This window comes from Nocardia pseudovaccinii (assembly GCF_050942345.1).
GTDB classification, from domain to species: Bacteria; Actinomycetota; Actinomycetes; order Mycobacteriales; family Mycobacteriaceae; genus Nocardia; species Nocardia pseudovaccinii.
In genome coordinates this window covers 2005269-2062939 of the sequence record NZ_CP192074.1, presented here as the reverse complement: position 1 = coordinate 2062939, position 57671 = coordinate 2005269, and the positions used below count along the sequence as shown (strand labels likewise).

The 57671-nt window shown below is 66.3% G+C and carries 51 protein-coding genes and 1 pseudogene (2 of these 52 cut by a window edge); 24 read left to right on the top strand and 28 right to left on the bottom strand.

Annotation, left to right across the window (positions count from 1 at the left end):
- Positions 1-569: the 3' portion of a cation diffusion facilitator family transporter gene (locus tag ACQPZ2_RS09305; protein ID WP_433525179.1), read on the top strand. 352 nt of this gene lie to the left of the window's left edge; only the last 569 of its 921 coding nucleotides appear in the window; its start codon lies beyond the left edge, outside the window; its stop codon occupies positions 567-569.
- A 52-nt stretch (positions 570-621) separates the two neighbouring features.
- Here the strand turns inward: ACQPZ2_RS09305 and ACQPZ2_RS09300 are convergent, their stop codons facing one another.
- Together ACQPZ2_RS09300 and ACQPZ2_RS09295 are read right to left on the bottom strand one after the other, a co-directional pair.
- Positions 622-2085, bottom strand: a complete 1464-nt coding sequence (locus ACQPZ2_RS09300) for a phytoene desaturase family protein (RefSeq protein WP_433525178.1) — start codon at positions 2083-2085, stop codon at positions 622-624.
- A gap of 55 nt (positions 2086-2140) precedes the next feature.
- Positions 2141-2713, bottom strand: coding sequence for a TetR/AcrR family transcriptional regulator (locus ACQPZ2_RS09295; RefSeq protein ID WP_433525177.1), 573 nt, complete (start codon positions 2711-2713; stop codon positions 2141-2143).
- 102 nt (positions 2714-2815) lie between these two features.
- Between ACQPZ2_RS09295 and ACQPZ2_RS09290 the strand changes: the two genes are divergently transcribed.
- Positions 2816-3235 (top strand): DUF4267 domain-containing protein, encoded by a 420-nt coding sequence (locus ACQPZ2_RS09290; RefSeq protein WP_433525176.1) that lies wholly within the window; start codon positions 2816-2818, stop codon positions 3233-3235.
- A gap of 146 nt (positions 3236-3381) precedes the next feature.
- The gene (locus ACQPZ2_RS09285) at positions 3382-3600 is read left to right on the top strand and encodes a DUF4287 domain-containing protein (RefSeq protein WP_433525175.1); all 219 of its coding nucleotides are present in this window, start codon (positions 3382-3384) and stop codon (positions 3598-3600) included.
- Between the two features lie 61 nt (positions 3601-3661).
- On the opposite strand, the gene ACQPZ2_RS09280 is transcribed toward ACQPZ2_RS09285, so the two are convergent.
- Positions 3662-5050: a cation:dicarboxylate symporter family transporter gene (locus tag ACQPZ2_RS09280; RefSeq protein ID WP_433525174.1), complete on the bottom strand. Its 1389-nt coding sequence runs from the start codon at positions 5048-5050 to the stop codon at positions 3662-3664.
- A gap of 132 nt (positions 5051-5182) precedes the next feature.
- Between ACQPZ2_RS09280 and ACQPZ2_RS09275 the strand changes: the two genes are divergently transcribed.
- Together ACQPZ2_RS09275 and ACQPZ2_RS09270 are read left to right on the top strand one after the other, a co-directional pair.
- Complete coding sequence (locus ACQPZ2_RS09275; RefSeq protein ID WP_433525173.1) at positions 5183-6850, top strand: ATP-binding protein; 1668 nt, start codon at positions 5183-5185, stop codon at positions 6848-6850.
- Positions 6847-7548 (top strand): response regulator, encoded by a 702-nt coding sequence (locus ACQPZ2_RS09270; RefSeq protein ID WP_433525172.1) that lies wholly within the window; start codon positions 6847-6849, stop codon positions 7546-7548. The genes ACQPZ2_RS09275 and ACQPZ2_RS09270 overlap by 4 nt, the downstream gene beginning before the upstream one ends.
- Before the next feature lie 30 nt (positions 7549-7578).
- On the opposite strand, the gene ACQPZ2_RS09265 is transcribed toward ACQPZ2_RS09270, so the two are convergent.
- Positions 7579-8166 (bottom strand): helix-turn-helix domain-containing protein, encoded by a 588-nt coding sequence (locus tag ACQPZ2_RS09265; RefSeq protein WP_433525171.1) that lies wholly within the window; start codon positions 8164-8166, stop codon positions 7579-7581.
- A 137-nt stretch (positions 8167-8303) separates the two neighbouring features.
- Between ACQPZ2_RS09265 and ACQPZ2_RS09260 the strand changes: the two genes are divergently transcribed.
- Entirely contained in the window at positions 8304-9317 is a 1014-nt protein-coding gene (locus ACQPZ2_RS09260) for an NAD(P)/FAD-dependent oxidoreductase (protein ID WP_433527371.1), read from the top strand.
- A gap of 3 nt (positions 9318-9320) precedes the next feature.
- Here the strand turns inward: ACQPZ2_RS09260 and ACQPZ2_RS09255 are convergent, their stop codons facing one another.
- The 3 genes from ACQPZ2_RS09255 to ACQPZ2_RS09245 all read right to left on the bottom strand — a co-directional run bounded on the left by ACQPZ2_RS09255 (position 9321) and on the right by ACQPZ2_RS09245 (position 12954).
- Complete coding sequence (locus ACQPZ2_RS09255; RefSeq protein ID WP_433525170.1) at positions 9321-10634, bottom strand: cytochrome P450; 1314 nt, start codon at positions 10632-10634, stop codon at positions 9321-9323.
- A 103-nt stretch (positions 10635-10737) separates the two neighbouring features.
- Positions 10738-11460 carry a TIGR03089 family protein gene (locus ACQPZ2_RS09250; protein WP_433525169.1) on the bottom strand — a complete coding sequence of 241 codons (723 nt, stop codon included), beginning with the start codon at positions 11458-11460 and terminating at the stop codon, positions 10738-10740.
- Positions 11461-11478: 18 nt separating this feature from the next.
- On the bottom strand, positions 11479-12954 hold the full coding sequence (locus ACQPZ2_RS09245) for an LCP family protein (protein WP_433527370.1): 1476 nt from the start codon (positions 12952-12954) through the stop codon (positions 11479-11481).
- A 229-nt stretch (positions 12955-13183) separates the two neighbouring features.
- Here ACQPZ2_RS09245 and rfbD point away from each other — a divergent pair, with 229 nt between their 5' ends.
- The 3 genes from rfbD to ACQPZ2_RS09230 all read left to right on the top strand — a co-directional run bounded on the left by rfbD (position 13184) and on the right by ACQPZ2_RS09230 (position 16315).
- A complete protein-coding gene (gene rfbD, locus ACQPZ2_RS09240) occupies positions 13184-14050 on the top strand; it encodes a dTDP-4-dehydrorhamnose reductase (protein WP_433525168.1) in 867 nt (288 codons plus the stop codon).
- 171 nt (positions 14051-14221) lie between these two features.
- Entirely contained in the window at positions 14222-15121 is a 900-nt protein-coding gene (locus ACQPZ2_RS09235) for a glycosyltransferase family 2 protein (protein WP_327093450.1), read from the top strand.
- Positions 15122-15235: 114 nt separating this feature from the next.
- Positions 15236-16315 carry a sugar phosphate nucleotidyltransferase gene (locus ACQPZ2_RS09230; RefSeq protein WP_433525167.1) on the top strand — a complete coding sequence of 360 codons (1080 nt, stop codon included), beginning with the start codon at positions 15236-15238 and terminating at the stop codon, positions 16313-16315.
- 124 nt (positions 16316-16439) lie between these two features.
- Here the strand turns inward: ACQPZ2_RS09230 and ACQPZ2_RS09225 are convergent, their stop codons facing one another.
- A complete protein-coding gene (locus tag ACQPZ2_RS09225; RefSeq protein ID WP_433525166.1) occupies positions 16440-18017 on the bottom strand; it encodes a carboxylesterase/lipase family protein in 1578 nt (525 codons plus the stop codon).
- A 152-nt stretch (positions 18018-18169) separates the two neighbouring features.
- Here ACQPZ2_RS09225 and ACQPZ2_RS09220 point away from each other — a divergent pair, with 152 nt between their 5' ends.
- A complete protein-coding gene (locus ACQPZ2_RS09220; RefSeq protein ID WP_433525165.1) occupies positions 18170-18400 on the top strand; it encodes an FmdB family zinc ribbon protein in 231 nt (76 codons plus the stop codon).
- Positions 18401-18429: 29 nt separating this feature from the next.
- Here ACQPZ2_RS09220 and ACQPZ2_RS09215 read toward each other — a convergent pair whose 3' ends face one another.
- The 4 genes from ACQPZ2_RS09215 to ACQPZ2_RS09200 all read right to left on the bottom strand — a co-directional run bounded on the left by ACQPZ2_RS09215 (position 18430) and on the right by ACQPZ2_RS09200 (position 22689).
- On the bottom strand, positions 18430-18720 hold the full coding sequence (locus tag ACQPZ2_RS09215) for a SelT/SelW/SelH family protein (RefSeq protein ID WP_433525164.1): 291 nt from the start codon (positions 18718-18720) through the stop codon (positions 18430-18432).
- A gap of 17 nt (positions 18721-18737) precedes the next feature.
- Positions 18738-19127, bottom strand: coding sequence for a YchJ family protein (locus ACQPZ2_RS09210; RefSeq protein ID WP_433525163.1), 390 nt, complete (start codon positions 19125-19127; stop codon positions 18738-18740).
- 375 nt (positions 19128-19502) lie between these two features.
- Positions 19503-20048, bottom strand: coding sequence for a hypothetical protein (locus tag ACQPZ2_RS09205; protein WP_433525162.1), 546 nt, complete (start codon positions 20046-20048; stop codon positions 19503-19505).
- Between the two features lie 214 nt (positions 20049-20262).
- Entirely contained in the window at positions 20263-22689 is a 2427-nt protein-coding gene (locus ACQPZ2_RS09200; protein ID WP_433525161.1) for an AAA family ATPase, read from the bottom strand.
- A gap of 475 nt (positions 22690-23164) precedes the next feature.
- Here ACQPZ2_RS09200 and ACQPZ2_RS09195 point away from each other — a divergent pair, with 475 nt between their 5' ends.
- From ACQPZ2_RS09195 to ACQPZ2_RS09185, 3 genes are read left to right on the top strand one after another with little or no spacing between them, the layout of a single operon-like run.
- Positions 23165-26023, top strand: coding sequence for a DUF5691 domain-containing protein (locus tag ACQPZ2_RS09195; protein ID WP_433525160.1), 2859 nt, complete (start codon positions 23165-23167; stop codon positions 26021-26023).
- The gene (locus ACQPZ2_RS09190; RefSeq protein ID WP_433525159.1) at positions 26020-27120 is read left to right on the top strand and encodes an ATP-binding protein; all 1101 of its coding nucleotides are present in this window, start codon (positions 26020-26022) and stop codon (positions 27118-27120) included. Before ACQPZ2_RS09195 ends, ACQPZ2_RS09190 begins: the two co-directional genes overlap by 4 nt.
- A gap of 54 nt (positions 27121-27174) precedes the next feature.
- Positions 27175-29628, top strand: coding sequence for a DUF5682 family protein (locus ACQPZ2_RS09185; RefSeq protein WP_433525158.1), 2454 nt, complete (start codon positions 27175-27177; stop codon positions 29626-29628).
- 14 nt (positions 29629-29642) lie between these two features.
- Here ACQPZ2_RS09185 and ACQPZ2_RS09180 read toward each other — a convergent pair whose 3' ends face one another.
- Positions 29643-30839, bottom strand: a complete 1197-nt coding sequence (locus tag ACQPZ2_RS09180) for an RNA-guided endonuclease InsQ/TnpB family protein (RefSeq protein WP_433525157.1) — start codon at positions 30837-30839, stop codon at positions 29643-29645.
- 157 nt (positions 30840-30996) lie between these two features.
- Between ACQPZ2_RS09180 and ACQPZ2_RS09175 the strand changes: the two genes are divergently transcribed.
- Positions 30997-32157 carry a VWA domain-containing protein gene (locus tag ACQPZ2_RS09175; protein ID WP_433525156.1) on the top strand — a complete coding sequence of 387 codons (1161 nt, stop codon included), beginning with the start codon at positions 30997-30999 and terminating at the stop codon, positions 32155-32157.
- A gap of 1 nt (position 32158) precedes the next feature.
- On the opposite strand, the gene ACQPZ2_RS09170 is transcribed toward ACQPZ2_RS09175, so the two are convergent.
- The gene (locus ACQPZ2_RS09170; RefSeq protein ID WP_433525155.1) at positions 32159-32986 is read right to left on the bottom strand and encodes a phosphatase PAP2 family protein; all 828 of its coding nucleotides are present in this window, start codon (positions 32984-32986) and stop codon (positions 32159-32161) included.
- Positions 32987-33119: 133 nt separating this feature from the next.
- Here ACQPZ2_RS09170 and ACQPZ2_RS09165 point away from each other — a divergent pair.
- Positions 33120-33278 (top strand): annotated as a pseudogene (locus ACQPZ2_RS09165) (ADP-ribosylglycohydrolase family protein); the annotation flags it as partial.
- Positions 33279-33554: 276 nt separating this feature from the next.
- Here the strand turns inward: ACQPZ2_RS09165 and ACQPZ2_RS09160 are convergent.
- The 10 genes from ACQPZ2_RS09160 to ACQPZ2_RS09115 all read right to left on the bottom strand — a co-directional run bounded on the left by ACQPZ2_RS09160 (position 33555) and on the right by ACQPZ2_RS09115 (position 44017).
- A complete protein-coding gene (locus ACQPZ2_RS09160) occupies positions 33555-36068 on the bottom strand; it encodes an ABC transporter permease (protein WP_433527369.1) in 2514 nt (837 codons plus the stop codon).
- 94 nt (positions 36069-36162) lie between these two features.
- The gene (locus ACQPZ2_RS09155; protein ID WP_433525154.1) at positions 36163-36936 is read right to left on the bottom strand and encodes an ABC transporter ATP-binding protein; all 774 of its coding nucleotides are present in this window, start codon (positions 36934-36936) and stop codon (positions 36163-36165) included.
- An 81-nt stretch (positions 36937-37017) separates the two neighbouring features.
- Entirely contained in the window at positions 37018-37443 is a 426-nt protein-coding gene (locus ACQPZ2_RS09150; protein WP_387296911.1) for an acyl-CoA thioesterase, read from the bottom strand.
- 54 nt (positions 37444-37497) lie between these two features.
- The gene (locus ACQPZ2_RS09145) at positions 37498-38316 is read right to left on the bottom strand and encodes an alpha/beta fold hydrolase (protein WP_433525153.1); all 819 of its coding nucleotides are present in this window, start codon (positions 38314-38316) and stop codon (positions 37498-37500) included.
- A 78-nt stretch (positions 38317-38394) separates the two neighbouring features.
- The gene (locus ACQPZ2_RS09140; protein ID WP_040694975.1) at positions 38395-38973 is read right to left on the bottom strand and encodes a TetR/AcrR family transcriptional regulator; all 579 of its coding nucleotides are present in this window, start codon (positions 38971-38973) and stop codon (positions 38395-38397) included.
- Between the two features lie 11 nt (positions 38974-38984).
- Positions 38985-40451 carry an FAD-dependent oxidoreductase gene (locus ACQPZ2_RS09135; protein ID WP_433525152.1) on the bottom strand — a complete coding sequence of 489 codons (1467 nt, stop codon included), beginning with the start codon at positions 40449-40451 and terminating at the stop codon, positions 38985-38987.
- A gap of 12 nt (positions 40452-40463) precedes the next feature.
- Positions 40464-40904, bottom strand: coding sequence for a carboxymuconolactone decarboxylase family protein (locus tag ACQPZ2_RS09130; protein WP_433525151.1), 441 nt, complete (start codon positions 40902-40904; stop codon positions 40464-40466).
- Complete coding sequence (locus ACQPZ2_RS09125) at positions 40897-41769, bottom strand: NAD(P)-dependent oxidoreductase (protein ID WP_433525150.1); 873 nt, start codon at positions 41767-41769, stop codon at positions 40897-40899. The genes ACQPZ2_RS09130 and ACQPZ2_RS09125 overlap by 8 nt, the downstream gene beginning before the upstream one ends.
- The gene (locus ACQPZ2_RS09120) at positions 41766-42518 is read right to left on the bottom strand and encodes an SDR family oxidoreductase (protein WP_433525149.1); all 753 of its coding nucleotides are present in this window, start codon (positions 42516-42518) and stop codon (positions 41766-41768) included. The genes ACQPZ2_RS09125 and ACQPZ2_RS09120 overlap by 4 nt, the downstream gene beginning before the upstream one ends.
- Positions 42519-42547: 29 nt before the next feature.
- Complete coding sequence (locus tag ACQPZ2_RS09115) at positions 42548-44017, bottom strand: aldehyde dehydrogenase (protein ID WP_433525148.1); 1470 nt, start codon at positions 44015-44017, stop codon at positions 42548-42550.
- Between the two features lie 291 nt (positions 44018-44308).
- On the opposite strand from ACQPZ2_RS09115, the gene ACQPZ2_RS09110 reads away from it, so the two are divergent.
- The 9 genes from ACQPZ2_RS09110 to ACQPZ2_RS09070 all read left to right on the top strand — a co-directional run bounded on the left by ACQPZ2_RS09110 (position 44309) and on the right by ACQPZ2_RS09070 (position 53390).
- A complete protein-coding gene (locus ACQPZ2_RS09110; RefSeq protein WP_433525147.1) occupies positions 44309-45514 on the top strand; it encodes a cytochrome P450 in 1206 nt (401 codons plus the stop codon).
- Positions 45514-46320: an SDR family oxidoreductase gene (locus tag ACQPZ2_RS09105; RefSeq protein WP_433525146.1), complete on the top strand. Its 807-nt coding sequence runs from the start codon at positions 45514-45516 to the stop codon at positions 46318-46320. The genes ACQPZ2_RS09110 and ACQPZ2_RS09105 overlap by 1 nt, the downstream gene beginning before the upstream one ends.
- Positions 46317-46532, top strand: a complete 216-nt coding sequence (locus ACQPZ2_RS09100) for a ferredoxin (protein ID WP_433525145.1) — start codon at positions 46317-46319, stop codon at positions 46530-46532. The genes ACQPZ2_RS09105 and ACQPZ2_RS09100 overlap by 4 nt, the downstream gene beginning before the upstream one ends.
- A complete protein-coding gene (locus tag ACQPZ2_RS09095; RefSeq protein WP_063824988.1) occupies positions 46532-47083 on the top strand; it encodes a hypothetical protein in 552 nt (183 codons plus the stop codon). The genes ACQPZ2_RS09100 and ACQPZ2_RS09095 overlap by 1 nt, the downstream gene beginning before the upstream one ends.
- Positions 47077-48321: a hypothetical protein gene (locus ACQPZ2_RS09090; RefSeq protein ID WP_433525144.1), complete on the top strand. Its 1245-nt coding sequence runs from the start codon at positions 47077-47079 to the stop codon at positions 48319-48321. The genes ACQPZ2_RS09095 and ACQPZ2_RS09090 overlap by 7 nt, the downstream gene beginning before the upstream one ends.
- Positions 48322-48333: 12 nt before the next feature.
- Complete coding sequence (locus tag ACQPZ2_RS09085) at positions 48334-49950, top strand: acyl-CoA synthetase (RefSeq protein WP_433525143.1); 1617 nt, start codon at positions 48334-48336, stop codon at positions 49948-49950.
- A gap of 109 nt (positions 49951-50059) precedes the next feature.
- Positions 50060-51655, top strand: a complete 1596-nt coding sequence (locus tag ACQPZ2_RS09080) for a succinic semialdehyde dehydrogenase (protein ID WP_433525142.1) — start codon at positions 50060-50062, stop codon at positions 51653-51655.
- 26 nt (positions 51656-51681) lie between these two features.
- The gene (locus tag ACQPZ2_RS09075; RefSeq protein ID WP_433525141.1) at positions 51682-52908 is read left to right on the top strand and encodes a cytochrome P450; all 1227 of its coding nucleotides are present in this window, start codon (positions 51682-51684) and stop codon (positions 52906-52908) included.
- Entirely contained in the window at positions 52905-53390 is a 486-nt protein-coding gene (locus tag ACQPZ2_RS09070) for a glutathione peroxidase (protein WP_433525140.1), read from the top strand. Before ACQPZ2_RS09075 ends, ACQPZ2_RS09070 begins: the two co-directional genes overlap by 4 nt.
- Positions 53391-53433: 43 nt before the next feature.
- Here ACQPZ2_RS09070 and ACQPZ2_RS09065 read toward each other — a convergent pair whose 3' ends face one another.
- The 4 genes from ACQPZ2_RS09065 to tuf all read right to left on the bottom strand — a co-directional run.
- Positions 53434-54015 (bottom strand): TerD family protein, encoded by a 582-nt coding sequence (locus ACQPZ2_RS09065; protein ID WP_063045919.1) that lies wholly within the window; start codon positions 54013-54015, stop codon positions 53434-53436.
- Positions 54016-54094: 79 nt separating this feature from the next.
- A complete protein-coding gene (locus tag ACQPZ2_RS09060) occupies positions 54095-55450 on the bottom strand; it encodes a cytochrome P450 (protein WP_433525139.1) in 1356 nt (451 codons plus the stop codon).
- A 305-nt stretch (positions 55451-55755) separates the two neighbouring features.
- Positions 55756-56601 (bottom strand): isocitrate lyase/PEP mutase family protein, encoded by an 846-nt coding sequence (locus tag ACQPZ2_RS09055; protein WP_433525138.1) that lies wholly within the window; start codon positions 56599-56601, stop codon positions 55756-55758.
- A gap of 466 nt (positions 56602-57067) precedes the next feature.
- Positions 57068-57671, bottom strand: partial view of an elongation factor Tu gene (tuf, locus tag ACQPZ2_RS09050; RefSeq protein WP_433525137.1) — the 3' portion only. Its footprint extends 566 nt past the window's final position; the window shows 604 of its 1170 coding nt (coding positions 567-1170); the start codon falls outside the window, past its right edge; the stop codon is at positions 57068-57070.

Sequence of the window (57671 nt, the reverse complement as noted above, 5' to 3'; positions counted from 1 at the left end):
TCCTGTTCATCGCGATCTGCCTCGAGGGCTACAGCTTCATGACGGCGATGCGGGAATCCATCCCGCTCAAAGGCAATTCGAGCTGGTGGCGCTTCATCCGCAATTCGCGCAGTCCGGAACTGCCGGTGGTACTGCTCGAGGACACCGGCGCGCTGATCGGTCTGGTCTTCGCATTCGCGGCGGTCGGGCTGACCATGCTCACCGATGATCCGGTCTGGGACGGCATCGGCACTCTCGCCATCGGCGCATTGCTCGGGGTCATCGCGCTGATCCTGATCGTGGAGATGCAGAGCCTGCTCATCGGTGAGGGCGCGACGCCGGAGGAGGACAGCGCGATCCGGGCCAACCTGGTCGACGGCAAGCGCATCGACCGGGTGATCCACCTCAAGACGCAGTACCTCGGGCCGGAGGAGATCCTGGTCGCGGCCAAGATCTCGATCGTGCCCGATCTGGATATCGAGGACATCGCCGCGGCCATCGATGACGCCGAGACCAGGGTGCGTGCGGCCGTGCCCGCCGCGCGAGTGATGTATCTGGAACCCGACCTGTACCGGACGCCGCGGGCCTGATCAGGTGATCGCCCGCGCGGCCTGCGCAATCCGGCCCGCGAAAAGTGCATGCTCAGGCGGGATTCGGTGTGCGCAGCAGATCCAGTGGGTTGGTGCGAATCCCGAACTCCGTGCGCAGCACGTGTCGCGCGGCATGCAAACCGGACATGCCATGGACACCGGGGCCGGGCGGGGTCGAGGCCGAGCAGAGGTAGACGCCGGGTAGTGGTGTGGCGTAAGGGTTCCAGCGCGGGACCGGGCGGAAGGCGAACTGGCGCAGGGTCATCGCGCCCGCGGAGATATCGCCGCCGATGTAGTTGGCATTGTGCGTCGGCATTTCGGCGCCGGTGACGACATTCTTGGCCAGGATCAGATCGGCGAAACCCGGGGCGAAGCGTTCCACCTGGGCGATGACGGCGCCGCTGATATCGCGGGTTGAGCCGTTCGGGACGTGGGCGTAGGTGTAGAGCGTGTGGCCGCCCGCCGGTGCCCGCGTCGAGTCGACCACGCCTGGCTGAATGGCGAGGACATATGGACGATCCGCGTGTTGTCCTGCGGCGATGGTCTTTTCGGCGGCCATCGCCTCCGCGCGGGTGCCGACCAGATGCAGCGTCCCGGCGAGTGCACAGCCCGGCGCCTGCCACGGCACCGGCCCGGTCAGCGCGAAGTCGACCTTGCAGGCCGCGCCGCCATATCGGAAGCGGCGCAACCCCTTTGCGTAATGATCCGGCAGCCGGTGCCCCGCGATCCGCAGCAGTTCGGCAGGCGCGGTATCCAGCACAACCGCACGCGCGCCGCCGAATTCGTCGAGCGATTCGACGCGGTGTCCGGTGACGAGCTTGCCGCCGAGGCGTTCGAGTTCGGCGATCAACGCATCCGGAATTGCCTGGCTGCCGCCGCGCGGCAGCACCCAGCCACCGGCGTGCGCGAGTGTCGCCAGCAGCATGCCCGCGCCCGCCGCAGGGATGGCGCGCGGCGGTGTGATCGCATGCGTGGCAACGCCGGTCAGCAGTGCGGGTGCCGTCTGCTCGCGAAATCGTAGATTCCACAGGGGCGAACCCTGCTCGAGCACCCGCAGTCCGAAACGCAGTCCGGTCAGCAGGTCGGCGGGCGGACGGCGCAGATCCGACATCGCCAAATCCACGACCTGCCGCCAATGTCGGACCATCGGCTCGAAGAGCGCACGCCATGCGGCCCCGTCACGACCGAGACCAGCGGCGGTGCGGTCCAGATCGCGCCAGGCCACCCCGGCCTGCCCGCCGTCGAGCGGATGCGCGTAGGACACCTCGGGGGCGAGCAGTTCGACACCGTGCGCGGCCAGATCGAATGCGCGAAAGAAGGGCGACGCCCATGCCATCGGATGCGCACCGGCGCAGACATCGTGCCGATATCCGGGCAGCGTCAGCTCGGCAGTGCGGCTCCCACCGCCCGCGGTGGCCTGCGCCTCGTGCACCTCGACGGTGAGACCGGCACGGGCCAGGATCACCGCCGCGGCGAGACCGTTGGGACCGGAACCGACCACGACGACATCAGGCATACCTCGATTCTGCCGGGCCGACCCGGGTCGTGCCGTCACCCGAGCGAGGTATGGATCACTGATGTGTCCATTGGCCGAGCAGCACCCGGATGCGCTCCTCGCGCAGGTCGTCGACCAGGCGACCGCTGCGATCCAGGGTGGCGATGCCGTGCAACGTGCTCCAGACCACCTCGGTGCCCGCCTGTAGATCGAACTCGCCGGCGAACGGCGCGTATGCGCTCTGGATCTCACCGAACGCATCGCGCAGCGCCTGTGGTGCGTCGTTGCCGAAGTTCAGTTCGGTATCGAGGACGAACATCGCGTCATAGCGGGCCGGATTCTCGGTGGCGAAGTCCAGGTAACCGCGCACCACGGCCTCGAGTTCCGCGACCGGCCCCTGCGCGGCCGCCCGCCTTTCCCGCAACCGGGCGGTGAGTTCGACGATTCCCTGCTCCGCGACGGCCGACACGATCGCCGCCTTACCCGCGAAATGGCTGTAGAGCACCGGCTGGCTGTATTCGATTCGTTCGGCCAGGCGACGCACGGTCACCGCCTCCCAGCCCGAGGTTTCGGCGAGTTCGCGTGCGGTGTCGATGATGCGCTGATGGCGTTCGGCTCGTTCGCGTTCTTTGCGGCTCTGTGTGGTCATGGCAAAATTCTAGCAGCGCTAGACAAACTAACAAGGCTCCATTAACGTTGCTCGCAGACATAGCACCGCTAGATTTCAGAGCAGCAGTTCGAGGAGCACCCCATGACCATCTCGCGCATCGCCACCACCCTTTCCCTCATCGGCGCGGCCTTCATCCTCTACATCGGCATCAGCTACCTGGTCACTCCCGAAACCATTGCCACCGGATTCGGCCTGCCGGAATGGCCGAAAGGCGACGCGGTCGCGTTCATGAATCTCAAGGGCGTCCGAGATACCGTCTCCGGGCTGATCATCCTGGTACTGCTCGCCACCAAGCAGCGCTACGCCCTCGGCATCGTCACTCTCGTCATCGCATTGATCCCGATCGGCGACATGCTCACCGTGCTCAGCTGGGGCGGATCCACCGCGGCCGCCTTCGGCATCCACGGGCTCACCGCCACTCTGGTCGCCGCGACAGGTGTGCTGCTGATCCGCGAGCGGACCGTCGCGAATCGACAGGAGCGCGCCGAGATCAACGCCTGATCACCGGTTCCGCAACCGCCGCCGACCTCGCAAATCGTTTGGTCGGCGGCGGTATTCGCAATCCGGCGCACAATCCGGATCGCGCCGACGAGTTTCGGCGATCAGCACCGTCCATATCGCTGAACGCACGAACAGAGGAGACGAACATGGCAACGACCAAGCCCAAGGGGCCCGCGTCCTACTTCCCGTCGATCGAGGCCAAATACGGTCGCACCATCGACGAGTGGAAGTCCGCCGTGCGCGCGTCGAATCTGGCCTCGCACAAGGAAATCGTCGAATGGCTGAAGTCCGAGCACGGCTTCGGCCACGGCCACGCCACCGCGATCGCCCAGCACTACTTGAATCCGGAAAAGTGGGCCGACTGATCCCACCGACACCACGAAGGGGCCCGCAGATCCTGCGGGCCCCTTCGTTATACGGGTACAGCTAGGCCGAAACCAGATCCTTGGTGTCGTCCTGCTGCGGCCGCGGGCCGTGGTCGTCGTCGACCATGGTCCGCTCGTCGAAGGGCAGTTTGCGATCGAGGACCGTGTGGACCCGGTCCACATCGACGGTCTTGGTCCAGGTGCCGACCAGCACCGTGGCGATGGCGTTGCCCGAGAAGTTGGTCAGCGCACGGGCTTCCGACATGAAACGGTCGATCCCGACGATGAGGCCGACGCCGTCGAGCAGTTCGGGACGATGGCTCTGCAATCCGCCGGCCAGCGTGGCCAGACCCGCGCCGGTGACACCCGCCGCGCCCTTGGAGGCGACGATCATGAACAACAGCAGGCCGACCTGTTCCCCGATGCTGAGCGGTTTACCCATCGCATCGGCGATGAACAGCGACGCCATGGTCAGGTAGATGGCAGTGCCGTCCAGGTTGAACGAGTATCCGGTCGGCACAACGACACCGACCGTGGTCCGTTCGACGCCGAGGTGCTCCATCTTCGCGATCAGCCGCGGCAGCGCCGACTCCGAGGACGAGGTGCCGAGGATCAGCAGGTACTCCCGCGCCAGGTAGCGGACCAGCTTGAAGACCGAAACCCGCGACACGCTCCACAGCAGCACGCCGAGTACGCCGAAGATGAACACCAGACAGGTCAGGTAGAACGCGATCATCAGCAGTGCGAGTTGCTTGACCGCATCGAGTCCCGTCTTGCCGACCACATTCGCGATCGCGCCGAACGCACCGATCGGGGCCAGCCACAGGATCATCGACAGAATCCGGAACACCAGCTTCTGCAGCGATGCGACACCGCGCAGGATCGGCTCGCCCGTCCTCCCCATTGCCTGCAGCGCGAACCCGACGAGAAGCGCGATGAACAGCGCCTGCAGCACGCTGCCGGTGGTCAGCGAGGACAACAGCGTGGTCGGAATGATGCCCTGGATGAATTCCCAGGTACCGCCTGCGGCATGCGCCTGATCGGCCAGTTTCGCGCCCTGTTTGGCGGTCTTGGCGATATTCATGCCGGAGCCCGGCTCCAGCAGGTTGCCGACGACCATGCCGATGCCGAGCGCCACTGTCGACATGACCAGGAAGTACCCGAGCGCGAGTCCGCCGACCTTGCCGACATTGGCGGCCGAGCGCACCGAGCCGATGCCGAGCACGATGGTGCAGAAGATGACCGGCGCGATCATCATCTTGATCAGATTGACGAACATCGTGCCCAGCGGGCCGACGTCCTGACCGAATTCGGGGGCCAGCCAGCCGACCAGAATTCCCGCGATGACGGCGACGATGACGGCCAGATACAGCCAGTGGGTACGGTCGCGTGGCACCTGTCGCTCCGGTGTTTCGGCGAGGTCGGTTGTTCGGTCGCTGCTATCGCTCATGGTGGGTGAAGTCCCCTTCAAGTGGTACCGGCGTGAGGTGGCTCACGCCCTCACGTGCACAATGTTGGCTGCTAGAGGTGATAGCGGTCACGCTTTGGTGCATTACGTTCAAAATGGCACGAGGGAAAGAAAGTGTTGCGCGTTGGGAAACACGGGGGACGCGGTCGGCTATCGCTGGCCGGACAGGCCTTCGTACTCCAGCTCGTGGTGCTCGGGTTGGTCATCGGAATCGGGGCGGTGCTAGCCGTTCTGGACACCAGGCACCACAGCGACGTCACCACCTCGCGCGAGGTCACCGATGTCGCGGTGACCGTCGCACAGGCGCCCTCCACCCTCGAAGCGCTACGCACCGCCAATCCCACCGCTCTGCTGCAACCGGTGACCGAACGGACCCGCATGGCGACCGGGATGGACTTCATCGTGGTGATGGCGCCGGATCGGACCCGGTACACCCACACCACACCCGAGCGCATCGGGCAGCCGTTCAGCGGCAATATCGATCGGGCACTGGCCGGTGAGACGTTCACCGAGACGTTTTCCGGAACGCTCGGGCCGTCGATTCGAGCGGTCACACCGGTCTACGACGACGGTCGCATCGTCGCGTTGGTGTCGGCGGGCGTGACGCGGGCGCGGATCGGCGCTCAGGTCGGAACGCAATTGCCGTTGATTCTCGGCGTGGCCGCGGCGGGTCTGATGGTCGCGGCGGCGGGTTCGTTCCTGCTGAGTCGCCGGATTCGCCGCCAGACGCACGGTCTCGCGCCGGATGAGCTGCGCACGATGTACGAACAGCACGATGCGGTGCTGCATTCGATCCACGAGGGCCTGGTGGTGTTCGGTCCGAACGGTGACGGTGCCGAAGTCGTCAACGATGAGGCGCGCAGGCTGCTCGATCTGCCCGATGGACCCGTCGCCCGCGCGGATCTGCCGATCTCGATGCAGCGGATGAGCTGGGGGGTGGTCCGCGACGAGATGCATGTGACCACGGATCGGATTCTGCTGGTCAATCAGGATGTCGTCACCTGGGAGCGGCGGCCGATCGGCACCGTGATCACCATTCGCGACCACACCGAATTACGCACGGTGATGGGTGAACTCGATTCGGTGCGCGGTTTCGCGGAATCGCTGCGCGCGCAGGCGCACGAATCGGCCAATCGGCTGCACACCGTGATCACCATGGTCGAGTTGGGGCGCTATCGGGAAGCCGTGGAGTTCGCGACCGCGGAACTTCAACTGTCCCAAGCCCTTATCGATCGACTGCTCACCTCGGTCGGCGATCCCGCGCTCGCAGCACTACTGCTCGGCAAGGTGAACCAGGCCGCCGAGCGCGGCATCGAGCTGACCATCACCGAGGATACCGCGCTCGACTCGACCGCGCCGCTGTCCGCGCAGGAGACGGTGACGCTGGTGGGTAATCTGATCGACAATGCCATCGACGCGGCCGCCGACGATTCGGCTGGCTGGGTAGAAGTGACTGTGCGTCAACAGGATTCGTCGGTCGTGGTCGATCCCGCGCCGGCACCGGATCCGGCGCTTGCCATCGAGTCGGCGACGGCGTTGGATTCGATGCGATCGGCGAACGATTCGGCACTGTATGTGCGCGTCGCGGACAGCGGGCCCGGAATGTCAGCGGAAACCTTCGCCCGCGCCGCCGAACGCGGCTACTCCACCAAGGCCGACCATCACGGCCTCGGGCTGGCACTGGTCCATCGCCTCGTCGATCGGCACGGCGGTGTGATCGGCACCGAACGCAATCCGGAAAGTGCCGTGACCGTGACGATCCCACGAAAGGATGCGCGATGATCCGAGTGTTGATCGTCGAGGACGAGCCATTGATCGCCGAGGCGCACCGCGCCTACGTCGAACGGATTCCGGGCTTCAGCGCGGTCGCGGTCGCGCACACCGGTCGCGAGGCCATGCGCGCCGCCGCCGATGCCGCCGCCGAGAACGCGCCGATCGACTTGGTGCTGATGGATATCGGACTTCCCGATGCCAGCGGCCTCGATGTGGCCGCCGCCCTGACCGGCCTCGCGCCCCGACCCGACGTCATTGCCATCACCTCGGCCCGCGACTTGGCCATGGTGCGCACCGCAGTCTCCTACGGCGTGGTCCTCTACCTGCTGAAACCGTTCACCTTCGCCGCCTTCCGCGACAAACTCGAACGCTACCGCGAATTCCGCACCGCCCTGCCCGCGGGCGAAACCGCCATCTCCCAACACGACATCGACCGCGCCCTCAGTGCCCTGCGCACCTCCGACCAACGCGCCACCGCCCCCAAAGGCGTTGCCCCCCAAACCCTGGACGAAATCTCCCGTACCGTCCGCGATGCCCCCGGCGGCCTCACCGCCGCCGACACCGCAAGCACCGTCGGCGTTTCACGCATCACAGCCTGGCGTTACTTGGAAAAGCTGGCCGACGACGGCCTCGTCGACCGCAAATCCGACTACGGCCGAGCCGGCCGCCCCAAAACCCGCTACATCTGGAAAATCCGCCCGGAATAAATCGCTATTCCGGATGGGCAGTGCGGTTTGTCAGTTCGGGCGGGGTTTGGGGGTGGTGCGGAGGTGGGCGCGTTCGCCTTGTTTGCCGAAAAGGCTCAGGAATTCGACGGGGTCGGGGCCTGCGGTGCCGAACCAGTGCGGGACGCGGGTGTCGAATTCGGCGGCCTCGCCGGGGGTGAGGACTACATCGTGTTCGCCGAGGATCAGGCGGAGGCGGCCGTTGAGCACGTAGAGCCATTCGTAGCCCTCATGGGTTCGCGGGTCGGGCTCGCGGCGAATATTCGGCGGGATCACCAGTTTGTAGGCCTGGATGCCGCCCGCTCGGCGGGTCAGGGGCAAGTAGGTCATGCCGTGGCGGGTGGTCGGGCGCAGGTGGATGCGCGGGTCGCCGGTGGGTGGGGCGTCGACGAGTTCGTCGAGGGTGACGCCGTGCGCCTTGGCCAGCGGCAACAGTAATTCGAGGGTTGGGCGACGGGCACCGGATTCCAGGCGCGACAAGGTGCTCACCGAGATGCCGGTTTCCGCGGAGAGGTCGGCCAGTGTGGTTTCGCGCTGGCGGCGCAGCGCGCGTAACCGAGGTCCGACCGCGTCGAGGGCTTGGCCGAGGTCGTTGTCCATGCCGACCAGATTGCCATATCGGCAAGTTTGTTTGCCAATATCTGCGACCGGCCCGCATGGTTGTCCGAGGAGGTGGTCATGTGACCGAGCGAAGCGAGGGAACCAATCAGCACAGCACCAACAGTTGCAGCGGAGCTGTGACCGATCAGCTGAAAAGCGACTATGACGTGGTGGTGATCGGCGGTGGCGCGGCCGGATTGAGCGGCGCGCTGATGCTGGCCAGGATGCGACGCTCGGTGGTAGTCATCGATGCGGGGCAGCCCCGAAATGCCCCGGCCGAGGGCGTGCACGGACTGCTCGCCAGGGACGGAACGCCGCCGGGCGAATTGCTCGAACGCGGTCGGGCCGAGGTCCGCGGCTATGGCGGACATGTGGTGAACGGCGAGGTGATCACGGTCGCGCGGGATGGCGACGGATTCGCGGTGTGCCTGGGTGACCGGTCAGTGCGGGCGCGACGGCTCTTGGTGACCACCGGGCTCGTCGATGAGCTACCCGAGATCGCGGGACTGCGGGAGCGTTGGGGCCGCGACGTGATCCACTGCCCGTACTGCCACGGCTGGGAGGTCCGCGACCAGGCCATCGGTGTGCTCGGCACCGGCCCGATGGGGGTGCACCAGGCACTGCTGTTCCGTCAGCTCACCACGGATGTCACGTACTTCTCGCACACCATGCCATTAACCGCCGAACAGTCGGAGGAGTTGAACGCCCGCGGCATCCGCGTGGTGCACGGCGAAGTGACGGCGCTGGAGATCGTCGACGACCGCCTCGCGGGAGTGCGGTTGGGCGACGGCACCGTAATCGCTCGCGAGGTCGTGGTGGTCGGCTCGCGGATGGTCGCCCGAGCGAGCTTCCTCGAAACACTCGGACTGCAACCGGCCGAACACCCGGCAGGCGTCGGCGAATACATCACCACCGACGCCACCGGCCGAACCGATGTGCCCGGCGTCTGGGCCGCGGGCAATGTCACCGACCTGACGGCCCAGGTCGGCGCGGCCGCAGCAGCAGGCGCGGCCGCCGGAGCTCAGATCAACGCCGATCTGGTCGCCGAGGAAACCCGTCGAGCCGTTGCCGCCTACCGCGAACCGTTCTCCGCCGAAACCGAAGCGCAACTGTGCGAGGCCGTTACGGGCGATCATCGGCACGGCATATAGCCCTCAGACCGTCGTCGGCTCGGGAGCCGGGGTGCCGGCCCGGCGACCGAGCCGAACCGGCATCCGCTCATATCCGTGCAGCGTGAACAACTCTCGACGCTGCGGCACCCCATCGAGTTGCAGGTCAGGGAAGCGCTCGAACAAGGATTGCAGCGCGTAGGTGGCTTCCATTCGGGCCAGGCTCGCACCGAGGCAGGCGTGGATGCCGCTGCTGAATGTCAAGTGCTCCTTGGCATTCGAGCGGCCGACATCGAAGACATCCGGATCGGCGAAGACGGCGGGATCGCGGTTCGCGCCCGCCAGCGACAGCACCACGGTATTGCCCTTGTGCAGCTGCACACCCTCGAGTTCCAAGTCGGTCGATGCGATTCGCGCCGTCGTCTGCACCGGCGCATCGATGCGCAGCACCTCTTCGACCGCATTCGGCCAGAGATCCGGTTCGGCGCGCAATCGATCCAACTGTTCGGGATGCGTGACCAATTGGGCGACGCCGTTGCCGATCAGGTTGACCGTGGTCTCGAAGCCCGCGCCCATCAACAGGCTCGCGGTCGCCTTCAAGGCGAAATCATCGAGCTCACCCGAGGTGACCAGACTGCTGAGGATATCGTCGCCCGGTTCGCGGCGCAGTCGCGCGATATGGCCGTCGAGGTAATCGTTCATCACCTCCATCGAACCGAGCGCACGCCGGAATGCCCGCCAGGAAATCCCGATATCGAGCAGCGGCGTCATCCGATCGCCCCAGTCCAGGAATAGCGTTCGGTCCTTTTCCGGGAAGCCGAGCATTTCCGAGATGATGGCGATCGGCACCTGCGCGGCATACGACGCGATCAGATCGGCCGAACCGTCCGAGGGCAGCGCACCGAGCAGTTCCTCGGTGACGGTCTCGACCCGTTCCCGCAATCGGCGGATCGCACGCGGGGTGAAGGCCGACGCGACCGGCTTGCGCATCCGCGTATGCTCCGGCGGGTCGATGACCAGCATGGACGGCGGCTCAACCGGATTGGGCGGCAAGGGAAGTCGCTCGGCGAGCAATTGCAGCGGCTTCGGAATATTGAAGCTGTCGGTAGTGCGCACACCGAATCGGTTGTCCCGCAGCACGGCTCGGCACAGCTCGTGGTCGAAGCTCGCCCACGCGATCGCGGTGCGCTGCAGCCGCCCCTGTCCGCGCAGCCGCTCGATCAGTGGATAGGGATCGGCGAGACCATCCGGTCCGCCCATCAGTTGGGCGAACGGATCGCCGCGCCGCGCCTGGGTGCGCAGGGCCAACCGCGGCGCACCCTGCACCGATAACCACCGGAACCAATACTGCGGCTTCATCACTTCACCAACCCCATCGTTGCGCGACAATTCCACCGTACGGACTCCCCGGCCAGGGCGGAACGTCCCATGGTCGGACACCGACGTATACCAGGGTAGGAGCTCAGCCGCGCTGCGCGGTCACCCGCTCGGATTCGATGCGCCGCTCGCGCAGCGCCGGATCCGGATTGACCACCTGCACCAGCGAAGCCCCCGCCACCAGCACCGAGACGAACCCGTCGATCAGTTCGGCCGGGGTATCCCAGGAAGTGCTCGACAGCACCCGGTCGCCCTCGGAAAACCCTTGCAGCACAGCGGATTTTCTGGCCTCGGCGAGCACCGCGGAGACCGGCATGCCGCCCAGCGCCACCCCGGCGCCGCGCGGCATGAACTGGTCGCCGTGCACCCGCACGGAGGTGGCGAAATCGGTGATGCCGATCGGCAGATCCCGCACCGGCATGCCGAAGGCATCCAACGAGAGCGCGGCGACCTCTGGAATACCGTCGGTCTCGTCCAATCGCTCGGCGGTCGCCAGCGCCAGATCGGCATCCGGATCGGGCCCGAGCACTACCTCGGTCCCGGCCCACCAGCAGCCGAGCAGCACTGCGGCGGTCTGCCAGTGCGCGGGCAGCAGCACCGCGACCCGCGCACCCGGGCTCAGCCCGAATTCGTCGCGGATCAGATTGGCGGTCTTGGCCGCCCAGTTCGCCAGGGTCAGCCCGGATAGTTCGATCCGGGCGCCGGTGGCGTCGTCGTAGTAGGTGACGCGCGGACCGGCCGGGTCGCGCTCGAGGATCGGATCGAGTACCGCCTCGGTGAGTGTCAGCACGTGGTCGTGGTCACGCATCGGTCAAATCACGCATGGTCAATTCACGCATTTCGGTCCGTTCTGGCCTGCGTCGATCGGTGGAGCCGGTGGTACGGGCGTTGCGGTGCTCGACGTTCCGGAGAAGTCGAACATGCTGCCCGCGGTCGAGCCCGGACCAGAATAGTCGCTTGCCAGCACGACGCTGACCGAATCCGGGGACAACGTGCTGTCCGCGACGACTGTCAGCCCGCCGAGCGCCTTCGCGACCGCCTTGGCCTTCGGATTCGAGGTATCCATCGCGAGCACTCGACTGCTGGTGACGGTGGTCCCGGTGTAGTTGCCGACCAATCCCTCTTGGAATCCCTTGGCCGTCAACGCCTGTGCCACCTGTCCCGCGAGCCCGCCGATCCCACTCGCATTGAACACACTGACGCTCACCGATGCCGGATCCATCGTCGGCTCGGCATGATCCTCCGACTTGCCGTCGACCAGCGACGCCACATACGACTTCACCGCTTTCGGATCCACCCGCACGACCGATTCACCATCGCTGGTCGTGTCGTTGAGATCGGCGACCGGAATCGTCTCGAAACTGACCTGACCGCCGGAAAGATCCTTCAGCTGCTGCAGGAACGCCAGCACGTCCCAATCGTCGTCCAGTACGACGGTGCGACCGACCGCATCACTGAGATTCCGCAACTTGCCCGGATTACTCAGCGTCTTGGCGCTGAGCACCTGGCCGACCAACCGCGCCATGAAGACCTGCTGGCGCACGATCCGGTCCAGATCGCCGCGCGGCAGATCATGGCGCTGGCGCACGAAGCTCAAAGCCTGTGGGCCGTCGAGCTTCTGGCGACCAGCCCGGAAGTCGGCGCCGGACATCCATTCGTCCACGGGATTGTTCAGGCAGACGTCGACCCCGCCGACCGCATCGGTCAGCAGCACGAACCCGAGCAAACTGACCTCGGCGTAGTGGTCGACCGTGATGCCGGTGAGATTGGCCACCGTCTTGATCAGCGCCTGGCGCCCGGCCTGCGTGGACTGCTTGTCCGCGTCGGCCTCCGAGACGCCCTGGCTGATCAGCTTGCGGCGCTGAGCCTCTTTGGTCGCGCCGTAGGCCGAGTTGATCTTGCTCGTGCCGATGCCAGGAATGTCGACATAGGAGTCGCGCGGAATGGAGATGGCGGTGGCGGAGCGCCCGTCGTTCGGGACGCGAACCAGCACGATGGTGTCGGTATTGGTGCCGACCTCATCGCCCGCGTGCAATATGGCGCGCTCATTGCCGCTGAGCGGATTGCCGTGCGCGTCGGTGCGGCTGTCCACGCCGACCAGCAGGATGTCGACGGCGCCGTCGCTGCCGCCGCCGAGGCCGAGGCCGCCGATGCGTTCGATATTCGAAATCAGCGAGTCGACGCTGTGCCAGGCGAATCCGGTGATGAGCAGGACCAGCACCGCCCCGGCCGCGACGAACGCGCGCAGCGGCCCCAGGCCGCTCCTGGCCGCGGGTATTCGCGACGACGCTGTCGCCCTCATCTTCTGCGGCACCACTGCATCCTCTCGCCAAAAACCGAGCATTCTGCTGCGCTTGCCCGCGCGCTCCCAGCTGATGTACCGACTGCCCAGCGCCGGTTCGTCGAAGCCGACGCGTCGCTGACTCGACCGCCCCGCCTCCGGTAGCCCCCGTCTTGCTTGCCCCGAGGCTAACCGACGGCTACCGCGGCGGCCCACAACCGCAGGTGCCACGGCGTGCCAGACTGTGCCCGTGACCGCGATTTCGCCCTCGTCGACCGTAGCCGCGCGCCTCGTCGTGACCGGAGCGGGTGGGCAGTTGGGACGCGAACTGTTGCACCGCGCGCCCGACGCCCACGCCTTCGGTCGCGACGAATTGGACATCACGGACGCGGACGCCGTGCGCGCCGCACTCGAACCGGGTGATGTCGTGCTGAACTGCGCCGCCTACACCGCCGTCGACCAGGCCGAATCCGATCCCGACGCCGCCTTCGCGGTCAATGCGACCGGACCGGCCGTACTCGCCGCCGCCTGCGCGCAGGCAGATGCCCGATTGATCCATGTTTCGACCGACTACGTGTTCGCGGGAACCCACGACAAGCCGTACGACACCGACGACCCGACCGAACCCGCCACCGTCTACGGCCGATCCAAATTGGCAGGCGAACAGGCCGTGCTGGCGACCGCGCCGCACGCACATGTGGTGCGCACCGCGTGGGTATACACCGGGCGCGGAAGCGATTTCGTCGCGACCATGCTGCGGCTCGAACGCGAACGCGACACACTCGACGTGGTCGAGGACCAACTCGGCTCCCCGACCTACGCCGCCGATCTGGCCGCCGGACTCCTGGAATTGGCGGTTCGGCCGGATGCGCCGCGAGTGCTGCACGCCACCAACTCCGGCCAGGTCAGCTGGTTCGAATTCGCGCGGGCGATATTCGCCGGAATCGGCGCGGATCCGAGCCGGGTGCGCCCGTGTGACTCGACCGCGTTTCCGAGACCCGCACGGCGCCCGGCATATTCGGTGTTGTCCAACCGTTCCTGGGCCGATACCGGACTGACTCCACTGCGGCAGTGGGAGGTCGCACTCGGGGACGCGCTGTCGGGGTTGTCACAGTAGGCTGCATGCCCGTGAGGGAGCGACAGCGAGCGAACCAACAACACAGCGTGCAATCGCGCACGACGAAGCCGAGCGTCAGCGAGGCGCGGTCGTGAGCGAGCGTCAGCGAGTGAACCATCAATACAGCGCGCAATCGCGCACGACGAAGCCGAGCGCCAGCGAGGCGCAGTCGTGAGCGATTCCGGATCTGCTGCCCCTGGCGGCCTTGTCGTCGTCACGGTGACTTATTCACCCGGCGAGCACCTCGAGCACTTCATCACCACCCTGGCCGCTGCCACCAGCGAAAAACCGCAGGTGATCCTCGCCGACAACGGTTCGGTGGACGGTGCGCCGGAGCTGGCGGCGGAGGCCAACGCACACGTGCGGCTGCTGCGGACCGGCGGAAATATCGGTTACGGCGGTGCGATCAACCGGGCGGTCGCGGAGATCGATCCGAGCGTCGAATTCATCGTCATCGCCAATCCGGATATCCGCTGGGACAGCGACTCCATCGACAAACTACTCGCCGCCGCCAAGCGCTGGCCGCGGGCGGGGGCGCTCGGACCGATGGTGCGCGAGCCCGACGGCAGCGTCTACCCGTCCGCACGCTCGGTGCCCGGACTGCTCGACGGCGCCGGACACGCCATTCTCGGCACGGTGTGGCCGTCGAATCCGTGGACCCTGCGCTACCGCCAGGACAACGAGCAGATCTCCGAGCGGGCCGTCGGCTGGCTGTCCGGTTCGTGCCTGCTGGTGCGGCGGGCGGCCTTCGATTCGATCGACGGCTTCGACTCGCGCTACTTCATGTACATGGAGGACGTGGACTTCGGCGACCGGATGGGCAAGGCGGGTTGGCACAACGTCTTCGTGCCCGACGCCGAGGTCACCCACGCCAAGGGCCACGCGGCCGGACGCCATCCCGAGGTGATGCTCCCCGCGCACCACGCGAGCGCGTACCGATTCCAGGCTGACCGGCATCCGCACTGGTGGCAGGCACCGTTGCGGTTGGCGTTGCGGGCCGGACTTGCGATCCGTTCCCGGATTGCGGTTCGATCTGCGCTGCGTCAACAGGCGCGGGAAGCCCAGAGCTAACGTCACACGTTCGGCACACAACAGTGCCGAACCCGTGTCGCTGGGTACTGAAACTGGTGTCTGTCCGGTGACGCGCACCACCGAGCACACGATCCACTGTGAACAGGGAGCATGATGGCAGGAAATGCAGGCACCGACGCCGTGATTCTGGTCGGCGGCCAGGGCACGCGGTTACGTCCGCTCACCCTGTCGGCGCCCAAGCCGATGCTGCCGACGGCCGGACTGCCGTTCCTGACCCACCTGCTCGCCCGCATCGCGGACGCCGGAATCACCCACGTCGTGCTCGGCACCTCGTTCAAGGCGGAGGTCTTCGAGGAACACTTCGGTGACGGCGCCGACCTCGGCCTCGACCTCGAGTACGTCACCGAGACCGAGCCGCTCGGCACGGGTGGCGGCATCCGCAATGTGCTGCCCAAGCTGCGCGCCGACAACATCATGGTGTTCAACGGCGACGTGCTCGGCGGCACCGATCTCGGTGCGATCCTGGACACCCACGAGTCCACGAATGCGGATGTGACCCTGCATCTGGTTCGGGTGAGCGACCCGCGCGCATTCGGCTGCGTGCCGACCGACGAGGAAGGGCGGGTCACCGCCTTCCTGGAGAAGACGCAGGATCCGCCGACCGATCAGATCAACGCCGGTTGTTATGTCTTCCGGCGCGAATACATCGAGAAGATCCCGGCGGGGCGGCCGGTGTCGGTGGAGCGCGAGGTGTTTCCCGCGCTGCTCGCCGAAGGTGCCCGCGTGCAGGGCCACGTCGACTCCTCCTACTGGCGCGATATGGGTACCCCGGAGGACTTCGTCCGCGGCTCGGCCGACCTGGTCCGCGGCATCGCCCCCTCCCCGGCCCTGCCCGGTCAGCGTGGTGAATCTCTCGTCCACGAGGGTGCGGGCATCGCCCCGGGCGCACTGCTCATCGGCGGCACCGTCGTCGGTCGCGGCGCCGAAGTAGGCGCAGGTGCGCGCCTGGACGGCGCGGTGCTCTTCGACGGCGCCCGCATCGAAGCAGGCGCCACCGTGGAACGCTCCATCATCGGCTTCGGCGCCCGCATCGGCCCCCGCGCCCTCGTCCGCGACGCCGTCATCGGCGACGGCGCCAACGTCGGGGCCCGCTGCGAACTACTACGCGGCGCCCGCATCTGGCCCGGCGTCGATATTCCGGACGGCGGCATCCGCTTCTCCACAGACGTGTAATAGAAAGGCGCACCAGGCTATTCGGCGTGCGCGAGGTAGGCGCACGGTGAACCGTGTGCGAGCTCGACCGCCGCGCGCCGCCAACCCGGTTGCCCCGGCGGCCTCGGAGAAGGTGCGCAGGCACTCAGCTGAAGCCGACGGCCTGTTCGCCCCAGACGGTGTGCAGGTCGCGGTCCGGGTCGTCGATTACCCGGTCGATATTGTCGATCAGGAGTGTCGTGCGGGTGCTGGGGCGATAGGGCGGCCAGTGTTTGGAGCCGTCGATGGCGGCCGGAACACCGTGGGTGGCGAAGGCGAGCCAGCGGCGTTGCATGCGACCGGAGACTTCCATGGCTACCTTGCGGCCGCCGAGCCAGAAGGTGGGATCGTGGTTCAGGGTGCCGAAATTGCCGAAGACATAAGGCAATTCGGTGGCGTGACCGGCGCCCACGCGGGCCGCCTTCAGCATGGGGGTGGCGTGGTCGAAGCGGTACATCCAGGTCGGTGAGTGCTGGGCGTGGCCGTCGGCGACCCAGTGGGCCGGCATGCGGAAGGCCGCGTCGGTGGACATGGCAAGCGCCCCACGGGTTTTCGCGAGATCCGGATAGGCCGAGGTGATTTCGGCGATGCGCTCTGGCGACATCTCCGGATGATTGGCGGCCACATCGCGCAGCATGGCATTCACCGCATCCGGAGTCACCGGCATGATCGGCGAGCGGAGGACGCGAAACAGCGAGGCCTCGTCCTTATTGGTGCCGATGATCAGCGGCACGCGATGCGAACGGCCCTGTTGAAAGCGGTCGATGGGATAGGTCGGGACCAGATAACCGTCGACGACGGGCGCGGCGGCCAGTCGGCCCGGCTCCTTCAACGGAATCTCGTCCAGCAGTACGCCTGCCGCGGTGACGATCCGGTCGATCGGGCACTCCAGCAATTCGCTTGCGCGGGAATACGGCAATTCGATCAGTTCCAGAAAGCGCTGGGCCACAGCGGCAGCCCGCTCCTGGCCGAAAACCGTTGTCGCGGGCGGACTTTGCGCGATCGCCTGATGGAACAGACCGGCCGCGGGCGGTGCGGTCAGCAGTGCGGTCACACATCCGGCTCCGGACGATTCGCCGAATAGCGTCACGTTGCCCGGGTCGCCGCCGAATGCGGCGATATTGTCGCGAACCCACTCGAGTGCGGCGATCTGGTCGTACAGACCGAGGTTCGGCGTGAAATCGTCGGAGAGCGAGGACAAGTCGAGGAAGCCGAGGGCGCCGAGGCGGTAATTGACCGTCACCACGACCACGTCACCGGCTTCGGCCAACTTGCGACCGTCGTAGATCTCCTGGGCCGCGGTGCCGAGGCAGTACGCGCCGCCGTGCAACCACACCATGACCGGGCGCGGCGCACCGGTATCAGCGGAACTGCGCGGCGACCACACATTGAGCCAGAGGCAGTCCTCCCCCGTCCGCAGGTCGGAGTCGACCGGGACCATATTGCCCATTGTCTGCGGGGCGATCTCGCCGAAGGTCGTGCACTCGCGGATGCCATCCCACGGCTGCGGCGGCAGTGGCGGCCGGAACCGGTTCGGACCGGACGGCGCGGATGCGTACGGAATGCTGCGCCACACCGCGACCGGTCCGTCCCAGCGTCCACTCACGCGGCCCCAGGTCGTCTGGGCGACCGGCTCGGTGTCGCCGACCTCGGAGCCAGGTTCGATATCGAACTGCGTGGTCATCTTCCGCACCTCCTGCCTACGCCCCGGGCAGGTGCGCTGCGAGTTTGCTCCGGCCGGGTCCAAGCACCTAGCGATCTCTTATCGAGAGTACGTCCAGTTGGACAGTGGGATAGGTGGGACGCACCTCTCCCCCTTGGCGCTACGCTGGGCCGATGCCGAGTTATAGCTTCCGGTGCCGCAGCTGTGGCGACACTTTCGAGGTCAACCGTCCGATGGCGGAGGCGTCGAATCCGGCGGCCTGCCCGAACGGCCACGATGACACCGTCAAGCTGCTGACCACATTTGCCACGGTCAGCAGGGGCGGCGGCGGCGGCGCAGCGTCACCCGCGCCCGCGCCGCGGCCCGCCGGTGGCGGGTGCTGCGGTGGTGGCTGCTGCTCCTGAATCCGGCGCGGTGATCGGCGTGGTCGATATCACGCTGGGTCGGGTCGGTCTCGCTTGTCGACGTGGCCGAGGTCACGGTCCGGTGCGACGCGGTCGCGCACGCGCTGCTTGAGTACGGCGATATCCGGGAATCCGCCGTCCGCCTTGCGCTCCCAGATCTGGTCGCCGTCGATGGTGACGCGGAACACGCCGCCCGTGCCGGGGATCAGCGCCACCTCACCGAGTTCGGTGGCGAAGGTGCTCAGCAATTCCTGTGCCATCCAGCTCGCGCGCAGCAACCAGCGGCATTGCGTGCAGTATTCGATCGCGACACGTGGCATGGGTGGCACGCTACCGGTCACGGTTCGATGATGCCGTCGAGGTAGACCCAAGCCCCGTCCACCCGGGCGAATGTGCTGACCTCGTGCAGAGATCCACGTCGGCCTTCGGCCTTGTAGTGGGCGATGAATTCCACGGTGCCGGTGTCGTCGAACGGTCCACCGCGCTCGGTGCGCACGATCTCCAGGAACAGCCAGCGCTGGTCCGAATCCAGGTCGAGCGTCTGCGGTCGGGTGCGCGGATGCCAGGACCGCAGCAGGTATTCGGTATCACCGACCGCGAATGCGGTGTAGCGCGAACGCATCAGCGCCTCGGCCGTCGCCGCGGACCGCTCCCCCGCCAGCACCGGTCCACAGCATTCGCCGAACGGCTCCCCACGCTTACACGGGCACGGCTGCGCGTCGTCCATGACTACGAATCTTGCTCGCCGTGCGGATCACTGCGCGCTCCGGGGCCCTTGATCAAGATCAGGTGGCGCTGGTGGAGGGGCTACTCGTGCGATGCCCGCGCAGATTCCACCTGATCTTGATCCGTGCGTTCGAGGGAGCTGGGGGCACGAATGTGTTTGGTTTAATGGCGTGTCGCGCGGAGTGTTACGTAAAGGTTTACTGACGTAGGCGATCCGGCAACTCCGGGGCGACGAATCACGGTGTGGATAAGCGGAAGTGTCGACACCGAATCAAGGAGCCCGCCGTGGGACTGCTGAATGTGTTGAACATGTTGGGAACCGGTTCCGCCATTGCCTCGGAGGGCCTTTCGCTGCTGGCCGGTGTCATCGGACTGTTCAGTCAGTCCTGACTTCTCGATCGATCCAACGGGTGGCGGCTGTGGCGAGCGAGGTGGCGATGGCCGCGGTCTGCTCGCGCCAGCGGCGCAGTTCGGTGACGCTCGGGGCGAGTTCGTAATCGTGGTGGTGGGCGGCGCGGGACAGGGCTGCCCATACCGTCGCGACCTGCGCGGCGGTGGCGTCGCCCGCGAATACGCGCAGGGCGAGCAGTTGGGCGCGCATTGGGCAGCGCGCCAATTCCGGTGCCACCTGCAACCACAACTCGTCGACGGATTGTTCGAGCGCGAGCCGCAGAATCCACACCGTCGCCCGCGACCACAGCCCATCGGCATCGGTCACCGACCCGTCGAGCAGCCGATCCACCGCATCGAACCGCTCGGCCACCGTCGGCCGCGGCGGATGTGGTTTTCCCGCCACCCCCTGCTTGCGCGCGCCCCCTCGCCGCCCCGCCCCACCCACCTTCTGCTGCCGAGCCCGCTCACCCCGCCGAGTCGTACGGCCCTGCCGAGCCGCGCCGTTCTTCCCACTCGATTCGTCCGGCACCCCGGCTCGCCTTCCCGCCCAGTCCTTTCCACCCGACTTCCCCCGCGAGCCGCCATCCTCCTTCCGACCGGCACCGTCTTGCCGACCCTCGACACCTTGCGACCCCGCGTCACCCGATGGATCACTATCTCGCGCCCGACCGTCGTCCGACGTGCCCGCGTCATCACGCGCCGCACTCACCGCCACCCCCGAGGCACCGATGCGCAGCACTCGTTCATCGGCGTAGCCAGCCGACGAACTTTTCGGTGTCCGCGATCAGGTCGCGCATGCTGCGGCCGATCGGGACGTGGGCTCCTGCGGTGGCGTCGCGCAGGGCATCGACGACCCATTTGCCCTCGCGGGCGAGATGTTTGTTGAGGTCGTCTACTCGGCCGCCGATCCCCATGACCGCGAGCGCGACCATTGCGCGAGTTGTTTGTGCGCCTTCGATGTAGCGTTCGACGTCGCGGTGGTCCATGCCGTCGGCGAGCAGATTGCGCCTGGCTCTGGCCAGGCTGGCCGCTTCCACGGCGGAGCGGCAACAGGTGGCCACCAGTTCGTCGGCGATCGCCGGGGGGAGTTGGGGGGTGCGGACCAGGGAGCGGGCGTCGTCGAGGTAGCGGCGGATCGGGTCGCTGGATACCCGCACTTCCACCACCGAGCGCTCGCGGCGCTGCACTTCGAGCACGCTGGCGTCCAGTTGCATGCGCCGCACCGCCTCGGCCAGCCGCTCGTCATGGGTGAAGACGATGACCTGCCGCGTCCATGCCATGACCTCGAGCACCCTGGCCAGTCCGTCCACCTTGGCCGGATCCATGGCCTGTACCGGGTCATCGATCATGACGAAGCGAAAAGGACTGTCCTCCACCGTCGCTCGCGGCAGGAACAGCGAAAGCCCGAGGGCGTGCAACTCCCCCTGACTCATCACCCCGAGCGCGGCGCCGTCCACTTCGTCGACGGTGACATCGAGGAGCACCCGCCGCGCGGTTCCGGCATTGCCCTGCAACCGAATCGCACCGAGTTCGACATTGCTCTGCTGACGCAGTGTGCGCCAGACCCAGCGCGCCGTGGTCTCCAGCGGCGCCATCCGCTCCCCGCGCAATCCGGCCGTCGCGGATTTGAGCCAATCCTCGGCACGCTTGAGTGTGCGCAGTTCGCTGCCGTTCGCGATGATCGCGCGGGCACCCTCCAGCCAGCCGCTGATGCGGGGCACCAGCGGCGCCCACACCTCGTCGAGGCGGTTCAGTTCTTTGCGAGTGCCCTGTTGCAGCAACTCGAGTTCGTCGACCAGGCGCGTGTGCGCACCGCGCAGCCGATCGGGCAGGTCGGTCGAGTAATCGGCGCCGGTCAGCGCCGCCCAGTCCGTCCAGGCGCGACGCACCGCGGTGGTGTCGACGGTGGGCGGATTGCGCGGATCGAAATCGAGTTCCGGGGGGATATGTTCCGGGAGTGCGCGGGCGTCGCGGACGGCCTGTCGCAATGCGGCCCGCGCGCTCGCGAGTGCGTCGACTCGGGAGGTCAGCTCGGCAATCGAGGCGTCCGCACCGCGCAACCACGTCGCGTCCAATTCCCCACGCCCACAGACCGGACACGCACATTCCCCGCTGGCACCGACATGATCGCGCGCCCGCCGCAGCAATTCCAGCACCCGCAGATCGGCCTCGGCATCGGCGGTCGAATCGCGCGCGAGCACCGTACGGCACTCTTCGAGGCGAGCGGCGATCGCTTCCACTTCGGCACCCGATGGCAACACCAGCCGCACGATTGCCCGCAGCCCATCCGGCCCGACCGGATTTTCTGCCGTGCCGAGTATTTCGCGACCGACGGCCCTGAGATCGGGGCGGTCCGGGCGCAGTAGGGCGGCCATCCGCGCCGCACGGTCGTCGGCCACCGCACCGAGCGCGGCCACCAGTTCGATGCGTTCCTGGCGCGAATCCCGCACGGCGCGTTCGAGTTCCAGTCGGCGGGTGCGAATCCGCTCTTGCGCCACGGTCAATTCGTCGAGGCCGAGCAGCCGGTGCAGCGCGTCGAACAGATCGCTCGGTTTGCCATCGACGAGTGCGCCGAGTTCGCTATAGGACAGGAAGGGACGATACAACTCCAGCAGACCGGCCCAGCGATTGCCGTCGAAATCCGTTGACGCGGTGCCGGATCGCTGCTCGGTCCAGTGCGCCTGCCCCAGATCCGCCTGCGGTGACCATTCTTTGGCGATGGTCAGCTCGGGATCGGCTCCGGTGGTGAGCAATTCGAGTTCGATGCGCGCCGAGCCGCCATCGTGCAGATTCCGCCAGCCCTCGCGCCATGCCGCCGACCGGCCGTCCCAGCGGCGATTACTGCCGGTGAGCACCAGCTCGGCGGCCTCGGCGAAGCTCGACTTACCACTTCCGTTGCGGCCCACCACCAATGTGAGACCCGGCCCCGGCGGCAACCGCAGTGTCGCCTCGGGCCCGATGCCGCGGAAGCCGCGCACCCGGATCGCCCGCAGGAAGATGCCGGAGCCGTCGAATTCGGTTGTCAGATCATCGGACTCGCCGCCGCCGAGGGCGCGGAGCACGGTGTGTGCGACATCGGGGGTGACCGCGGGATCCGCTGCGAGCCGCCGGGATACCACTTCGGTCAGGCGCGGCACCGTCGCAGTATCGGTTTCGGGATCTGTACGCATGCGTAAACCCCCTAGACCACGAACCGCGGCACGTCCTCCAACCCCGCACGGGTATCACTGTTGAAAGCTGAACGAGACGCTACCCGATGGCGTCGAATTCGCCCACAGCGGTACCGTTTCGCGCGGTCGGAAGGGGAAATGCGAATCTGCCCGCGGGGATGGTATGGCCATCGAACAGGCTGGGCCCCGCTCGATGTCCACCCCTCGCCAACCCCGGCGGGCAGCTCGATGGTGTGTCACCCGATTTGGGTGGCTCGGTCGGAGCCGAACAGGACAGAATGCCAGAATCGGACAACCAGCGCAAGATACTTTCCTTGCCGAATCTGTCGTCCGCGCAGCGTATTCCAGAAAAATGGCCCCTCACCACCTAACTTGTCGGTGGGCTGCGGTAGAAATTCGGCAACCGAGCAATGGGGGAAGACATGACATACAGTCGATCCGGAGCCGCCGGATGAGCCAGGCGGGAGCCATACCTATGACCGCGCCGTGGACCGAGGAACAGGTCAGCGCGCTCGCACCCGATGCGAGCTCGCTATCCGCCGCGCGCAAGCTCGCCGGGCGCTGGCGCGACACCGGACAGTCGGACACCGCGCTGTGGGGTCTGTGTCAGGGCAGCGGCGCCAAGCCGTATCAGACAGTCGTGGCTCTGGCGGGTCCGGCATACAAGTGCTCGTGTCCGAGCCGCAAGTTTCCGTGCAAGCACGCATTGTCGCTCTTGCTCGCCTGGTCGGGGGGCGCGGTCGCCGAAGCACCGATCGCGGACTTCGCGGCGGAATGGATCGACGCCCGCGCGGTCCGCGCGGCCGAGCCCGCCACCGGCCCGCAGGCCCGCACGGCCAACCCGGCGACCGCCGAACAGCGGCGGGTCCGGGTGACGGCGGGACTGGAGGACCTGGATATCTGGCTCGGCGATCAGGTGCGCACCGGGCTGGCTCAGACCGACCGCTCGTTTCGTGCGTTCGAAACGATCGCGGCCCGGATGGTCGACGCGCAGGCCCCCGGCGTCGCCGCCACGTTGCGCCAACTGCCGACCACTGTGGTGACCAGGGCGGACTGGCCAGAGGTCGTACTCGCCGAATACGCGAGGCTGCATCTGCTGATCGCCGCGCACCGTCGGCTCGACGAATTGTCGCCGGAGCTGCGGGCCTGCGTCCGCACCCATATCGGCTATCCGACACCTGCCGAATCCGTGCGCGCCGAACCCGCGGTCCGGGATCAGTGGCAGGTACTCGGCATCCGGACCAGCGAGGAGGAGCGGCTCTACACGCGCCGAACATGGTTGTACGGCAGGCGGAATCGACGCTGGGCACTGTTGCTCGAGCACTCCTTCGGTACGCCGAGCTTCTCGGCGGAGGTTCCGCTGCCCGGCATGATGGCCGAAGCGGATCTGCACTATTACCCGGGTGGCGCGCCGCTGCGGGCGCTCTGGGGCGAACGGCACGGTGCGGCCGAACCGTTCACCACCCTGCCGGTTGCCGACGGGACGATCGCCGCCGTGTTGACCGAGCATGCCGAGGCACTCGCGGGCGATCCGTGGTTGCGATTCCGGCCGCTGCTGCTCACCGATGTCGTGCCGGTGTGGACCGAAAATGGCTGGTACATAGCCGAATCCGACGGTACCGCACTGCCGGTCGCGGCTACCGAGCAGCCGTGGCGACTGCTCGGGGTTTCCGGTGGGCATCCGGTGACGCTGGCCGCCGAGTGGGGTGTGGCCGGATTGGTGCCGATCTCGGTGTTCACCGCTGGCGAGGTCGTCGATGTCGACAGTGCGGAGTTCGGCGCGCGTGCGACGTCGAATACGCCTGCCGCGCCGGTGTCGGAGGAGCTGACCTCGGTGGCGCTGCTCGGCACGGCCCGCAGGGCAGCGGATCCCGCGCGGCTCGAGGCTCCGGTGGCCGCCGCGGCGACCCGGTTGCGCACCGATCCCGCACTCGTGCTTCTCGAATCCGCCGCGCTGCGTGGCGCTTTCGCGCGTGCTGGCGTCTCCGTCAGTGCGGCGACCAAGTCCGAACCCGCTGTGGACGACGCGCGGCGACTCCTGCCCCGCGCCGCGGCATCCCGACTCGCCCGCATGGTGCGGGACCGGTCCCACTTCCTGCCCGAATGGTTCACGGCCGCAGCACCATTCGACTATCGCGCCCCGGATGCACTGTGCGCGCTACTGCTCGAGCAGGCGAAGGCGAATACCGAACTGCGCGAACCACTTTTGCGTCTGGCGGGAACCCGTGGCCGCTGGCTGGCCGACCAGCATCCGGACTGGCGCGACCTGGTGTGGCAAGGGCCCTCCGATGCGCCGACGGAGCAGAGCTGGCAGTTCGGCCAACCGTCCGAGCGTCGCGAATGGCTCGCCGAACTACGCCGACGCGATGCCGAAGCCGCACGTGCGGCGCTGACCGCGTCGTGGCCGAAGGAATCCGGCCCGTTGAAGGCCGAACTCTTGGCCATACTCGCCGATGGGATTTCGGCCGATGACGAACCGCTGCTCGAGACGGCGTTGGACGATCGACGATCGGATGTCCGGCGAGTCGCGGCCGGACTGCTACCGCTGCTGCCGGATTCGGCATTCACACAGCGCATGACCCGCCGCGCGAGCACATGGGTCACGGTCGAACATCTGCTGCTGCATCCGAATCTGGTCGTCCGCATTCCGGAGGAGCTCGACGATGCCGATCGCAGGGACGGCATCAACGACCGCACGGTGGAGTTCACCTATCGCTGGGAGGGTGCACCGGACCTGCGCGCGGGTCGGCTGCGGCAACTCGTCGCGGCGACACCGCTGACGCACTGGGCATCCGAACTCGGCGCACCGGATAAGGCCACCCGGGCCAAGATCAGTGAGCGGTTCCGGCAGCCACTGTTCGACGGTTGGGTGGATGCCGCACTGGCCCAACATGATTCGGCCTGGGCGCGGGCGCTGTTCGACGCCGGGGTGCCGACCGATCTGGCCATGCTTCGGCGCCGCGAATTGTTCGCGCTGCTGCCGCTGCCCGATCGCACCCGGCATCTGCTGCAATTGGACGGCGCGTGGCTCTCCGAGTTCGAGGCGCTGCTGCCAGCCATGGGCCATCCGTGGCCGGAACCCCTTGCCCAACACCTGATGCTGTTGTTGTTCGAACGCGCACGTGCCGCGGCCAAACGTCCCGAAGCGCATGGCACCGGTCCGAGCGCGCATCGGTCGCTGCTGTCCGCGGCGGCCGTGCACCTGCCCGTCACCGCGGCGCGGACCGCCACCGCGGTGGCGCGCCGATGCACCGATCTCAATTGGGAGCGAGCCTTCGATCAGCTCGCCCATGACCTCAACCACCGCTCGATGATGCTCGAGGAGTTGCAGTGACCACTACCGATGCGAAGCCGGAGCTGCTGCGTCCGCACGCCGAACAGGCTTATGCCGAGGAACTGCGGGCACTGGCCGCGATCGATGATCGGCCGCGGCCGCCGTCGTGGCAACTGTCGCCGTGGGCGGTGGTCACCTATCTGCTCGGTGGCACGCTCGACGACGGCACCGTGATCAGCCCCAAGTACGTCGGGCCGCGACGGCTGATGGAGGTGGCGGTCGCGACGCTGGCGACCGATCGGGCGCTGCTGCTGCTCGGCGTGCCCGGCACCGCGAAAACCTGGGTGTCGGAACATCTTTCGGCCGCGATCAGCGGTGCGTCGACGCTGCTCGTACAGGGCACCTCGGGTACCGCCGAAGAGGCGATCCGCTACGGCTGGAACTATGCGCGGCTGCTCGCGGAGGGGCCGAGCGAGGGGGCGCTGGTACCGTCGCCGGTCATGACCGCGATGCGTCGCGGCGCCATCGCCCGGATCGAGGAGCTCACCCGCATTCCGTCCGATGTGCAGGACGCGCTGATCACCGTGCTGTCCGAGAAGACCCTGCCGGTACCGGAACTCGGGATGGAGGTGCAGGCCGCCAAGGGCTTCAATGTCATTGCCACCGCCAATGACCGCGACCGCGGCGTCAACGATCTGTCCTCGGCTCTGCGTCGCCGCTTCAATACCGTTGTGCTGCCGCTGCCCGCCAGTGAGGACGAGGAGGTCGCCATCGTGACCCGCCGCGTCGAACAACTCGGCTCCGCGCTCGAACTTCCGGCGGTTCCGGCCGCGGCCGAGGAAGTACGCCGGGTCGTGCGCGTCTTCCGCGAGCTGCGTTCCGGCATGACCGCCGACGGCCGCACCAAACTCAAGACGCCCTCGGGCACCCTGTCCACCGCCGAAGCGATCTCGGTGATCACCAATGGCATCGCCCTGTCGGCACACTTCGGCGACGGCACCTTGCGCGCGTCCGATATCGCGGGCGCGGTCCTCGGCTCGGTCATCAAGGACCCGGTGGCCGACGCCGTCATCTGGACCGAATATCTGGAAGCCGTTGTCCGCGAACGCCCCGAATGGTCCGACTTCTACCGCGCTTGCCGCGAGGTCCACGGATGAGGCGGCACCGCCGACTGATCCGACCACACCGCATGTTCAACCGGGAGTGACACGGTGAGCAAGACAAACACAGCCGACGACCAGCAGAACGCCGCCCAGGGCGGTCCGGTGACCCGCGTATTCGGCATCCGACACCACGGCCCGGGTTCGGCAAGATCTTTGCGCACCGCGCTCGAGCAGTTCCGCCCCGACGCGATCCTGATCGAGGGTCCGGCCGATGCCGACCCATTGACCGGATACGTTGCGGCCGAGGGAATGTCGCCACCCGTCGCGATGCTGGCCTATGTGCCGGACCAGCCCGCCAAGGCCGCATTCTGGCCGTACGCGGTGTTCTCCCCCGAATGGCAGGCGCTGCGATATGCGGCGGAACACGCAGTGCCTGCCAGGTTCTGCGACCTTCCCGCGACCACCGTTCTCGCTACCGAAGACGAACCGGGCGACCGCATCGACCCACTCGCCGAATTGGCTGCCGCCGCAGGCTATGACGATGCCGAGCGCTGGTGGGACGCCGTGGTCGAATCCGTCGCCGACGCCGACGCCTTCGAAGCGATCACCGAGGCAATGGGCGCACTACGAGAAGCCGCTGAACGAGGCATGTTCGCGATCGAACCTGCCACGAACACAGCCGAATCGCCTTCACCCGGCCGACAACCGCACGAGATACCCGGCATTCCGGCGGGTGGTGCCCCGAGCAGCAAGGCACTCGAGCCCGACGACCAAACCCGGCTCGCCGCACATGATGAGTCGGCCAACTCGCCGACCGGTGACACTGTCGACGAGGCGATCACGTTCGAAGACGTTGAGCGCCAACACATCGGGATCGACGCGCACACATTGCGGCGTGAGGCGTATATGCGGCAGACGATGCGGAAGGCGTTGAAGGAGGGGGCGCGGCGGCTTGCGGTGGTGTGTGGGGCGTGGCACGCACCGGCGTTGGCGGGGAAGTTGGGGCCTGCGACGGCGGATGCCAAGTTGCTCAAGGGGCTTCCCAAGGTGAAGGCGACGGTGACTTGGGTGCCGTGGACGCATTCCCGGCTGGCGACGACCTCCGGATACGGCGCCGGAATCACCTCGCCGGGCTGGTATCACCACTTGTTCACCGAAACCGAGCAGCCGATCGCGCGCTGGCTGACCAAGGTGGCGGGGGTGTTGCGCACGCACGATCTGCCGGTCTCCAGTGCGCACATCATCGAATCCGTCCGGCTCGCCGACACGCTCGCGGTGCTGCGGGCCCGGCCGCTGGCCGGGCTGTCGGAGGTCACCGAGGCGGTGCGGTCGGTGATGTGCGCGGGCGATGAGACGATGGTGCGGCTCGTCGCGTCCGAACTGGTGGTCGGCGAGGCGCTCGGCGCGGTACCCGATGGTACGCCGACCGTCCCGCTGGATGCCGATCTGCGGGCCCGGATCCGGACGCTGCGGCTGAAGCAGGAAGCCCTGTCCCGCAATCTCGATCTCGACCTGCGCAAGGAGCGCGAGGTCGAACGCTCCCGGCTGCTGCACCGGCTGCGGGTACTCGGAATCGACTGGGGCACACCGACAACCGGCGAAGTGCGCAGCACCGGCACCTTCCGCGAATCCTGGACGCTGCGGTGGCGACCGGAATTCGCCGTCTCGATCATCGAGGCCTCCCGCTGGGGCACCACCATTCGCACCGCGGCGGCAGCCAAAATCCTCGACACCGCGGGCCGCGAGGGCAGCACCGTCGGCGATCTGACCGCCGCACTCGAGGTCGCGCTGCTCGCCGATCTCGGCGACGCCACCAACGGCCTGATCGCCCGCCTCGAATCGGCCGCGGCACTCGACCACGACGTAACCCACCTGCTCGCCGCGCTCCCCGGCCTGACCCGCACGCTGCGCTACGGCGACGTCCGCGGCACCGACACCAAAGCCCTCGCCCACGTCGCGGATGGTCTGCTCGTGCGGATCTGCGCCGGCCTGCCCGGCGCGGTCACCGGCCTCGATACCGACGCCGCCGAACAACTCCGCACCCAGCTCGACGCCGCGCACACCGCCATCCACACCCGCGACAACGCCTGGGCCACCGGCGAATGGCTCGCCGCCCTGCACCGCCTCGCCGACCGTGACGATGTGCACGGTGCCCTGGTCGGTCGCGCCGTCCGACTGCTCGCCGATGCCGGGCGCATCGACGAATCCGATTCCGCACGTAGGCTTTCCGCCGCGCTCTCGATCGGCAATACCGCCGCCGCCAAGGCCGCCTGGATCGACGGCTTTCTCGGAGGTCGTGGGCTACTGCTGGTCCACGACCGAGAGTTGTTGCGGCTCATCGACGATTGGCTCCGCAGTCTCGGCGACGATATGTTCGTCGAAATCCTGCCGCTGCTGCGCCGCACCTTCGGCGCATTCGAATCCGGGGAGCGCCGCGCCATCGGCCAGGCGGTGCGCGACGGTGGCTCCGGTACATCGCCCGGCGAGGACATGACCTTCGATGTGGAACGCGGGCTCATTGCCATGCGCACGGTCGCGGACATCCTGGGAGTGCCGGTTTGACTTCATCCCCGCACCTAAAGGCGGGGGAATCCAACCTTCACAGGTCGGGTTTCCTGCTTCACCGACGACTGCCGCGCCGACGACTGCCGGGTTGGTCTTACACCGCCTCCACAGGCAGACACCGCCAGCCCGGCGGCCAAAATATTCCTCGCAGCGTTGATATCGCGATCATGGGTCACACCGCAGCACCGGCACACCCACTCCCGCACATCCAACCCCATAGCATCGTGCAGCGACCCACACGCCGAGCAGACCTTGCTCGACGGGAACCATCGGTCCACCGCGATCACCTCACGCCCGTACCACGCGGCTTTGTATACCAACATCGAACGCAACTCCGACCACGAGACATCGGAGATCGCGCGCGCCAAACGGTGATTGCGCAACATCCCGGCCACGTGCAGGTCCTCGATCACGATCGTTTGGTTCTCACGAACGAGCCGAGTACTGAGTTTATGCAGATGATCTCTGCGGCGGTCGGTGATACGGGCGTGGATACGCGCCACCTTCTGGCGAGCCTTCTCCCGGTTGACCGACCCTTTGGTCTTGCGGGCCAGGGCGCGTCGAGCTTTCACCAGCCGCGCGCGCTCTCGCCCCTGATGCCTGGGATTGGTGATCTTCTCACCGGTCGACAACGCCAGCAGCGAAGTGATCCCGGCATCCACACCAACGGCGCTATCGGTACGCGGATGCTCAGCTACCACGGTCTCGGTGAGCAGCGACACGAACCAGCGGCCCACGCTGTCACGAGAAACGGTGACCGTGGAGGGTTGCGCACCCTCGGGCAACGGCCGACACCACACGATATTCAGTGGGTCGGCCATCTTCGCGAGGGTGAGCTGCCCGTCACGGAACGTGAACGCCGACCGCGTGTACTCCGCCGACGAGTGGGACTTCTTCCGCGACTTGAAACGCGGATACTTTGCCCGCTTGTCGAAGAAACTCGCGAACGCGCCCTGCAGGTGCCGCAGCGTCTGCTGCAACGGCACGCACGACACCTCACCCAAGAACTTCAGGTCATCGGTTTTCTTCCACGCGGTCAGCATCGCGGAGGTTTCGTTGTAGTTGACGCGCCGCTGCTCAGTGAACCACGCGGTAGTCCGGGCCTCCAAAGCCTTGTTGTAGACCAAGCGGACACATCCGAACGTGCGCACAAGCTCCCGCTCCTGCTGCTCGGTCGGATAGAAGCGGTACTTGTACGCCCGCTTCACCGACCTCTCCCCCCTGCCTCACACATTAACAGTTAGGTTGTGAAACAGTGAAACAATCTGCGCCAGGACCCTTTTCGGCACCGGCCATGCCGGGCATGAACTCGACACCGCTGCTCCCCCCAGCTGCAGCCGGGGATCTCCACACCACGGACATCGGATGAACGCGATCGATGAAACCCAGTCCAGGCGTTGGCGTCTGGTGCTCGGCACCGCCGCCGAACAACCCCTCGGCGGCTTGGGTTCCGCGGACGACGAGGCCATGGATCGAGCCTTGGGCGCGGTCTACAACACCGACGATCAGACCTCCGGTAAGCGGTCGGCCGGACTCGGCGGCTCCGCACCGAAGGTGGCCCGCTGGCTCGGCGATATCCGCACCTACTTCCCGTCCACCATCGTCGAGGTCATGCAGCGCGATGCCGTCGATCGGCTCAATCTGACCCAGCTCCTACTGGAACCGGAACTCCTCGAAGCGGTCGAACCGGACGTGCACCTGGTCGGCACCCTGCTGAGCCTGAATCGGGTAATGCCCGAAACCACCAAGGCGACAGCGCGAATGGTGGTCGAGAAGGTGGTCCGCGAAATCGAACAGCGCATTGCCGCACACACCGTCGCGGCGGTATCCGGTGCGCTGAACCGCGCCGCCCGCGTCACCCGACCTCGGCTGCGGGATATCGACTGGGACCGCACCATTCGCAAGAATCTCGCCAACTACCTTCCCGAACACCGGACCGTCGTGCCCGAACGCCTGGTCGGCTACGGACGCAAGGCGCAGGCGGTGCGCCGGGATGTCGTCCTCGCCATCGATCAATCCGGTTCGATGGCCTCCAGCGTGGTCTATGCCTCGGTCTTCGGCGCGGTCCTGGCCTCCATGCGGTCGCTGAAAACATCCCTGGTCGTTTTCGATACCGAGGTCGTCGACCTGACCGAACAACTCACCGATCCGGTCGAGGTCCTCTTCGGCACCCAACTCGGCGGCGGCACGGATATCAATCGCGCCATCGCCTATTCCCAATCGCTCATCACCCGCCCCGCGGACACCCTGTTCGTCCTCATCTCCGATCTCTATGAGGGCGGTATCCGCGAAGAGATGCTGCGCCGCGTCAACGCCATGCGGGAATCCGGCGTCCAGGTGGTCGTCCTGCTCGCCCTCTCCGACGACGGCGCTCCCGCCTTCGACCACGACAACGCCGCCGCGCTCGCCGCCCTCGGCATACCGGCCTTTGCCTGCACCCCCGACAAGTTCCCCGACCTGCTCGCCCTAGCCCTCGACCGGGGCGATATCCAAACCTGGGCCAACCGAAATGCCGGAACCAGTTGACTCAGCGCGTCGGCACCGGCTGCGCACCCACCGGCCCCATCGCACCCCACGCTGTCGCCGTGGCGGGCACCACCAGCGGGTGCAACAGCGCTGCCAAGCCGAGCAGCACCACCGCGACGATCGCGTCGAGCCAGTAGTGATTGCCGGTCCCGACCACGACCACCGTGGTGAGCACCGGATGTGCCAGCGCCAACCATCGCCAGGAACTTCGGGTCGCTGCAACCACGGCGAAGGCCAGCAGCAGGGCCCACCCCACATGCAAGGAGGGCATGGCGGCGAACTGGTTCGATAGCCCGCCGGAATCCGGTGAGCCATAGACGGATTGGCCGTGTATGGCGGCGAGGTCGACAAAACCGTACTCGGGCAGCATGCGCGGCGGTGCGAGCGGTATCAACACATGCACCATGAGCGCAGCTCCGGTCAATGCCACCATCAGATTCCGGGTCCACCGATAGTGCTCCGGCCGGAAGACCCACAGCCACAACAGCACCCCGACCGCCACCGTGAAATGTGCGGTGGCGTAATAGAAATTGGCCGGAACAGCGAGGAAATCCCGATGCAGGAATATCGCCTGTACCGTGGTCTCTTCCGGCAGACCGAGCTTGTCCTCGAGCCCGAGCATTTCCCTGGCATTGCCGAGTGCGTGCACGGTGTCGTCGGCGGTGAACATCCGCCCGACCCGATAGGCCAGATAGAGCACGGTGATCAATGCGAGTTGCCGAACCGCCTCGCCGCCACGGCCGTGCACCGCCGCCCTCATCTTCTCGGCGATGCCGCCGACCGCGGGCGAAAAACCCACGTTCGGTCCACCGAGACCCACTGCCACCATCGCCAGCGGCCTCCTTGCCCATCCAACCCCACAGGTTAAGCGGAGTATCAACCTCCGTTTAACGTAGCATCACTCGTTAGCCAGGCTCAGCACACTGTGACCGGACAGACACAAGTGATCGACTGGGAATTGGGCAGCCGTCGTCCGCGTCGCACCGGGTGGACTCGACCGCGGCGGGACCATCGGGCAGATCTTCGAATTCGGCCTTGATACAGCGGCGCTCACCCACGGCAATCCGAGCGGCTGGCTGCCCGCGGGCACCACGGCCGCGATCATCGCTGGGCTGTCCTGAGGCGCCGGTCTCCGAGCCGCACTCGATCTGGCGCGCACCGAACTCACCCAGCACGACAACCACGACGAGACCGCGACCGCCATCACCGCCGCCATCGAACTGGATACCCGCGGGCGGCCGGATGGCCGCACCGGAGGATATGGAGAGCCTCGGCCTCGGCTCGATCGACCCAGAAGCGTTCAGCCGCGGACCTCTGCGTCGAATTCGGGCCCACTCCGCCGAGCGACGCCTATGGTGCGACGACGGCGGAGTGCCCGCTATTTTTCCGAAATAGACCTACAAGTCCGCGATGGCGGCCAGCGGTGGGGTGCGGGCGGCACGAATTCCCGGCCACAGCGCGGCGAGAACACCGACCACGGCCGAGCTGATGAGCACCAGCACCAGTTGATTCCACGGGACGGCGATCTCATCGATGCCCAGGTCACGCAGGGTTCGCAGGAAGCCGACACCGAGACCGAGACCGAGCACCATCCCGACGATCGCGCCGAATACCGCTATCAGCATGGATTCCAGATAGATGGTCCGGCGTACCTGAGCCCGCTGCATGCCGACCGCGCGCAACATGCCGATCTCCCGGCGCCGCTCCACCACCGACAGCGCCAGGGTATTGACGATGCCGAGAATCGCGATCACCACCGCCAGCGCGAGCAGTCCGTACAGGATGGCGAGCAGCGTATTGATCTGCTTGCCCTGCGCGCCCTTGAACTCCTCCCGATCCTGCACCTGGACCACGACGAACTGCTCGGTCGCATTCTCCAGATCGGTGCGCATCTGAGCGAGATCGGCACCAGGCTGCGCCTTGACGAACATGAACAGGTTGGTCCGGAAGTTGACCGGCATCACCTCGTCGTATATGACCGGCGACACCACCAGCGGGCCGAGCAGCGGCGTCTTCTTGTAGATGCCGACCACCCGGACCGGAATCTTCTTGAACCCCAGGCTCGTCACGCTGACCTGATCGCCGACCTTCCAGCCGCGCTTATCGGCCTCGTCCTGCGACACCATGACATCGTGATCGCCCAGCGTATTGGTGCCCTTGATCATGTCGTAGTTGATGACACTGGCGGGCGAGCCGTCGAATTCGGTGCCAGCCAGCTGCTCATCGCCGACCTTGAATGTGACACCGCGCAGGCCGACCACATCGGCCACCCCCGGCACCGATTTGCGCACGGCGTCACCCGCACCGAGCGGCACCCCGATCATCTGCGGTCCGGCCAGCACATAGTCGGCCTTCACGCCCTTGTCGACGAGCACGCTCACGCTGGCCTTCGCCGATGCGCCGAGCATGCCGATCGCGGTCACCAGCATCAAACCGAGGGTGAGAGCGAAAGCCGTTGCGGCAGTACGCCGTGGGTTGCGCGCGGCATTGTTGCGCGACATCCGGCCGATCGGGCCGAACGGCCGCAGCAGCACCCCGAGACCGCCCACTACCGGCCGCGACAATGCGGGCGCGGCGAGCAGTACCGCGAAGATCAGGCCGAGCGCGCCGATCCCGACCGTCAATGCGGCATGGCCGCCGGTCTTCTGCGCACCGAGCACCACTAGCACGACACCCGCGACGGCCAGCGCAATGCCGAAACCGGTCCGCAGCCGCAGTGATTCACCGGCCGAGGCGAACTCCTCGCGCATGGCCTCCACCGGCGGAATCTTGGCGGCGCGACGCGCGGGCGCGTAGGCGCTGACCACCGTCACCAGCAGGCCGACGAGCAGTCCGACGATCACCGTGCGCGGCAGCACCGTCAACGATCCGGTCGGCAGGCCGAGATCGAACGCATTGAGCAGTGCCGAAAGCCCGAAGGCCAGACCGATGCCGCCCACCAAACCGATTGCGCTGCCGACCAATCCGATGACCAGCGCCTCCGCCACCACGGATCGGCCGACCTGTTGTCGACTCGCACCGACCGCACGCAGCAGCGCCAGCTCACGCAGCCGCTGGGCCACGATCATCGAGAACGTGTTGTAGATGATGAAGGTGCCGACGATCAGTGCGATCGCACCGAAGGCGAGCAGGAAGTAATTGATGAAGTTGAGCGCGTTGGAGACTTCCTTCTTCAGATCGGCGCGCACCTGATCGCCGTTCTGCACCTTGTAATCCACCAGCACGTTCGCGATCTTGTCGCGCAGGTCGTCGCCCGGCATACCGACAGCCGCGATATCGATATAGGCGACATGCGAGCCGTCGGTGAACAACTGGCGCGCCTGCGCGTCGTCGAACAGCACACCGATGAAACCGCCGGTGTCCGAAGGGACCTCGTAGATTCCGGTGAGCGTGACGTCGATCGGGTTGCCGTGCGAGGGAACCAGCACCTTGGTCTTGTCACCGACATGCAGACCCGCGCGTTCGGCGCCGCCGGTATTGAGTGCGATTTCGCCCTCGTGCGCGGGCGGGACGCCCTGCACGAACTTGTCCGGTTCGGCGACCGCCTTATCCGGCGGAATGTAGGACTGGCCGAAAGTCGGTGCACCACCGGTCTGTACGGCCTTCTTACCGTCCGGATACAGCAGCACCAGCGGTCCGTTGACGCTCGGCGCGACCGCCCGCACCCCGTCCATCTTCGAGATCTGGTCGACCACGCTGAGCGGAATGCCCTGTGCCTGTTGCTTTTGCGGACTCACCCGCACATCGACGCCCTTGGCCTGATTGGCGAAGATCCCGTCGAAGGTCCGCTGGAGGGTATCGGTGAAGACGAATGAGCCCGCGATGAACGCGGTTCCGAGCACCACCGAGAGCAGGGTCAGTGCCAGTCGCACCTTGTGCGCGGCGAGATTGCGCAAGACCACCTTGCGCATCGGCTTGCCGCTCACGACTGCGCCTCGCTGACGCTCGGCTCCGTCGTGCGCGAAGGCGCGCTGTGTCTTTGGTTCACTCGCTGACGCTCACTCACTAAACCTGCTCCAGCGACTTCATCTTGTCGAGCACCGATTCGGCGGTGGGATCGCGCAACTCGTCGACAATGCGACCGTCCGCGAGGAACACCACACGGTCGGCATATCCCGCCGCGTGCGGCTCATGGGTGACGATGACGACCGTCTGCCCGAATTCGTCCACCGCCGCGCGCAGGATCGAGAGCACCTCCTCCGAGGCGCGCGAATCGAGATTGCCGGTCGGCTCGTCACCGAAGATGATCTCCGGCTTACCGGCCAGCGCCCGCGCGCACGCCACCCGCTGCTGCTGGCCGCCGGACAGTTCGCTGGGCCGGTGGGTGAGTCGATCGTTGAGCCCGAGCCGCTTGATGACCGTATCCAGCCAATCCTGGTCGGGCTTGCGGCCCGCGATATCCAGCGGCAGGGTGATGTTCTCCTGCGCGGTCAGCGTCGGCACCAGGTTGAATGCCTGGAAGACGAAGCCGATGCGGTCGCGCCGCAGCCGGGTCATCTGCTTATCGGAGAGCCCGGCGAGATCGGTGTCGCCGATCCGCACAGTTCCGGTGCTGGCACTGTCCAGGCCGGCCAGGCAGTGCATCAGGGTCGATTTGCCCGATCCGGAGGGCCCCATGATCGCGGTGAACTCCCCCTTCACGAATTCGGCTGAAACCCCGTCCAGTGCCCTGACCTGCGTATCTCCGTGGCCGTAGACCTTCACCAGGTCGATGGCGCGTGCCGCGACGGTAGCGGCAGCCGATTTCTCGAGGTCGGCACCTAGGGCTTGCGAAGTCATGGAACCCAGTCTGTCCGGTATCGCGCGCCCGCGCCATCAGGGACCTCCCCCAAGTCTCGAGGTCTCAATGAACCCTTAGAACTACGCCGACCGGCCCAGACCGAAGACCGTCGGATCCTGCGCCAGGTCGCGGAAATAGCGCGCGGCGTCCGGCACCAAGCGCCGTTCGGTGAGATCGAGCAGACCGCCGACGCCGACGATCTCCGCGGAGACCGTGCCATCCGCCTTGCGGATCTCCTGGATGGTCCGGTGGGTCTTGCCATCCCAGGCGAAATCGCAAGTGACAGTGACCTCGTCGCCCACGAAGAGTTCCTGTTTGAACTCGAGGGTCACCTGCAGCGAGATCGGCCCGACCCCGGCGTCCTGCAACTTCTCCTGGGATAGACCGCCCTCCCGCAGGCAGGCCCAGCGCGCCCGTTCCGCATATTGCAGGTAGACGGCCTGGTTCATATGGCCGTTGCCATCGATGTCCTCGGGCGACACGGTGATCGAAAGCGCGAATCCCATTGGCTCACGGTAGCGGTGGGGTATGACAAGTATCCGCCGCTACCGCCCCGGCCCTCATGCCTTGATGAAGTCGAGGATGTCGGCATTGAGCTGCGCGACGTGCGAGATCATGATGCCGTGGCCGGCGGCCGGGTATTCCTTGTAGGTATTGCTCGGAATCAGGTCCTTGATCACGCGCCCGCAGAGGTCGATGGGTGCGGAGGCGTCGGCGTCACCGTGGATGACGAGCGTGGGCAGTGTGATTGCGCGCAACTCGTCGCGAAAGTCGGCGTTGTAGATCGTATTCATGATCTCGTCCGCCGCGAGAAGTGAGCAGTCCATGCACTTCTGGACCATCCACGCGATCCGCGCGGAGGACACCTGGTTGCCAAGATGCGTCGCGAAGAATGCCTGGGCGTTCTGCTCCATCCACAGCGGCCGGTCCGCGGCGCGGGCCGCGCCCACCGCATCGAAGACCGCCTTCGGCACACCGTTCGGATTGTCCACGGCCTGTGCGAAATACGGCATTGTCACCGAGACCAGCGCAACCCGGCTGATCCGATCGCTGCCGTACCGCGTCAGGTACCGGACGATCTCACCGCCCGCCATCGAATGCGCGACCACGGTGACCTCACGCAGATCGAGATGTTCCAGGAATGCGGCCAGATCCGCGGCCAGTGTGTCGTAGTCGTACCCGTGCCCGACCCAATCCGACTTGCCGTGCCCACGCCGGTCGTAGGACAGGCACCGCAACCCCTGCTTGGACAGCGGCAGCATCTGCAGCTCCCATGAAGTACTGCTCAACCAGCCACCGGCCAGGAACAGCACCGGCTGCCCGGAACCCCAGTCCTGGTAGTGCAGCGTGGTGCCGTCGTGCGATTCGAAGTAGGGCATCGGTTTCTCCAATCATCTGGTGCCCCACCATCATTGCGGCACCCGATAATGAAGTCGATTACCTCTCGGGTAAGTGCTCTACTTCAGAATCAGCAGCGCCGACTTCTCGATGCGGTCGGCGATTTCGGAGTAGGAGGCGTAGCCCATGCCCGCGCGAACGAGTGCGCCCGCGTAGACGAGTTCGAGGGATTCGACTACGTCCTGGTCGGCGTCGGGGCCGAGGGCGCGGACCAGTCGTTTACGGATTTCCATGCCGATCCGCGCGCGCAGGTGGGCCACGTCGGGATCGCGGCCCAGCAGGGCGCTGGTGACAGCGCCCGAGAGTTCCTGTTCGTCGGCCACGAGCATGGCGATGTTGCGGAGTTCGGCGACGACCCGGACGGTGGGGTCCGGGTCATCGCTGACCGGAGCCGAACTGGCGAACAGGCGGCGCCAGAAGATCTCGGCGACGAGATGTTCCTTCGAGGAGAAGTAGGTGTACGCCGTGGCGGTGCCGACGCCGGCCGCCGCGGCGACCATGCGGATGGTCATCCCCGCGAAGCCTTCGCGCGCAAGCACTTCCACCGCGGCCTTGGTCAACTTGTCGACGGTGTCGGCCTGCTTCTCGGTGAGGCGACGCCGGGTCGCCTCCAGGATGATGGACTCACCTTCGGACATGTGTCTAGATCCTACTTTGCGGCGGCGCGACCGGCGCGTCGGCCATAGAAGCTGCCGTCACCGAGGGACGCACCGCTGACATAGCCGCCGGCACAGAGCCCGGAGGTGCAGCGGCCCGCGGCGAACAGGCCTGGAATCGGTTCGCCGGAGACGTGCAGCACCCGCGAATCCAGATCGGTACGCAGCCCGCCGAGGGTGAAACCCGCGGTGAATCCACGCATGTCGAAGGCGGCCAGCGGCGTGCCGATCGGCTTGACCCACTCCGGCTTCTTCCCGAGCAATGGATCCTTGCCGTCGGCGGCGTGCAGGTTGTAGCACTCGACGGTGCCCTGCAACGCGCGCTCCGGCAGACCCATATCGGACTCCAGCTCCGCGACGGTCTCGGCCGCCCAGGTCGGCGGCTGGCGGAAGAACGGCGTGGATGTCACGGTGGCAAGCGCCGCTTCGAGCGACTCCTCATCGATAACCAGAAACGCCTGATTTTCCTGCTGGATCAGCGTCGCCTGTCCGATCCGCCCCGGATAGGTGTCCTCCGGGATATAGCGCTGACCACGCCCGTTGACCAGGATGCCGCGCGCCAGCAGCTGCGGATCTCCGAAGAACGCCGCCTCGGTGGCATCCATGTGCGCCAGCTCGGCACCGAGCGCCTGCGCGACCAGAATGCCGATGCCGTCGTGCTCTTCGATGGCGGCGGCGGGCCGCCCGATCAGCCGCGGCGCATAGCCCTCGATCATCTGCTGGTGGTAGGCGAAACTGCCGGTGGCGAGCACGACCCCGCGTTCGGCGCGGATCGCGACCTCCTTGCCGAAGCGCGTCGCTAGGACGCCGACCACCCGATCGGTCTCGTCGATCACCAGCCGCCGGATCCTGATGTCGTATTCGACACCGACACCGAGACTTTCGGCGGTATCGGCCAGCGGCTTCATCAGCATGTAGCCGCCGCTCCTGGCGCCGATCTTCTTATTCGCCATTTGCGGAACATGGCCGCGCGGAGCGGGTTTCGCGATGGCGTTGAACGGCGCGGCATTCTCGCCGCCGGAGTACATCAGCCCTTCGTCGTGCGGCGGCTCCCAGCCGGGCTCACCCCAGAACTCCTCCTTGAACGGCACCCCGTTGGAGACCAGCCAGTTGTAGTGCTCGACGCTGTTCTGGCAGTAGTCCGCGATCTTCGCCCGATCCTGTCCGGGACCGAGCGCGGCCTGCAGGAATGTCTCCATATTCTCCGGCGTGTCCTCGAAGCCGAGCGCCTGCTGCAAGGGCGTGCCGCCACCGAGGTAGATGAATCCGCCCGCCATGGCCGCCGCACCGCCCCAGCCGCCGGTGCGCTCCAGGATCAGCACGTCGGCCCCCGCACGCGCGGCCTCGATGGCGGCGCAGACACCGGCGATGCCGTATCCGGCGACGACGACATCCGCCTCGAAATCCCATGCGGCGATCGCGTCGGCGCGCAGCGGCCGGATCTTTGCGGCATCAGACATGTTTCGCGTTCCTTACTTACTCGCGTCTTCGGACGACACAGACGATTCGGACTCCCCCACCTGTTCGGACTGCTTGCGTGCCGCCTTTTTCTGTTGGGCGACAATCGTTCCCACCAACAGGTCGAGTTTGGTGCCGGTCGGCCAGCCGACGTAATAGCACAGGAACAGCGCGATCTCGTGCAGCTGCGCCTCGGTCAATTCCGCATTGCGCAGCGCCGCGCCGATCTGGATACCCGCCGTATCCATCGCGCCTTGGGCGGCGAGCGCACCGAGCAGGATCAGTCGGCGGTCCCGAATGGTGAGCCCGGGGCGCGACCAGATTTCGGCGAAGAGATGATCGGCCGTAACGGCGAAATGGTCGCTGGGGTAGTCCTGGAATTCGGTGCCGTAGACCTCGGCCATCTTGGCCAGCCCGCGTTGGCGTACCGAATCAGCGGATCCGTTTTCACTCATGAGTTTCCCTTTCCCTCGGCACGCCGAGCCCGGGCCCGAGGCGGTCGAGAGCCAGTTCCGCCAGCGGCAATTCGACGCCGAGTCGCGCGCCGAGATCCAGGGCCAGGCTCAGATCTTTTTCGCCGAGATCGCGCACGTGACTCAGGATCGGCAGCCAGAAGTCATTCGGTTCGATCGGCGCGGTGCGGTCTCGCAGCATGATCGCGCCGGGGCCGCCGGTGACCGCGTCGGAGTGCCGGACGACGTTGCCCAGCACGGTGATATCCAGATCCGCGGCCTCGGCGAGCCGCTGTGCCTCCGTGGCCGCGGTGAATGCGATGAAGTGCAAAAGGTTGCGCGCCAACTTCATTCGGGTGCCCGCGCCGACCGGTCCGGCGTGCACCACCAGATCGGCGAAGCAGCCGAAGGGTCCGCGCACCCGCTCGAATGCCGTATCACTGCCGCCGACCATGACCGCGAGCTTGCCGCGCGTGGCCCCGGCCGCACCGCCGCTGATCGGCGCGTCGACCAATTCGACGCCGTACTCGGCACATTCGCCCGCCAGCTCTTCGGCGGTCCGGTCGCTGATGGTGGAGTGCACGGCGATAACGGTGCCAGGGGCGGCCGTCCGCAACACCCCCTCGGGTCCGGTGACCACCGCCCGCACCTGCGCGTCGTCCAGTACGGTCACCGAAATCACGGCCGCCTTCTCGGCGATTTCCGCGGCCGAAACAGCCGATGCCGCACCGGCTTCGGTGAGCGGCTGCACCGCATCGGGGCGCATATCGCAGACGGTGAGTCCACCGGGCCAGGACAGGAGACTTTTGGCCATCGGTGCGCCCATATTGCCCAAACCGATGAACCCGACCGGCAATTCGCTACTCATGACCGGAACACTTGTCCGCCGTCGACATTGAAGATCTGCCCGGTGACCCAGCTGGCCTCGTCCGAGAGCAGATACAAGCAGGCGCCGACCAGATCATCCGGTGTTCCCATTCGTTTGAGCGGCAACCGTTTCACCATATCGTCGACGATGACGCTCGGTGTCACGGTTTTGGTGGCTTCGGTATCGATGGGACCGGGCGCGATGGCATTGATGCGGATCTTGGAACCGCCGAGTTCGAAGGCGAGCTGCTGGGTCAGGCCGTTGATACCGACCTTGGCCAAACCGTAGAAGCTGGAGTAGGTCCATGCGGCGGTGGAAGATTGGTTGACGATCGATCCGCCGCCCGCCTTGACCATGTGCTGCCACACCGCGCGGGTCATATTCAGCGCACCGTCCATATTCACGCTCATGAACTTCTTGTAGTAGTCCCATGGCACGCTGAGCAACAGGTTGAGTTTCATATCGCCGTAGATGGCGGCATTGTTCACCAGATGGTCGATCGCCCCGAATTCGCGGACGGTCAATTCGGCGAGGGCGGTGGCCGATTCCGGATCGGCGACATCGACTTCGCCGAAGATGGCGCTGCCGCCACCGGCGGTGATCTCGGCCGCGACGGCCTTTCCTCGTTCGGCATTCAGGTCGGCGACAACGACATTGGCGCCTTCATTCGCCAGCGCCTTGGCGTATGTCGCGCCGATACCTTGGGCGGCGCCGGTGACGATGGCGGTCTTTCCTGGGAATCGAGTCATGAAATCAGCTCCTTGCAGCTGTTTGTGGTCTATCCGGCGGTCGCGACGAGCTTGGTCTCGAGGTATTCCTCGAATCCGGCGAGGCCCATTTCCCGCCCGATGCCGGATTGTTTGTAGCCGCCGAACGGTGCGTCGGCCGAGTACCAGATGCCGCCGTTGACGCCGATCGTGCCGGTGCGAACGCCATTGGTGACGTGCCGAATTCGGTCCGGGTCGGTGCCCCATACCGAGCCGGAGAGTCCGTACGGGGAGTCGTTGGCGATCCGGATCGCATCGTCGTCGCCGTCGTGCGGGATCACCACGAGCACGGGTCCGAAGATCTCCTCGCGCGCGACCGTCGCGGTATTGGGCACATCCGCGATCAATGTCGGTTCGATGAAATATCCGCGCTCGCGGCCCGCCGGTCGGCCGCCGCCGACCACGATCCGGCCGCCCTCGGCGCGCGCGATCTCCAGATACCGCTCGACTCTTGCCCGCTGGCGCTCGGAAATCAGTGGCCCGCAGACGGTGCGCGCATCGGCCGGGTCACCAGGAACAATGCCCGACAGGGTGGCCGCCGCGGCCTGGATCGCTTCGTCGTATACCGCACGCGGTACCAGCAGCCGGGTTGTGAGGGCGCACCCTTGTCCGGCGTGTACGGCCACCGAAAACGCCGCCACCGAACAGGCTCCCGCGATATTCGCGTCGTCGAGCACGATGAACGCCGATTTGCCGCCGAGTTCGAGGAAGGTCTTCTTCAAAGTCGTTGCCGCGCTGGTCATTACCGATCTACCAGTCTGCGTCGAACCGGTGAAGCTGATCATGTCGACGCGCGGATCGGTGGTGAGCTGCGCGCCGAGACCGTGATCGGTGGAGGTCACGATATTGACGACGCCGGGCGGAATATCGGTCTGCTCGGCAATGATCGCGCCGACCGCCGCCGCACACCACGGAGTATCCGGTGCGGGCTTGAGCACCACGGTATTTCCGGCCGCGAGCGCGGGACCCAGTTTGGCGAAATTGATCTGGTGCGGGAAGTTCCACGGCGTAATGGCACCGACAACGCCGACCGCCTCGCGGCGCAACACCCGATGGCTCTTGATGCCCATGGGCGTCGCGGTGCCGAGATCGGTTTCCCAGCTGTAGGTTTCGGCCAGCGATGCCGAGTACGAAAGATCGGCGACCGGACCTTCCAATTGCGGCCCTCTGGTCAGCATTGTCGGCGCGCCCGCCTCCGCGACGGTGATCTCACGCAGCTCGTCGACATCGGCCTGCAATGCGGTGCGCAACTGTTCGAGGCAGCGGGCACGGAAGGCGTGATCGCGCGACCAGTCGGTGTCGTCGAATGCGGTGCGCGCGGCCGCGATGGCCGCGTCCATATCCGCGCCGTTCGCATTCGCGGCCTGACCGATGACCGCTTCGGTCGCCGGGTTCACCGTGGCGAAGACGCCGTCCCCGCCGGTGACCAGTTTGCCGCCGATCAGCAGGCGCGAACCGTCGGCGGGCAGGAGGCTGCTCATAAAGGCTCCGATACTGTCTGGACAGGTGTACGGAATATAGTCTCGGTCTGCCCCCAGACGCAAGAACCCGTTTCAGAACTACGGTCTGGAACCAGCCTGACCGCCCGCAACGAGAACTATCAGCCGTCATTCGGGCCCAACCCGGGCCTCACCCAGATTGTTCAGGGAAACCTCTGTCGAATCCGGCATGCCGGTGGTACCGTCCAGACACATGTCCAGCTATGTGTCTCCCATCGATGACGCGACACCGGTCACCGATGAGAACTGGTTCTCGAATTCCGGGTTATCGCGATGACGGCCGCCTCACTGGAGCCCTTGACCTTCGACCCCTACGACTACGCGTTCCACGAGGACCCGTACCCCACCTATGAGCGGCTGCGCACCGAGGCGCCGCTCTACTACAACGCCGACCTGGATTTCTGGGCGCTGTCCCGGCACGCGGATGTGACCGCGGCCTTCCGCGACAGCGTCCGCCTGTCCAGCGCCAACGGGGTCTCGCTGGACCCTGCGGCCTGGGGCCCGCACGCGAGCCGGGTGATGTCGTTCCTGGCCATGGACGATCCGCGGCATATGCGCATGCGCCGCCTGGTCTACAAGGGCTTCACCCCCAAGCGGGTGGCCGAGATGGAAGACCGGATCAGGGACCTGACGCTGTCCTACCTGGAACCGGCACTCGCGACCGGCGAGTTCGACTGGATCGATGAGGTCGCGGGCAAACTCCCGATGGATGTCATCTCCGAACTGATGGGCGTGCCCGAGGCCGACCGCGCGGAGGTCCGCAGGCTGGCCGATCTGGTGGTGCACCGCGAGGACGGCGTCCTGGATGTCCCGATGGCCGCCGCGCAGGCATCGATCACGCTGCTCACCTATTACGCGGAGATGGTCGCCGCGCGAAGGCGCACTCCGACAACGGATCTCACCTCGGCGCTACTGGATGCCGAAATCGACGGCGACACCCTGTCCGACGAGGAGATCATCGGTTTCATGTTCCTGATGGTGGTGGCCGGTAACGAGACCACCACCAAACTCCTCGGCAATGCGCTGTATTGGAGCGCACGCAATCCGAGCGAGTACGCCAAGGTCGTGGCGGAACCCGAGCTGGTCACCGACTGGGTCGAGGAGACGCTGCGCTACGACACCTCCAGCCAGATGGTCGCGCGCTGCGCCGCGGTGGATATCGACCAGCACGGCCGCACCATCCCGAAGGGTGCGAAGGTGCTGTTGCTGATCGGTTCGGCCAATCGGGATCCGGAGGTCTTCGCCGACGGCGACAGCTACCGCATCGGACGCACCGACAAGTCCGGACTCGCGAGTTTCGGTGCGGGCGTGCACTTCTGCCTCGGCGCCCATCTCGCCCGGCTGGAGGCCAACGTAGCGCTGCGCGAATTCGCTTCGCGCGTGCGGTCTTACGACGTCGTCGACGCCGGTATCAAGCGCGTGCACTCGACCAATGTCCGCGGGTTCGCGAACCTGCCCGTCATCGTGGAGGCGAAATAATGCCACGGTTCGAACCGAATCCGGTGCGCCGACCGGCGATTGTGGCCGGAGCATCCTCCGGTATCGGCGCAGCGACGGCCGAAGCGCTCGCCGAACTCGGACATCCGGTCGCGCTCGGCGCGCGCCGGGTGGATCAATGCGAGGCGCTCGCAGCCAAGATCCGCGCCAATGGCGGCGAAGCCTTCGCCCACCAGCTCGATGTCACCGACGCGGCATCCGTCGACGATTTCGTCGCCGCTGCCGAAGACACCCTCGGGCCCATCGAAATCCTGGTCTCCGGCGCGGGCGATATCGAATTCTCGCTCGTGCACGAGATGGAACCGGATCGGTTCCTGCAGCAGGTGCAGGTGCATCTGGTCGGCGCGCACCGGTTGGTGCACCGGATACTGCCGGGGATGATGCGAAGGCAGCGCGGCGATTTCGTCTTGATCAGCTCCGACTGCGCCGAGGAGCCACGCCCGCGCACCGGCGCATACAGCGCTGCCAAGGCCGGGCTCGAGGCAATGGTCCAGCAGATGCGAATGGAGCTGGAGGGCAGCGGGGTTCGCGCATCACTGGTGCGCCCGGGTCCGACACTGACCGGCATGGGCATGAATTCCACTCCCGAGGTGGTCGGGCCGATGCTGGAGGACTGGAAGGCCTGGGGTTTCGCCCGTCACCCGTACATGCTGCGTGCGAGCGATCTGGCCGCCGCGGTCATCGCCGTGGTCTCCGCACCACGCGGGGCGCATCTCGTGCTGGTCGAGGTCCAGCCCGAGGCCCCGCTGCGTCCGTTACCGACCGTCGAGGACAGGAGCCGACCGTGAGGATCGTCGCCGATCTGGATTTGTGTCAGGGGCACGCCGTCTGCCAGGACGAAGCGCCCTCGGCCTTCACCGTGCCCAAGCGCGGCAAGGTCGAAATCCTCGACCCGACACCGAGTCCCGAAGCCCGCGCGGATATCGAGCGCGCGGTGCGCTACTGCCCCACCCAAGCGCTGTCGATCCGTGAAGACGAAACCGCGAAAGGAACACGGTAATGCCAGATTTCGACCGCGCCGAACTCGACGAGATGGTCCGGCGCTGGGTGCTGGAGAATCAGCGCTGCGAGGAAAAGGGCGACTGGAAGCCGCTCGCCGAGATGTACACCGAGGACGCCACCTACGGCTGGAATTACGGTCCGACCCAAGAATTCATGGCAGTGGGGCGAGCCGAGATCCGGGAACTCGCACTCGGTCAGGAGATGGAGGGCCTGGAGGGCTGGTCCTATCCCTACCAACAGTTCGTCACCGATGAGCGCAGCGGCGATGTCATCGGCTTCTGGAAGCAGATCAGCGATAACAAGCGATCCGACGGTCGCAACTACAGTCCGGAGGGCATCGGCGGCAGCTGGTTCCGCTACGGCGGCAACTACCAATGGTCTTGGCAGCGTGACTTCTTCGACTTCGGCAACGTTTCGCAGTTGTTCGTGGAGATGATCCAGAACAACGCACTGACGGCAGGGATGCAGAAGCGCATCCAACGGTCGGTCTCCGGAAAGACGCTGCCGGGCTGGTATCGGATCGGCGAAGCACCGGTTCCACTGTGGTGATTTCGAGCTTCGACCGGTTGTCGCGGGCCCAGCTGGCGACGCTGGTGCCCGAACTGCTGCTGTGCGGTCACCTGATCGACCGGTCCGGAATGGCGCATTCCATCGGGGCATTCGGGCGCGAGGGCATGGCGGCGGTCGCCATCGAGGAATGGCAGCTCGCCAGTCCGGTCTATACCCGCCGGATGCGCCGCGCGCTCGATTTCGAGGGCGATGACGTGCCGACGATCTTCAAAGGCCTGCAACTCGATATCGGTGCGCCGCCGCAGTTCATGGACTTCCGGTTTCGCGTCGACGATCGCGACCACGGCGAATTCTGGCTGGACCACTGTGGCGCGCTGGCGGATGTGGAGCCGCTCGGCGAGGAGTTCGTGGTGTCCATGTGCCACGACATCGAGGATCCGACCTTCGACGCGACCGCTCTCGCCACCAATCCGCATGCCCAGGTCCGGCCGATCCACCGTCCGCCGCGTCATCCGGCGGACCGAAAGCCGGTGTGCGCGTGGACCGTCGTCATCGACCAGGCACATATCCCACCGCCCACACCGCCGAATGCCCAGGTGGTGGCCAACTCTCGAGCCGCACTGCTGGAACTGTCCGCGATCGACAAGGACGATCCGGGCCAAAGCGATTACGCGGGCCCGCTGCTCAGCGACCTGCGCTTCACCGACTTCTCCAAATCTGCGCTGGTGCGCATGGCCGACGAGGTCTGCCTGCAACACCATCTGCTCACCATCGGCTTCATGACCGCCGTGCGTACTCGGTCCGCCGACGCCGCGACGGATATCGGCCGCAAACAATTCACCGGCATCGCCGGACTCACCTCCGAGCGGATTCGCAACGCACTCGGCCTCGGCGATGATCCGGCCGCGCTGGCCGAGGTACTGCTCCTACATCCGGCATGGAATCCCTTGCCGTACACCGGCATCGACGTATCCGTCACCGATGATGCGGTGCGACTGCGAGTGCCACGGCACAGTGATGCCAATACCGACCGCACCTGGCCATCGATGATCGATCCCGACCATCTTGCACCGCTGGCGGCAATGGCCCGCGGCGTGAATCCACGGTTCGACGTGCACTCGACCACTTCCGACGAGCACGGCTGGACCGCTGAGATAGTTCTCGCCGCAGCGCCGTTCAAGGAGGCGACCGAGGTGGCCATCACCCGGATCAGCACCGGCGCCGCCTTCGCCTTCACCGACCGCGGCATCCCACTGCCGCTCACCGTCATTCGCTGAGAGTGAATTGCCATGTCCCACAATTTCGCCGACCTCTTCGAGCATGCGGTCGACGCGATGCCGGAGCGCACCGCGCTGATAGAGGGCGATCGCGCACTCACCCTCGCCGAACTCGACGCCCGCGCGAATCGTCTCGCCGACCATCTCGGCTCGATCGGCGTCGGCCCCGGTACGCACGTGGGTTTCCAGATGCACAACGGCATCGAAACCATGACCACCCTCATTGCCTGCTTCAAGCTGCGGGCAGTCCCGATCAATATCAACTATCGGTACGGCGTCGAGGAACTGCGCTACCTCTACGACAATGCCGACCTCGAAGTGCTTGTGTGCCACACGAAATACGCAGACGACGCACTGGAAGCACTCGCCGACACGCCGTCGATCCGGGTGCTGATCGTCGACGCCCGGCCACCTGCGGACACCATCCCCCCGGCAGCGTCCGCCTCGTATGAGCAGGCCCTACTCTCGGGCTCACCCGCCCGCCGTTCGATCGACCGCAGCCCCGACGACCTGTTCATGATGTACACCGGCGGCACCACCGGCCGACCCAAGGGCGTCATGTGGCGGCAAGAGGATATGTGGCGAGTGCTCGGCGGCGGCATCGACTTCTACACGAACGAACCGGTTTCCGACGAATATCAGCAGTCCCGGGTCGGCGCACAGGGCGAACCGAGCACCTGGTTCGTCCTCCCGCCGCTCATCCACGCCGCCGCGATGATGCCGTCCTTCACCGCCCTGTGGTCCGGCAATGCCGTGATCTTCGAGCCCAAATTCGATGCGCGGCGGGTGTGGCAGCTGGTCGAACGACATCGCCCGCAAATCATGGTGATCACCGGCGATGCCATGGCCCGCCCGCTGATCGATGCCTACCGTGCCGCCCCGGTGGACGCGTCCTCGCTCGTCGCCATCGGCTCCGGTGCCGCGCTGCTGTCCCAACCGGTGAAAAACGCACTGCTGGAACTGTTTCCGTCGACGGTCGTCTCCGATTCCATCGGGTCCTCCGAAACCGGTTTCGGCGGTATCGGTTTCGCACAGAAGGACGACAATCCCGGCCGCGGTCCACGCGTGCACAGCGGGCGCGGCGCGATCGTGGTCGATGATGCGGGAAGGCAGGTCGAACCCGGTTCCGAGGGCTGGCTCGCCAAGACCGGTGCGGTGCCGATCGGCTACTACAAGGATCCGGAGAAGACCGAGCGGCTGTTCAAGACGGTCGACGGCGCCCGGATCGTGGTGACCGACGATCGCGCCAGGGTCGAGCCGGACGGCTCGGTGACCCTGATCGGCCGCGGCAATATGGTCGTCAATACCGGCGGCGAGAAGGTCTTCGTCGAAGAGGTCGAGAGCGTGGTGAAGGCGCACGAAGCCGTCTATGACGCGGTGGTGATCGGACTTCCGCACGAGCGCTGGGGCCAGCAGGTGGCGGCGGTGGTATCGGTCGCGGGCGCGGGCGCGGGCCCGGTGGATTTCGCCGCGCTCGAGCGCCATGTGCGCAAGCATCTCGCGGGGTACAAGGTGCCCAAGCAGATCTGGCTGGCCGACGTTGTCACGCGCGCCCCGAGCGGGAAGCCCGATTACCGCTGGGCGCGGGAGTACGCGGCGAGCCGCGCACCGGATCATCAGGCGGATTGACCATGTCTCGGCATGCATTCGACCAGGTCATCCCTATCAAGCCCCTGACAGCCAGGATGAGAACGTGTTCTAATTCGAGAGCATCTGCCGTCAGCACGGAGAAGGTCCGATGAATACAACCGAAGCCAAGAAGGATTCCGCACCGGGGCTGCCCGCCCGGATCACCGAAGCGCTGATCGGCAGGCTGACCGCAATGGTCGCGGCCTCCGGCACCGCCGATCCGTATTCGATGGTCGAGGTCTACACCGGCGCCGCGGTCGGTGAACTACCGCAGTCGACCCCCGAGGACGTCGCCGCCGCCTACGCGACCGCCCGAGCGGCCCAGCAGGAATGGGCCGCCTGGCCGCTGCAGCGCCGGCTCGAGGTCTTCGCACGCGCACACGACCTGATTCTCGCCGAATACGAAACCATCGCCGACCTGATCCAGATCGGCTGCGGTAAGACCCGCCGCATGGCCTTCGAGGAATCCTGCGATGTCCCGATGGTCATCAGCCACTACCTCAAGACCGCACGGCGGGTGCTGAAGCCCAAGCGGCGCGGCGGCCCGGTGCCGCTGATCACCACCTCGACCGAGGAGCACCGCCCCAAGGGCGTCGTCGCGGTCATCGCGCCGTGGAATTTCCCATTCGCCATCGCGCTCTCGGATTCGATGCCCGCGCTGATGGCGGGCAATGGCGTGGTACTCAAGCCCGATAACAAGACCGCGCTCTGTGCGCTGTTCGGGGTGGAGCTGCTGTACAAGGCCGGTCTGCCGAAGGGGCTGTTTCAGGTCGTCTGCGGCGAGGGTCCCGATGTGGGGCCGACGTTGATCGACAATGCCGACTTCGTCATGTTCACCGGCTCGACCGCGACCGGGCGGGTGGTCGGCGCAGGCGCGGGCCGCAATCTGATCGGCTGCAGCCTCGAACTCGGCGGCAAGAACCCGATGATCGTGCTGGACGACGCGAATCTCGACGAAGTGATTCCCGGTGCGTCATTCGCGGTCTTCGCGAATTCGGGCCAGGCCTGTATGCACATCGAACGGATCTATGTGCAGGACAGGTTGTACGACGAGTTCGTGCGCCGATTGGTCACGGCGGCAGACGAATTGAACGCCGAGATCGGCGCGGCCTACGACTTCACACCGGAATTCGGCTCGCTGGTCTCGGTGCAGCATATGGAGCGGGTCGCGGCGCATGTCGAGGATGCGCGCGGGAAGGGCGCGACCGTGCTGACCGGCGGCAAGGCGCGACCGGATATCGGCCCGGCCTTCTATGAACCCACCGTGCTCACCGATGTCACCGCCGAGATGACGCACGCGACCGCGGAGACCTTCGGTCCGGTGGTGAGCGTCTACCGGTTCTCCGACGAGCAGGAGGCCATCCGGCTCGCCAACGACACCACCTACGGCCTGAACGCCAGCGTGTGGAGCCGAGATCTGGCCCGCGCCAACCGAATCGGCGCGCAGCTCGCGGCCGGGAATATCAATATCAACGACGGCTTCGTGACGACCTACGCCGCCAAGGGCACCCCGTCCGGCGGCGTCAAACAATCCGGCGTCGGCACCAGGCACGGCGATCAGGGCCTGCTCAAATACACCGACACCGTGAATATCGGCGTGCAGAAGCGCCAGGTGATGGCCGCCCGCGCGGGCCTGCCCTACGAGAAGCAGCTGAAGACCACGCTGACGACCCTACGACTCATGCGCCGGCTCAGGCTGCGCTGAAACACTTTTCACCCCATGAGGTAGCTATGGCAGCGCCCGCGTTCCCGGCAGGCTTCGATTTCACCGATCCCGGGCTGTGGGAAGACCGCATGCCGGTCGAGGAATTCGCGACCCTGCGCCGCACCGCACCGGTGTGGTGGTGCGCGCAGCCGGATGCGACCTCCGGCGGGTTCCGCGACGGCGGGTACTGGGTGGTCAGCAAACACGAAGACGTGAAGGAGATTTCGCGCAGCCCGGAAATCTATTCCTCCGCGCAGAAGGGCGCGATCATCCGGCTGCCCGACGATGTCACACCGGAGCAGATCGAACTCACCGGTGCGCTGCTGGTGAACATGGATGCGCCCAAGCATGCCAAGATCCGCCGGATCGTCTCCAAGGGATTCACCCCGCGCGCGGTGGAGGGTCTGCGCGCCGCACTCACCGAACGCGCGGCGCGAATCGTGCACGAGGCCAAGCGGACCGGGGGCGGCGACTTCGTCCAGCAGGTCGCCTGCGAACTGCCGCTGCAGGCCATCGCGGAACTGCTCGGCGTGCCGAACGACGACCGGCACAAGCTGTTCGAATGGTCCAACCAGACGCTGAACTACGACGATCCGGAGTACGGCGACGCCACCACCGCCTTCACCGAAATCCTCGGCTACGCCTGGAATATGGCCGAAGAGCGCCGCGCCTGTCCGGTCGACGACATCGTCAGCCAATTGGTGCACGCCGACGTCGACGGCGAAGCGCTCGGTTCGGACGAATTCGGATTCTTCGTCATCCTGCTCGCCATCGCGGGCAATGAGACCACCCGCAATGCCATCACCCACGGTATGAAGGCCTTCGTGGACCATCCGGATCAGTGGGAGTTGTATCGGGAGCAGCGGCCGCGCACCGCACCCGACGAGATCGTCCGGTGGGCGACCCCGGTGAATGCCTTCCAGCGCACCGCGGCCCAGGACACCGAACTCGGTGGACAGCAGATCAAGCAGGGGCAGCGACTGGGAATCTTCTACAGTTCGGCCAACTTCGACGAGGACGCCTTCGAGAATCCGTTCACCTTCGACGTAATGCGCGATCCCAATCCGCACGTCGCATTCGGCGGCACCGGTGCGCATTATTGCGTCGGGGCGAATCTGGCGCGATTGGAGATCGACCTGATGTTCAACGCGATCGCCGACGTCATGCCCCAGATCAGCCAGGTCGCCGATCCGGTACGGTTGCGCTCGGGGTGGATCAACGGAATCAAGAACTGGCAGGTGCGATACGAATGAATATCCGCAACATTCCCCTACGTACCCTCTCCGGCGACCCGGCAACACTGGGCGAATTGGTCGGAGACAAAGCGGTACTGCTGGTCAATGTGGCCTCCAAGTGCGGGCTGACGCCGCAGTACACCGGACTCGTCGAACTTCAGAAAACTTATGGCGACCGCGGTTTCAGCGTGGTCGGTGTGCCGTGTAACCAGTTCATGGGCCAGGAGCCGGGTACCGCCGAGGAGATCGCGGAATTCTGCTCGACCACCTACGGCGTCGACTTTCCGCTGCTGGAGAAGACCGATGTCAACGGCGACGAGCGGCATCCGCTCTACCAGGCGCTGGTGGAGACCGCGGATGCCGAGGGCACGGCCGGTGATATCCAGTGGAACTTCGAGAAATTCCTGATCGATCGCGAAGGTGCGGTAGTCGGCCGGTTCCGGCCGCGTACCACCCCCGACGACGCCACGGTCGTCTCCGCCGTCGAATCGGTTCTGTAGCAAGAGCGGCCGGAGCTCGGCGTCCGAGCTCCGGCCCGCCTGCTCACGCCATCGCGAAGCGCAGCAGGGCCTGCTTATCGCCCTGCTTGATCTTGCCCTTGCGATTGAGCACCTCGAGCTGCCAGCTTCCTCCGTTGCGGAACGCCTTGGCCACGGCATTGGCGTTATCCGTGCCGAGCAGCGACGGCCAGATATCGGCCACCTGCTGGGCACTGCCGCCGGTCGCGTCGTAGACCTTGAAACTGATGTTGTTGGCCTTCTCGAACGAGGAGCCCTTCTTGAATGCCGCGGCCACGAAAATGATCGCGTCGATGGCCTCGGGCACATTCGCGAAGGTGACGTGCACCGATTCGTCGTCGCCGGAGGCCGCGCCGGTCTGCTCGTCGCCGGTGTGCTGGACCGAACCGTTGCCGAGCGGGTCGAGGGAGTCGAGTCCGGCGAAACGCACCGGCTCGGCGCCTTGCATGAGGATGGCGATCAGATCCAGGTCCACACCGCGCTTGCGGCGCAATAATCCGACCGCGCCGCCGCTGGTGCCCCCCGACGGGTCCCAGCTCACCCCGACCGTCAGCTTGGTGATGCCGTTGAGATCAGCGGCGCCATCTTCCTTTTTGAGCGTGATCATGTCTTCACAGTACAAGCGAATTCGGAAGTCCATGGGGCCCAGAATCTTCCCGCTCACGCTCTCGTAACTGGGTGTTTGCCTAGACCTTTCGCCGCCTGCGGTAGCGCACGGCACAGGGCTGTTGCAGCTGCACCACCATCTTGCTGTGGTCGTTGCGGTAGCTGTCGGATGGTTGTGCCATTTCGAATTCCCAGTCCCGCAGCAGTATCGAGAAAATCGCCTTGAGCTGCATGAGCGCGAAGGCCGCTCCGACACAGCGATGTCTGCCAGCCCCGAAGGGGATCCAGGTCCAGCGGTTGACGATATCCGCCTGATTCGGATCGATATAGCGGTTCGGGTCGAACAGATCCGGATTCGGGAAGTCCTCCGGAATCCGGTTGGAGATGGCCGGAGTCGCCGCGACCAGATCGCCCGGTGCGATGCGATGTCCGCACACCTCGAATTCGCCCTGCGCCACCCGCATCAGAATGATCAGCGGCGGATGCAGCCGCAGTGTCTCCTTGACCACCGCCTCCAGATTCGGAATCTGGCGCAGCGCGCCGAAACTGATATCGGAACCGTCGGCGTACAACTCGTCGAGTTCATCGACGACGCGACGCAATTCCGCCGGATGCCTGAGCAATTCGATGACCGACCACGCCGCGGTACCCGAAGTGGTGTGATGGCCCGCGAACATCATCGAGATGAACATTCCGGTGATTTCGCTCGCGCTGAATCGCGGCTGCCCCTGTTCGTCCTTGATCGAGATCAGGATGTCGAGCATGTCCCGATCTTCTTTGTTCGCGGGCGGATTCGCGGCGCGGCCGTCCATGATGCCCTGCACCAATTCGACCAGTTCCACGCGAGCGGCGTCGCGGCGCTGGAAGCTTTCGATCGGCGCATACGGATCCACGTAGGCCAGCGCGTCGGTGCCGCGCTCCAGATCGTGGTAGAGGTGGGCGAAGCGTTCGTCGAGTTCATCGCGGAAGCGCTTGCCGATCAGGCAGGCCGAGGACGTGTAGATGGTCAGCTCGGCGAAGAAGTCGAGCAGGTCGATCTGCCCCTCGTCGCCCCAGTTCGCCAGCATGCGCTCGACCTCGCGACCGATGGTCGCCGCATGTCCGCGCATTTGTTCCGCACGCAATGCCTGGTTGTGCAGCATCTCCTTGCGCCGCTCCGGACTGGCGTCGAACACCACGCCCTCACCGAAAATCGGCTTCATGAACGGATACGCGGCGGCCTGATCGAGATCCTCGTCGCCGGATCGGAAGAAGAACTCATTGGCCTCGGCGCCGGACAGCAGAATCACATGCCGCCCGGCCAGATCGAACGCCCCGACATCCCCGCATTCCGCCCGCACCCGCCGCATCAAAGCCAGTGGATCGACGCGGAATTCCTCGAGATGCCCATGCTCGTGATCGCCTCCGGAAACCCGCAGCGGCTTGACCAGGGTCATGAAATCCTCCTGGGATATCTGTCCGCACACATGATGGACACGTGTCTGGACAGTACTACGATCGGCGTGGAGCAGGCAAGGCTCGGCGCTCGACTTCGCGCTGTGCCCGGGAAAGTGTGCTGCCGCGACAAAAAGGCCCGGCACTCGCAGTGCCGGGCCTCTCGTTCGTCGGTCCTACCGGCGAACGACCTCGCCGCAATTCACGCCCGCGGTGCCCCGACCCCGTTCCGTTCAAGGAACGTGACCTCGACAACTTGACGCCCGAAGTGCGGGAACCGCGCGAACGCGGCTACCCGGAGCCCGGATCAGCGGCGGAAGAGGTTGTTGAGGTCGTTCTGAGTGAGTTGTTCGGCGGCGTAGGTGAAGGTGCCGCGGTCTGCCAATTCGTGTGCGGTATCGAGTAATTGACGGTACATGGCGCGGAAGATGCTGCCGCCGACCGTGACTCGGCGTACGCCGAGCTCGCGCAGGTCGTCGAGGGACAGTGCGTTGCCGGTCAAGCCCATGACCACATTGAGTGGGCCGTCGAGTTCGCGCACCAGTGTGCCGATGGTTGCGGCATCGCTGGCACCCGGAACGAACGCACAGTCGGCACCTGCCGCCAGGTAGGCGTTGGCCCGCCGGATGCATTCGTCGAGCGAGATATCGACCAGGAGCCCATCGGTGCGGCCGACCAGAACGAACGGCTCCCCGCTGGCGTCTATGGCAGCGCGGGCCGCGCGGATGCGGTCCGCGCACAACTCCAGGTCGTAGAGCGGTCGCGTGCTGTCGCCGGTGAAGTCTTCTATATTCCCGCCCGCCGCACCGGCGTCGAGCGCCGACGCGATCGTGGTCGCCACCGTCTCGGGTTTCTCGCCGTATCCCTCTTCGAGATCGGCGCTGACCGGCACCCCGACCGCGTCGACGATCTCGCGCACCCGCCCCAGCATCGTCTCGCGATCGACCCGCCCGTCCTCGTGCTCGGCGAAGAAGTCGTGATCCGGACGTCCGAGGGAGAACGCGATACCGGCGCTGGTGGTGGCCACCGCGGGAAACCCGGCCGATTCCAGAATCCGGGCACTGCCCGCATCCCACGCATTCGGGAGCAGGAAGCAACCTTCCCGGTGCAACTCGACGAACCGTTGTGCGCGTTGCCGCCGATCGCTGATCACGTCGTGTTGCTCCCTCTTCCCGTGTTCATTCGTCCACTGCGAAGGCCGTCGAGGCAGCCGATTTGTCAGACCCCTTCGATAGAATCACATAACACAGAAGGGGGTTGGTAATCATGGGTATTCGACGAATTCTGCATCTGCTGCTCCGACGGCGCAGGGTTTCGGCGCCCTGGTCCGCGGCCGAGAAAACCGCAGCTCGGCGCGCCGCGGTGGTTCGCGACCTCCAGCGGATTCGTCGCGCTGACGAACGCAATCGGCCTCGGGAGCGCAACCCCTACGACCACACCGACAGCTCGATCGCGGGTGGATGCGCCGGCGGCTGACGGCACGGCTTCCCCCAGCGCCGCACAAGAATCGACGCGCTCATTCAGGGGTAGCCGCGCGCCATGCGGTCTGCCGATGCGGCGGCTCCCGGCCAGGGGGTTGGGCATGCGTGTTGCTTGCGCATGCCCAACCCCGGGCAGGGCTAGCCGACGGTCAGGACGGTGCCCGCGCCGACGGTCCGCCCGCCCTCGCGGATGGCGAAGCCGAGGCCCGGCTCCAGCGGTACCGGGCGGCCCAATTCGACTGTCAGGTCGATGGTTTCGCCAGGACGGGCGACGGCGACGGGCAGCGTGACGTTGCCGACGACGTCACCGGTGCGCACGTAGAACTGCGGGCGGTAGCCGGTGGCGATCGGTGTGCGCCGACCGCCCTCCGCCGTACCCAGCAGGTACACGCGCGCCCTGAACCGGGTATGCACCGCGATGCTGCCCGGTTCCGCCGCGACCTGACCGCGACGCACCTGACCGCGCTGCACGCCGCGCAGCAGCAGCGCGACATTGTCGCCCGCTTCCGCGAATTCCATTGTCCGGCCGAAGGTTTCCACCCCGGTGACAACGGAGGTCAGCTCCTCGCCGCCGTAGAGCTGCACCCGGTCGCCGAGGCGAATCCGGCCGCGCTCCACCGCACCGGTGATGACGGTGCCCCGACCGGTAATGGTCAGGACGTTCTCCACCGGGAGCAGAAACGGCGCGTCGGTATAGCGCACGGGCGTGGGCACATGGGTGTCCACGGCGTCCAGCAGGTCG

Bases quoted from the DNA above. Each gene is read 5' to 3' on its own strand.
- ACQPZ2_RS09300 (WP_433525178.1), bottom strand. From the start codon at position 2,085: ATGCCTGATGTCGTCGTGGTCGGTTCCGGTCCCAACGGTCTCGCCGCG.
- ACQPZ2_RS09295 (WP_433525177.1), bottom strand. From the start codon at position 2,713: ATGACCACACAGAGCCGCAAAGAACGCGAACGAGCCGAACGCCATCAG.
- ACQPZ2_RS09290 (WP_433525176.1), top strand. From the start codon at position 2,816: ATGACCATCTCGCGCATCGCCACCACCCTTTCCCTCATCGGCGCGGCC.
- ACQPZ2_RS09285 (WP_433525175.1), top strand. From the start codon at position 3,382: ATGGCAACGACCAAGCCCAAGGGGCCCGCGTCCTACTTCCCGTCGATC.
- ACQPZ2_RS09280 (WP_433525174.1), bottom strand. From the start codon at position 5,050: ATGAGCGATAGCAGCGACCGAACAACCGACCTCGCCGAAACACCGGAG.
- ACQPZ2_RS09270 (WP_433525172.1), top strand. From the start codon at position 6,847: ATGATCCGAGTGTTGATCGTCGAGGACGAGCCATTGATCGCCGAGGCG.
- ACQPZ2_RS09265 (WP_433525171.1), bottom strand. From the start codon at position 8,166: ATGGACAACGACCTCGGCCAAGCCCTCGACGCGGTCGGACCTCGGTTA.
- ACQPZ2_RS09255 (WP_433525170.1), bottom strand. From the start codon at position 10,634: ATGAAGCCGCAGTATTGGTTCCGGTGGTTATCGGTGCAGGGTGCGCCG.
- ACQPZ2_RS09250 (WP_433525169.1), bottom strand. From the start codon at position 11,460: ATGCGTGACCACGACCACGTGCTGACACTCACCGAGGCGGTACTCGAT.
- ACQPZ2_RS09245 (WP_433527370.1), bottom strand. From the start codon at position 12,954: ATGAGGGCGACAGCGTCGTCGCGAATACCCGCGGCCAGGAGCGGCCTG.
- ACQPZ2_RS09230 (WP_433525167.1), top strand. From the start codon at position 15,236: ATGGCAGGAAATGCAGGCACCGACGCCGTGATTCTGGTCGGCGGCCAG.
- ACQPZ2_RS09225 (WP_433525166.1), bottom strand. From the start codon at position 18,017: ATGACCACGCAGTTCGATATCGAACCTGGCTCCGAGGTCGGCGACACC.
- ACQPZ2_RS09220 (WP_433525165.1), top strand. From the start codon at position 18,170: ATGCCGAGTTATAGCTTCCGGTGCCGCAGCTGTGGCGACACTTTCGAG.
- ACQPZ2_RS09215 (WP_433525164.1), bottom strand. From the start codon at position 18,720: ATGCCACGTGTCGCGATCGAATACTGCACGCAATGCCGCTGGTTGCTG.
- ACQPZ2_RS09210 (WP_433525163.1), bottom strand. From the start codon at position 19,127: ATGGACGACGCGCAGCCGTGCCCGTGTAAGCGTGGGGAGCCGTTCGGC.
- ACQPZ2_RS09200 (WP_433525161.1), bottom strand. From the start codon at position 22,689: ATGCGTACAGATCCCGAAACCGATACTGCGACGGTGCCGCGCCTGACC.
- ACQPZ2_RS09195 (WP_433525160.1), top strand. From the start codon at position 23,165: ATGACCGCGCCGTGGACCGAGGAACAGGTCAGCGCGCTCGCACCCGAT.
- ACQPZ2_RS09175 (WP_433525156.1), top strand. From the start codon at position 30,997: ATGAACGCGATCGATGAAACCCAGTCCAGGCGTTGGCGTCTGGTGCTC.
- ACQPZ2_RS09170 (WP_433525155.1), bottom strand. From the start codon at position 32,986: ATGGTGGCAGTGGGTCTCGGTGGACCGAACGTGGGTTTTTCGCCCGCG.
- ACQPZ2_RS09160 (WP_433527369.1), bottom strand. From the start codon at position 36,068: ATGCGCAAGGTGGTCTTGCGCAATCTCGCCGCGCACAAGGTGCGACTG.
- ACQPZ2_RS09155 (WP_433525154.1), bottom strand. From the start codon at position 36,936: ATGACTTCGCAAGCCCTAGGTGCCGACCTCGAGAAATCGGCTGCCGCT.
- ACQPZ2_RS09150 (WP_387296911.1), bottom strand. From the start codon at position 37,443: ATGGGATTCGCGCTTTCGATCACCGTGTCGCCCGAGGACATCGATGGC.
- ACQPZ2_RS09145 (WP_433525153.1), bottom strand. From the start codon at position 38,316: ATGCCCTACTTCGAATCGCACGACGGCACCACGCTGCACTACCAGGAC.
- ACQPZ2_RS09140 (WP_040694975.1), bottom strand. From the start codon at position 38,973: ATGTCCGAAGGTGAGTCCATCATCCTGGAGGCGACCCGGCGTCGCCTC.
- ACQPZ2_RS09135 (WP_433525152.1), bottom strand. From the start codon at position 40,451: ATGTCTGATGCCGCAAAGATCCGGCCGCTGCGCGCCGACGCGATCGCC.
- ACQPZ2_RS09130 (WP_433525151.1), bottom strand. From the start codon at position 40,904: ATGAGTGAAAACGGATCCGCTGATTCGGTACGCCAACGCGGGCTGGCC.
- ACQPZ2_RS09125 (WP_433525150.1), bottom strand. From the start codon at position 41,769: ATGAGTAGCGAATTGCCGGTCGGGTTCATCGGTTTGGGCAATATGGGC.
- ACQPZ2_RS09120 (WP_433525149.1), bottom strand. From the start codon at position 42,518: ATGACTCGATTCCCAGGAAAGACCGCCATCGTCACCGGCGCCGCCCAA.
- ACQPZ2_RS09115 (WP_433525148.1), bottom strand. From the start codon at position 44,017: ATGAGCAGCCTCCTGCCCGCCGACGGTTCGCGCCTGCTGATCGGCGGC.
- ACQPZ2_RS09110 (WP_433525147.1), top strand. From the start codon at position 44,309: ATGACGGCCGCCTCACTGGAGCCCTTGACCTTCGACCCCTACGACTAC.
- ACQPZ2_RS09105 (WP_433525146.1), top strand. From the start codon at position 45,514: ATGCCACGGTTCGAACCGAATCCGGTGCGCCGACCGGCGATTGTGGCC.
- ACQPZ2_RS09095 (WP_063824988.1), top strand. From the start codon at position 46,532: ATGCCAGATTTCGACCGCGCCGAACTCGACGAGATGGTCCGGCGCTGG.
- ACQPZ2_RS09085 (WP_433525143.1), top strand. From the start codon at position 48,334: ATGTCCCACAATTTCGCCGACCTCTTCGAGCATGCGGTCGACGCGATG.
- ACQPZ2_RS09080 (WP_433525142.1), top strand. From the start codon at position 50,060: ATGAATACAACCGAAGCCAAGAAGGATTCCGCACCGGGGCTGCCCGCC.
- ACQPZ2_RS09075 (WP_433525141.1), top strand. From the start codon at position 51,682: ATGGCAGCGCCCGCGTTCCCGGCAGGCTTCGATTTCACCGATCCCGGG.
- ACQPZ2_RS09070 (WP_433525140.1), top strand. From the start codon at position 52,905: ATGAATATCCGCAACATTCCCCTACGTACCCTCTCCGGCGACCCGGCA.
- ACQPZ2_RS09065 (WP_063045919.1), bottom strand. From the start codon at position 54,015: ATGATCACGCTCAAAAAGGAAGATGGCGCCGCTGATCTCAACGGCATC.
- ACQPZ2_RS09060 (WP_433525139.1), bottom strand. From the start codon at position 55,450: ATGACCCTGGTCAAGCCGCTGCGGGTTTCCGGAGGCGATCACGAGCAT.